This is a genomic window from Ciceribacter sp. L1K22 (genome assembly GCF_017599385.1).
In the GTDB taxonomy this organism is placed as follows: Bacteria; Pseudomonadota; Alphaproteobacteria; order Rhizobiales; family Rhizobiaceae; genus Allorhizobium.
Map to the genome: position 1 here is coordinate 456,347 of NZ_JAGFPK010000002.1, position 57,158 is coordinate 513,504.

Sequence of the window (57,158 nt, forward strand, 5' to 3'; positions counted from 1 at the left end):
CTTGAGAGCCCCGAGGCCTGGATTGCTCTCGTGACGCTCATTGTCATGGAAGTCGTTCTCGGCATCGACAATCTCATTTTCATTTCGATCCTCACGAACAAGCTGCCGGAAGACCAGCGTGAACGCGCTCGCCGCATCGGCATCGGCCTCGCCCTCGTCATGCGGCTCGGTCTGCTCGGCACCGTGGCCTGGATCGTGCAGCTGACAACACCGGTCTTCACGCTCTTCGACCATGGCTTCTCCTGGAAGGACATGATCCTGATCGCGGGCGGCCTGTTCCTCGTGTGGAAGGCGACGAAGGAAATCCACCACAATGTCGATCCCGTCGACCACAAGGAAGACATGGTCGGCGGCGGCGCTGCGATCAACAACTTCGCGTCCGCCATCGGCCAGATCCTGTTGCTCGACCTTGTGTTCTCGATCGACAGCATCATCACCGCCGTCGGCATGACACCGCACCTGCCGATCATGATCGTCGCCGTCATAGTGGCCGTGACCGTAATGTTGGTCGCCGCCACACCGCTCGCGAACTTCATCGAGAAGAATCCGACGATCGTCATGCTGGCGCTTGCCTTCCTGCTGATGATCGGGACGACCCTGATCGCCGAAGGCATGGGGTTCCACGTTCCAAAGGGCTACATCTATGCCGCCATGGCGTTCTCCGCCCTCGTGGAGGTGCTGAATATGTTTGCCAGACGAAAGCGAAAGAAAGACGCGAGCACGGGCGTTGCGAGCCACTGATCCGGACAATGGAAGGCCTTCCCCAGCGAAGGCCTTCTTTTATTGGGTTGCCTGTTTGCCCGCAGTCACTATGAAATCGGTGGAGAGCGATTTGCATATCCGGTCCACAACCCAGTTTTCGGGAGCACGATGACCTACGAGCAGAGTCTGGCCTTCATCCTGCTGTCCCTGATGATGGCGGCATTCCTCTGGGAAAAGTTTCGCTACGACGTGGTCGCCTGTGTGGCACTGGTTGCCGCGGTCACGCTTGGCCTCGTGCCGGTTAACAAGGCTTTCTCCGGCTTCTCGGACGATCTGGTGATCATCGTCGGAAGCGCATTGATCGTCAGCGCGGGGGTTGCGAGATCGGGCGTGGTCGATCTGGCGATCAAGCGGTTTTTCCCGGCTCTGTCGTCTTTGCGTGGCCAGATGCTTCTTCTTCTCGTAAGTGTGACCGTCTTGTCGGCATTCATCAAGAATATCGGCGCCCTGGCGATCATGATGCCGGTCGCCTTCCAGTTCGCTCGCCGCTCGGGGGTGACAGCCTCCGTATTCCTGATGCCCATGTCGTTCGGCGCGCTTCTCGGTGGGCTGATGACGCAGATCGGCACCTCGCCGAACATCGCCGTTTCGAAACTCCGCCAGGAAATAACGGGACAACCGTTCACGATGTTCGACTTCACACCCGTCGGCGCGACACTGGCGGTGGCTGGCATCGTGTTCCTGATCTTCTTCTATTGGCTCGTGCCGCGCCGCGAAAACCAGAACCCTTCATTGCAGGAGGCGCTGGAGGCATCGGCATTCGCAACGGAAGTCGTGGTGACAAGGCAGTCGTCGTCCGCGGACAAGACCCTTCACGACCTGCTCCAATTGGGCGGTGGAGATGTGACGGCAACTGCCGTTCTTCGCGGCGATACGCGGCTCTCGCCATTTGCAGACATCCTCCTGCGCGAGGACGACGTCATTCTGCTCAATGGACCTTCGGAAGCGTTGGACAGGATCGTGTCGCAAGGCAATCTGGCCTTCAGCGGTGATACGACGGTGGGGCGGAAGAAAAGGGGCGACATCTCCTCGGTGGAAGCCGTGATAGGCCGGGGCTCCCCCCTGATCGGGCAGACCGCGAAAGAGCTTTCCCTCGTCCACACCTTCGGCGTCAACCTCCTCGCGGTCAGTCGCCAGGGCAAGCGCATCAACGAGCGGCTGGGCGAACTGACGCTGAGATCGGGCGATGTCGTTCTCTTGCAGGGCTTGCGTCAGCAGATGCCCTCGATTCTGACCGAACTCGGCTGCCTGCCGCTGGCCGAGCGCGAAATCCTTCTCGGAACGGACCGGAACATTCTCATTCCACTGGTTATCCTTGCAATCGCTATGGGAGCGACAGCAGTTGGCCTCGCGCCAGTGGCCATCGCATTCTTCGCCGCCGCCCTCGCCATGGTCGCCTTTGGTGTGGTCCCCGTCAGTGAAGTCTACCGGGCCGTGGATGGCCCAATCCTTGTCATGCTGGCCGCACTGATACCCGTCGCCGACACGCTCCGGACAACCGGCGGCAGCGACCTGATTGCCGGTTGGCTCAACATGATCGCAGGCGACCTGCCGGCATGGGGCGCCGTCGGCCTCATCCTCATAACGGCGATGGCCGTGACGCCTTTCCTCAACAACGCCGCCACTGTTCTCGTCATGGCGCCGATCGCGGCGAGCTTCGCGAGCGGACTCGGATACAATCCTGAAGCATTTCTGATGGCTGTCGCCATTGGTGCAGGCTGCGATTTCCTCACGCCCATCGGGCACCAGTGCAATACGCTGGTGATGGGACCGGGTGGATACAGGTTTTCCGATTACGCCCGGCTCGGCTTCCCGCTATCCGTCCTTATTGTCCTGGTCGCGGTGCCGGCACTGCTGATCGTCTGGCCGTTGAACTAAATGGGATGAAACGTCGGTCGGACGGGTGGGGAGCTCGACTGCCACTTCGTTGGCCATGGCGAGAAACCGGAAAAACCGCCATGTTCTCCATCTCCGTCGCGTCCGGTTGACACGACCGACATTCCGTTTGGAAAACGAGCACGGTCAGCTTTGGTTCCGCGTCTTGCGCAATGCCGGGGTCAGCGGCACTTGCCCTGACAATCCGGCACTTTCCCTTGACGTGTTCCCATGAATATGGCCTAAGGCCAACCGGATGGGAAAACCCGCCATCGGCGATAGCCGACGTATGTTTTTCCCGCTTTCAGTCACATCTCGCTGATCCTCGCGACAAGCCTGCGATCACGGCCACGTTAATCAGTACGGGCATTTTCCTATGAGCACATCAGGCGTCCGCGTCCGCATCGCACCCTCCCCGACCGGCGAACCCCATGTCGGGACCGCCTACATCGCGCTGTTCAACTATCTCTTCGCCAGGAAATTCGGCGGCGAGTTCATCCTGCGCATCGAGGACACCGACGCGACCCGCTCGACGGCCGAGTTCGAGCAAAAAGTGCTGGACGCTCTGAAATGGACCGGGCTGACCTGGTCGGAAGGCCCGGATGTCGGCGGCCCCTATGGCCCCTATCGCCAGTCCGAGCGCAAGGATATCTACCGCCCCTTCGTAGAGCAGATGGTGCGCGACGGCGGCGCCTTCCGCTGTTTCTGCACACCCGAGCGGCTGGAGAGCATGCGCGAGGCGCAGCGCGCCGCCGGCAAGCCGCCGGGTTATGACGGGCTCTGCCTGCATCTGAAGGCCGAGGAAGTGACCGCCCGCGTCGAAGCCGGCGAGCCGCATGTCGTACGCCTCAAGGTGCCGACCGAAGGCTCCTGCGATTTCCACGACGGCGTCTATGGCGACGTCTCGATCCCGTGGGAAAGCGTCGACATGCAGGTCCTTTTGAAGGCCGACGGCATGCCGACCTACCACATGGCGAACGTCGTCGACGACCACCTGATGAAGATCACCCACGTCGCGCGCGGCGAGGAGTGGCTGGCTTCGGTGCCGAAGCACATCCTGATCTATCGCCATCTCGGCCTCGAGCCGCCAAAGTTCATGCACCTGTCGCTGATGCGCAATCACGACAAGTCGAAGCTATCGAAGCGCAAGAACCCGACCTCGATCTCCTACTACTCGGCCCTCGGCTACCTGCCGGAAGCGCTGATGAACTTCCTCGGCCTGTTCTTCATCCAGATTGCCGAAGGCGAGGAACTGCTGTCGATGGAAGAGCTGATCGAGAAGTTCGACCCCGACCATCTTAACAAGGCCGGCGCGATCTTCGACATCCAGAAGCTCGATTGGCTAAACGGCCGCTGGCTGCGCGAGAAGCTGACACCGGAAGACTTCGTCGCCCGCACGCTGGAATGGGCCCAGGAAAACGACCGTCTGGTCGAAGGCCTGAAGCTTGCCCAGAGCCGCGTCACCAAGCTCGGCGAACTACCGCCGCTCGCAGGCTTCCTGCTCGCCAACGACGTGGGCCTCACCCCCGCCTCCTTCGGCGGGTTAAAGACCAGCCCGGCCGAAACGCTCGAAATCGTCACGACGGTCCAGGCGGATCTTGAAAAAATCCTCGAATGGAATGTCACGACCATTGAGGAAGAGCTGCGCGCGATCTCCGACCGCATGGGCAAGAAGCTCCGCGTCGTCACCCCGCCGCTCTTCGTCGCGGTATCAGGCAGCCAGCGCTCGCTGCCGCTGTTCGACAGTATGGCGCTGCTCGGCCGCTCGGTCGTGCGACAGCGGTTGAAGGTGGCGATCCAGGTGCTGACGTCGATGGCAGGCGCCCAGAACTGAGCAAGGCCCTCCCCCGCCTGGGAGGAGCCAAATGCGCCGCCAGCCGGCGAACCGAAACGAATTGAGCCCTCAAAGGCAACACACGATGACCGAACAGAAGACCGAAACCGCCCTCTCCTCCGACCCGACGGAAGTCCGCCGCCAGAAGCTCGACCAGCTGCGCAAGACCGTTGGTGACGTCTATCCGGCGCATTTTCACCGTACGCTGACCAATGCGGAATTCGCCGAGAAATACGCCGGTCTCGAGCCGGATCAGGAATCGGAAGACATCGTCACGGTCGCCGGCCGCGTCTATTCATCGCGTAACTCAGGCATGTTCATGGACATCCATGACGCCTCGGGCAAGATCCAGATCTTCTCCCACAAGGACACCACCCCGGAGGAAGCGCGCGCGCTTCTGCCGATGATCGACCTCGGTGACATCATCGGCGTCAAGGGTCAGGTCCGCCGCACCAAGCGTGGCGAGCTGACCATCAACGCGCATGAAATCACCATGCTGACCAAGACGCTTCTCCCGATGCCGGAGAAGTATCATGGTCTTGCCGACATCGAGCTGCGCTATCGCAAGCGTCACCTTGATATCCTAAGCAACGAGGAATCCAAGCTCCGCTTCCAGCAGCGCTCGAAGATCGTCTCCGGCATCCGCCGCTTCATGGAAAGCGAAGGCTTTCTCGAGGTCGAGACGCCGATGCTGCAGACCGTCTACGGTGGCGCCACGGCTGAGCCGTTCAAGACGCACCACAACACGCTGAAGATGGACATGTACCTGCGCATCGCGCCGGAACTGTTCTTGAAGCGCACGCTGGTGTCGGGCCTTTCCGACAAGGTGTTCGAGGTCAACCGCAACTTCCGCAACGAAGGCGTGTCGACCCGTCACAATCCCGAATTCACCATGATGGAATGCTACTGGGCCTATGCCGACTACGAGGACATCATGGGCCTCGTCGAGCGCATGTTCGAGACGCTTGCCATCAGCATCCACGGCACGACGGACGTTGCCTATGGCGACAAGACGCTCTCTTTCAAGGGTCCCTTCAAGCGCGTGCCGATGCCGGACGCCGTCAGGGAAGCGACCGGCATCGACTTCCTTGCGATCAAGACCGACGAGGAAGCCCGCGCCGCCGCCAAGGCTGCCGGCTTCGAAGTCGAGAAGGACTGGACCTGGGGCGAATGCCTCGCCTTCATCTTCGAAGAAAAGGTCGAAGGCACGCTGATCCAGCCGAGCCACGTCACGCATTTCCCGAAGGACATCTCGCCCTTTGCCAAGGAAGTGCCGGGCGAGCCGCGCCTCGTCGAGCGCTTCGAAACCTATTGCAATGCCTGGGAAGTCGGCAACGCCTTCTCTGAACTGAACGACCCGGAAGAGCAGCGCAAGCGCATGGTCGAGCAGCTCGAACAGGCCCATTCGCGCGGCGAAAAGGACAAGCAGCTGGACGACGAGTTCCTCGATGCGATCGACCAGGGCATGCCGCCCGCAGGCGGTCTCGGCATTGGCGTCGACCGCCTGATCATGCTCTTGACCAACGCCCCGTCGATCCGCGACGTCATCCTCTTCCCGGCCCGCCGCAACCGCGATTGAGGCGGGAAAGATTGCAGACTGTCACGATGACGGCGGCCTTTCGGGCCGCCGTTTGTTTATGGATTGGCGTAAAAATCTGGAGCCGGCTCAGTGACCTGCGCTGGCGTGCTCGTCAGCCTTGGTTTTCTCGTCCGTCGTCGGAGGCAGAGCGTGGGAGTCTTCGGCCGGAACATCCGAAGCATGCGAGCCGTCCGCCGCGCTGTCAGCCGAACCTGCCGGCTTGGACTTCAGCTTCGCGAGCCATGCCGCACCGGCCGCATCGGCATCGGCCGCATCCTTGGCATGCTCGGCGATATCGGGCGTGCTGGCTTCCGCCTCCTTGGCTGCCGCGGCATCGGCTTCTCCGTCGCCCCACACGAGATCCTGAAGCGAGCCTAGCCAGCCCTTGCCGTCCTCCTCGGACTTGGCCGCATCCGCCGCGGGTTTTGTCTCTTCGGGGGGCAGTGCGTCCGCGTGATCAGTAGAGGCTTGTTCGCTCACTTCAACAGTGTGACCTGCGGGACTCGAATGTTCTGCCGCAGCGGCATGTCCTTCCCCGGTCGGCGCGGCATGCATCTCTTCCGAGGTCACATGCCCCTCTGCCGCCGCCTCGCTCGTCGCGTGTTCGGTCTCATGGGCGACGGCCGGTATATCGGCGCCGTGCTCGGCTTTGGCCTTCTCGACATGCGCGCCATGCTCGTCTTCCGCCGGCGCCTCAGCGGTGTCGCCGTGCGCCTCCTCGGCCGGAGCGGCATCATCGCTGCCGAACACCATGCCCTTAATCGATGCGAACCATCCGCCGGATTGGGCCTCTTCGCCATGCGCCGGGTCCGCTCCATGGCCATCCGCGACCGGTGTTTCCTCGCCGTGGCCCTTCGTTTCGCCGTGGCCGTCGGCCTCGCCGTGCCCTGCAGCCTCTCCATGTCCGGCATCGGCACCGTGTCCGGGATCCTCGTGGCCCGAGGCTTCGCCGTGTGCGGCTGGCGCCCCGTGGGCATCAGTTTCACCATGCGCTGCCGGCGCCCCATGGCCGTCTGCCCCTTCGATCACCGGCGTGATGCAATCCGTCTTGTCGTCAAGGCGCGCGAACAGCGCCTCGACATCGCCGAGCGGCAGGATGATGCGTTCTCCGTAGAACTGGCCGCTCTCGTTGGCGGGTTTGTCGATATAGCGGGCCGAAAACGAAACGCCGGCCGTCTCTTCCGGAACCTTGGCGGGATCAGGAATATAAAGGATATCGGCCCCCACAGCGCGGCCGCGCATGTCGGCGCGGTCGGTCGGACCATTCTTGTCGAGCACGACGACCTGGACCAGGTCCGGCTTCTTGGCATCGTAGACGGCCGCAGCGACCCTGAGCGCAGTTTTGACCCTTGTCGGCCCGTCGGTTGGCTCGGTTGTGATGAATTTGCGGACCCAGAAACGATCTTTCTTCTGGATCGTCACGGTCTTGACCTCGGTGCACTCCAGGCCGTTCAACTCGGCATAGGATCGCCCCAGCAACTGGTCAGCTCCGATATAGACCGCAGCCGCGCCGGTACCTCCGCACAAGACCGCAACGCCGCCGAAGATGACAAGCAGTTTACGGGACAAGCGGAATTTGCCCGACAGACCTTTCACGCCAGATACTCCGACACGCACTACTCCACATCTTACGCAATACTCCGCCAATTTTTGGCAGACTGTCCTTGAGGAACACTTAACTTGCTCGGTTGAATGCCGCCGGTTCACACCCTTTTTCGGCATGAAGGGTGAAATTGAGAAGCATTCGCAAATTCGTTGACAAACGCGAAAGCCTGACTAGATTTGATTGCGAATAATTCGCAATTGTGGAGATGGACGATGTGGAGACGAATTGCCGGCCTGATTGTCCTGGCCGCCGTGACGATGCCCCTCTCCGCCCAAGCAGCGGATAAACCCAAGGTCGTCACGACCTTCACCGTCATCGCCGATATGGCGCGCAACGTCGCGGGCGATGCCGCCGAGGTGGAAAGCATCACCAAGCCCGGCGCCGAGATCCACAACTACCAGCCGACCCCGCGCGATATCCTGAAGGCCCGCGACGCTGACCTGGTGCTCTGGAACGGCCTGAACCTCGAAAGCTGGTTCCAGAAATTCCTCTCCAACCTCGGCGACATTCCGAACGTCGTGGTGAGCGACGGCATCGAACCAATGAGCATCTCGAGCGGCGCCTACGACGGCAAGCCGAACCCGCATGCCTGGATGTCCCCGGACAATGCGCTGATCTACGTGGAGAATATCCGAAAGGCTTTGGTGGCAATCGATCCGGACAATGCGGCGACCTATGACGCCAATGCGACAGCGTATGCCGAACGGATCAAGGCCGAGATCGCGCCGATGAAGGCCGCGCTGGCCGAACTGCCCGAAGACGATCGCTGGCTCGTGACCAGCGAGGGCGCGTTCTCCTATCTCGCGCGTGACCTTGGGCTGAAGGAACTTTATCTCTGGCCCATCAATGCCGACGCCCAGGGCACGCCGCAGCAGGTTCGCGCGGTGATCGACGCCGTCCGCGAACACGATGTCAAGGCCGTCTTCAGCGAAAGCACGGTATCGGCCGAACCGGCCAAGCAGGTCGCCGCCGAGACTGGCGTTCGCTACGGCGGCGTGCTCTATGTGGATTCTCTCAGCGAGGCCGACGGCCCTGTCCCGACCTACGTCGATCTTCTCAAGGTTACCGTCTCGACCATCGTAAGCGGCCTGAAAGGCTGATCATGCACGGAACTTCTAAACAGCCACCGGACGGTCTTTCCGCTAGCGATGTCAGCGTGACGTATCGCAACGGCCTGACGGCGCTTCGCCATGCGTCCTTCTCTATACCAACAGGCACAATCACCGCGCTTGTCGGCGTTAACGGGGCCGGCAAGTCGACCCTGTTCAAGGCAATCATGGGCTTCGTCCCCGTATCCCACGGCTCGATCTCGATCCTCGGAATGACCGTGAAGGAGGCGCTGGCGAAAAATCTGGTCGCCTATGTCCCGCAGGCCGAGGAAGTCGATTGGAATTTTCCGGTGCTCGTCGAGGACGTGGTGATGATGGGCCGCTATGGCCACATGAACTTTCTCCGTATCCCCGGAAAGCACGACCGCGAGATGGTCGATCGGGCGCTATCCCGCGTCGGCATGTCAGACTACCGCAAGCGACAGATTGGCGAACTCTCCGGCGGCCAGCGCAAGCGAGTCTTCCTTGCACGCGCTCTTGCCCAGGAAGGTCAGGTTATCCTCCTCGACGAACCCTTCACCGGAGTGGACGTAACGACCGAGGAGCAGATCGTCGCGCTGATGAAGGACCTTCGCGACGAGGGCCGGGTCATGCTGGTCTCCACCCACAATCTCGGCAGCGTGCCGGATTTCTGTGATCGGACAATCTTCGTGAAGGGCACCGTGCTCGCCGCCGGCCCTACGGCGGAAACGTTCACCGAGGAAAACCTGAAAGCCGCCTTCGGCGGCGCGCTGCGCCATTTCGTGCTCGGCGGCAGCGACCTGCATGACGACGAGGACGACCGTCGCGAGGTCAAGGTCTTCACCGACGACGAACGCCCCTTCGTCGTCTATGCACGGCCGGAGGCGGAAAAATCCGATGACAAGCCTTCTGCTTGAACCCTTCGGCTACGACTACATGCTGAACGCCATCTGGGTCAGCACGCTGGTCGGCGCTGTCTGCGGCTTCCTCTCCGCCTACCTCATGCTCAAGGGCTGGTCGCTGATCGGTGATGCGCTCTCCCACGCTATCGTTCCCGGCGTTGCCGGCGCCTACATGCTGGGTCTTCCCTTCGCGTTGGGTGCCTTTTTCTCCGGCGGCCTCGCCGCCGCAGCCATGCTGTTCCTCAATCAGCGTACGCGGCTGAAGGAAGACGCCATCATCGGCCTGATCTTCACCTCCTTCTTCGGCCTCGGCCTGTTCATGGTCTCGCTGTCGCCCGTCTCGGTGAACATCCAGACCATCGTGCTCGGCAATATCCTCGCCATCTCGCCGTCCGACACACTGCAACTCGCCATCATCGGCGGCGTGAGCCTTCTGGTTCTGGGGCTCAAGTGGAAGGACTTCATGGTCACCTTCTTCGACGAGAACCATGCCCGTTCCATCGGCCTGAAACCCGAGGTGCTGAAGGTCATCTTCTTCACCCTGCTCGCCGCCTCCACCGTTGCCGCGCTGCAGACCGTCGGCGCCTTTCTCGTGGTCGCCATGGTGGTGACGCCCGGCGCCACCGCCTACCTGCTAACCGACCGTTTCGGGCGACTTATCCTGCTGGCGCTCTCCATCGGCGCCGTCACCAGCTTCCTCGGCGCCTATGCCAGCTACTTCCTGGACGGCGCGACCGGCGGCATCATAGTCGTGCTGCAGACTTTGATCTTCCTCGCCGCCTTCTTCTTCGCCCCGAAACACGGCCGCCTTGCTGCCCGCCGGCGCGGTAGACAGACGGAGCAGGCGGCATGAACGAGACACTTGAACTCCTGCTTCTCCCGTTCCAGCTTCCCTTCATGCTGTCGGCCTTCGCGGTGACGCTGATGATTGCGGTGCCAATGGCGCTGCTCTCCTGCTATCTGGTCCTGAAGGGATGGTCGCTGATGGGCGATGCGGTCTCCCACGCGGTCCTGCCGGGTGTCGTCATCGCCTATGTCATCGGCATGCCGCTCGCGATCGGCGCCTTCGTCGCCGGTCTCACCTGCGCGCTGATGACGGGCTACATCAAGGAAAACAGCCGCATCAAGGAAGACACCGTGCTCGGCATCGTCTTTTCCGGTATGTTCGCTCTCGGTCTCGTGATGTTCGTCAAGGTCGAGAGCGATGTGCACCTAGACCACATCCTGTTCGGCGACATGCTCGGCATCCTGCCCTCCGACCTGGTGGAGACGGGACTGATCACGCTCGCCGCTACCCTGTTCCTGCTCGTTCTGCGCAAGGACCTTCTGGCGCACGCCTTCGACAGCCAGCACGCCCGCGCCATAGGGTTGCCAGTGCGGCTGCTGCATTATGGATTGCTGGCTATTCTGTCGCTGACGGTCGTGGGCGCTCTGAAGGCGGTCGGCATCATCCTCTCGGTCGCCATGCTCGTCGCCCCCGGCGCGATCGCCTTCCTGATCGCGCGCCGTTTCCAGACAATGCTGATCACCGCCGTGCTGGTCGCGACGTCAGCCACCTTCTTCGGCATCTATCTCAGTTTTCTGATCGACAGCGCCCCGGCACCGACGATCGTACTTCTGATGACCGGCATGTTCATCATCGCCTTCATCCGGACGGTTATCCGCACGAAGGCGATGTCAGATCATAAGGCCGCGTCTCAGCAGTAGATCCGGAACTTGTCCCGGATGGCCTGATCGACAGCGGGATCGAAGGTCGATCTCGGTGCATTCTCGAGAATTCGCCGCTTGCGCGCGATCGCCTTCTCGATCAGGTCCGGTCGTCCGTTTTCCACCCACTCCTTGGGGCTCGAACGATCGGCAACGGCCGGATAGACATATTCCGTCTGCATCAGGCTCAAGGTCTGCGGGTCGCCGAGATAGTGGCCCGGTCCTTCCAGGCACACCGACTTCATGGTTTCGATCGACACCGAATCCTCGGTCACGTCGATGCCACGTATGCAGCGCTGCACCTGCCCGAGCAGGTCGTCGCCGAGCACCAGCGACTCCAGGCAGAAGCCCAGGAGCGAGGCATGCATGCCGACCGACTCGTAGATCATGTTGAGACCCGAAAGTCCCGCCATGACGTTGAGGATGCCCTGCTCCCAGCCGGCCTGCATGTCGGGCAGCTTCGAGTCCGACATGCCCCCGGCCGCTCCGCCGGGGAGACCGTAGAACTGATGCATCTGCGCGCAGCCTGCCGTCAGCAGGCCCTGCTCCCCGGAGCCACCGGACATCGCGCCCGTCCGCAGGTCAGAAACGAACGGCCAAGTCCCGAAGATCGCCGGGAAGCCCGGAGCCATGGCGTTGACATAGACGACCCCCGCCAGGCATTCCGCCACCGCCTGCACGATCGCTGTCGCAAGCGGCGCCGGCGCGGTGGCACCGGCCTGACCGGCCGACAGCAACAGAATTGGCATGCCTTCGCGGATACAGTGCTCCATGGTCAGGCAACTTTCCGTCGCGAATTTCATCGGCGGCACGACGAAGCAGTTCGAGTTCGACACGAAGGGCCGCGCCCGCCACTTGTCCTCGCCGCCGGCGATCATGTGCAGCATGTCGAACCCGCCGGCGACATGGGCCGGATCGGAGAAGCTGGTGCCGACATGCTTCGACGTCCCGGCACAGCAGGCGTAGAGCGTGTTCATGTCCATGTCGAAATTGTCGGGCACATCCCGGCAGACCATGGCCCGCTGGAAGAAATGGATGTTGTCGAGGTGCTGAACCAGTCGAGCGGCGTCGAGCAGGTCCTTCGACGTCGATTCTCGGTATTCCCGCTTCTCGACGTCAACGACGTTCACGGCCGCGCCGGCCGTGCCGTAATAGGTGTTGGTGCCCGACAGCAGCATATCGAACTTCGGATCGCGGCCAAAGAGCGTGATGTCCCGCGCCGCCTTCGCCAGCATGTCCTCGACCAGCGCACGCGGAAACCGCAACCGTCCGTCATCGCCAAGGATGGCGCCGGCCTTCGTCATGATCTCGACGCCCGACGGCGGCGCCTGGCTAAGCCCTATTACCTCGAGCGCCGTCAGCGCGGCCTCGTGGATGCGCTTCACCCCGGCCTCGGTCAGCGGCTTGTACTGGCCACCCGGTAGTCCGGGCCGGATCGGCCGGACATTTTCGGCGAGCGGCGCCGCTCGCATCGCCACCCGCGCGGCGCGACCGCCCGAGCGCCGCGATGGCGCGACCGCGCAGGCTTCCCCGGGGATTTCGTTGGTTTCCAGTAGACCGCTCATGGGTTTCTCCAAATGTTGGCGGAGTGTGCAACGGCGCCTCTCGCCGTCACATCCGCACCCGTTCCGCCTTGGGGTCGTACATCGGCTTCAGCGAAGCCTCGGCCTTGAACCGTTCGCCGGCCACCTCGATCTGGTAGGTCGAGGCCAGCACATCCGCTTCGCTCTCGCCCTCGCAGGGCACATAGCCCATGCCGATCGCGCCGCCGAGGAAATGACCGTAATTGCCTGATGTCACCGTGCCGACGATCTTGCCGTCGCGCACCAGCGCCTCGTTGTGGAAGACAAGTGGTTCCGGATCGGTGAGCCGGAGCTGCACCATGCGGCGCTTCAGGCCCGCGTCCTGCTTCCTGAGAACAGCATCGCGTCCTATGAAATCGCCCTTGGCAGTCCGGACCGCGAACCCGAGCCCCGCCTCCAGCACGTGATCCTCGTCGGTGATGTCGTGGCCGAAATGCCGGAACGCCTTCTCGATGCGGCACGAGTCCAGCGTATGGATGCCGCAGAGCTTCAGCCCCACATCGGCACCGGCCTCATCGAGCGCCTCGAACACATGCGCGGTCTGGTCAGTGGAGACATAGAGCTCCCAGCCGAGTTCGCCCACATAAGTAACGCGATGAGCGCGGGCGATGCCCATGCCGACCTCGATCTCGCGCGCCGTGCCGAAAGGATGTCCGTCATTGCAGATATCTGCTGGGCTCACTTTCGACAGCAGTTCGCGCGACCTTGGCCCCATGACGCATAGCACGCTTTCCGCCGCCGTCACGTCGGTCACGACCACGAACTCGTCGGGCCGCAAATTCTTCCGCAGCCAGGCGAGGTCGCGCTGCAGGGTCGCGCCCGGAACGACGAGGAAAAACGCGGTTTCGGAAAGCCGCGTGACGGTTAGATCGCTTTCGATACATCCCTTGCTATTCAGCATCTGGGTGTAGACAATCCGGCCCGCCGACACGTCCATCTGGTTGGCGCAGAGCCGTTGCAGGAAGGCAAGCGCGTCACGCCCCTCGACGCGGATCTTGCCGAATGAGGTCATGTCGAACAGGCCGACGCCGGTTCTCACCGCCATGTGTTCGTCGCGCTGGTTCTCGAACCAGTTCTGCCGTTTCCAGCTGTAGCGGTATTCGCGCTCCTGGCCCGGTTTCGCGAACCAGTTGGCCCGCTCCCAGCCGGCGACCTCGCCGAATACAGCGCCGCGTGCCTTCAGGTGTTCGTGGATCGGCGAACGCCGGACACCGCGTGCCGTCGCCATCTGGCGATAGGGAAAATGATCGGCATAGAGCAGGCCGAGCGTCTCGGTGACGCGTTCCTTGAGATAGGCGCGGTTCTTCTGGAACGGCTGGGCGCGGCGGATATCGACCTCCCAGAGGTCGAAGGGCGGCTCGCCATCGTTCATCCATTGCGCCAGCGCCATCCCGGCACCGCCGGAGGAAACGATACCGATCGAGTTGTAACCGGCCGCCACCCAATAGCCCTTCAGCTCTGGCGCTTCGCCGAGATAGTAGCGGTCATCAGGAGTAAAACTCTCGGGCCCGTTGAAAAAGGTATGGATGCCCGCCGTTTCCAGCATCGGCAAACGGTTGACCGCCATTTCGAGGATCGGCTGGAAGTGGTCGAAGTCCTCCGGCAACTGGTCGAAGCAGAAATCCTCGCGGACCTTTTCCCCGGCCGGCGGCCACGGCTTGGCCTTGAGTTCGAAGGCCCCCACGAGCATCTTGCCGGCGTCTTCCTTGTAATAGGTCTGCTCGTCCGGCACGCGCAGCACCGGCAATTGCTTCAGCCCCGCAACGGGCTCGGTGACGATGTAAAAGTGCTCGCAGGCATGCAGCGGCACGGTAACGCCGGACTTCGCCGCGAGATCGCGACCCCAGAGGCCGGCGGCGTTGACGACATTCTCGGCCTCAATCGTGTACCGCTCGCCATTCTGCTCGCAGACGACGCCGGAAACCCTACCCTCCTTGGTCAGCACGTCGATGACCTTCACGCCCTCGATCACGGTTGCCCCGAACTGCCGCGCGCCTTTTGCGAGCGCCATGGCGATGTTGGCGGGATCGCATTGACCGTCGAGCGGCAGGTGCACCGCGCCGACGACGTCGGAAACGTTCAGATGCGGATACATGGACTTCACTTCGTCCGGAGAAATCTCCCGAACGTCGACATTGAAGGCGCGCGCCAGCGAAGCCTGGCGGTAGATCTCCTCCTTGCGCTCGTCGGTGAGCGCGACCGTGATCGAGCCGTTCTGCTTCATGCCGGTGCCGATGCCCGTCTCTTCCTCGAGCCGGACATAGAGGTCGCGCGAGTATTTCGCGAGCCGCGTCATGTTCTGGCTGCCGCGCAGCTGGCCGATCAGCCCAGCCGCATGCCAGGTCGTGCCGCAGGTCAGCTGTTTGCGCTCCAGCAGCACCACGTCGGTCCAGCCGAGCTTGGCCAGATGGTAGGCGACCGAGCAGCCGGACACGCCACCGCCGATGATGACCGCCCGCGCCTTGGAAGGGATCGGCTTGCTCATGCCTTCAATCTTTCGTTCGAGGGATCCCAGAGCGGCTGGTCGGGCTGCACCGTCGCCTTGAAGCGGTCGCCGAAGATTTCGACCTCGACCTGCGTGCCGGGCCCGGCAAGGTCAGCCCGCAGCATTCCGAGCGCGATCGACTTGCCGGTGCGATAACCCCAGTTGCCGGAGGTCGTCTCACCCACCACCGCACCGTCATGCCACAGCGTCGACATGTACGGCGCATCGCAATCACCGGCGTCGACCACGAGCGTCACGAACCGCTTGGACACGCCGAGCTGCTTTTCCTTCAGCAGCGCCGCCTTCCCCTTGAAGTCATCTTTCGACCAGTCGATGAAGCGGTCCAGCCCGCCCTGCAGCACGGTGTAGTCAGTGGAAAGATCGCCCTTCCAGGCTCGGTAGCCCTTCTCGATGCGCAGGCTGTCAAGCGCTTCCATGCCGAACGGCTGAAGTCCATGTCTCTGGCCAGCCACCCAGACGGCATCGAAGACGTCGGCCGTGTCCTCGATCTTGGTATGCAGTTCCCAGCCAAGTTCGCCTGCAAACGAGACTCGCACCAGTTGCAGCCATTTGCCGGCGATCTGGCACGACTGGTGCGTCAACCACGGCTTCGTCAGATCGGCGTCGGTCACTTCGGCAAGGATCGCGCGCGAGGCGGGACCGGAGAGGATCTGGCAGGAGAAGGCCTCGGTCACATCGTCGATGGTGAAGCTGGCATCGGTCGGCTTTAGCTTTCGCAGCCATTCCAGATCATGCCACTGTGCCGTCGCGGCCGTGATCAGGAAGAAGAAATCCTCGCCCAGCATCATGACCGACATTTCGGTGACGATGCGGCCCTTGTCGTCGGCGAAATAGGCAAGCCCGATCCGCCCCGGCTTCGGCACCTTGCCCGTGATGATCGAGGAGAGCCACGCCGTCGCGCCCGGCCCCTTCACCCGGAAACGCGAGAAGCCCGGCAGGTCGAGAATGCCCGCCGCATCCCGCACGGCGAGGCATTCCGCCTCGATGCGCGGGCTCCAAGGCCCCTTGCGGTCCCAGGTCTGTGTCGCCTCCTCGGAAATATCGTCGCCAGGCTTGGCGTACCACATGGCGCGCTCCCAGCCGTTGTAGGGCTTGAACTGCGCGCCCAGCGCCTTGATCCGGTCGTGGATCGGCGACAGTTTCCGGTCGCGTCCCGCCGGCCAGTAGTGCTTAGGAAAATGCATCGCATATTCATGGCCGTAGATTTCCATGCCCTTGGCGACGCAATAGTCCTGGTCCGAGGCGAACGAGGTATAGCGGCGCGGATCGCACGACCACATGTCCCATTCCGTCTGCCCCTCGGTGACCCATTCGGCCAGCACCTTGCCGGCGCCGCCAGCCTGGCAGATGCCGAAGGTAAAGACGCAGGCCTCGAACGCGTTCGGCACGCCCGGCATCGGCCCGATCAGCGGATTACCATCAGGCGCGTAAGGGATTGGCCCGTTGATCATCTTCGACAGGCCTGCCGTCCCCAGGATCGGCACCCGCTCGACGGCATCGTTGAGATACCATTCGAGCCGTTCGAGATCGTCAGGGAAAAGCTGGAAGGAAAAATCCTCTGGCATCGGGTCGTCGTTCGTCACCCAATGCGCCTTGCAGTTCTTCTCGTACGGCCCGAGATTCATCCCGTACTTTTCCTGCCGGAGATAATAGGAGCTATCGACGTCGCGCAGCAGTGGCAGCTTGTGCCCGGCCTCCTTGGACCACGCCTCCAGCTCGGGAATGGTGTCGAACAGCATGTACTGATGGCTCATCACCATCATGGGCACGTCGCGCCCGAACAGCTTTCCCACCTCGCGGGCGTAGTAGCCGGCGGCGTTGACCACGTATTCGCAGCGGATTTCGCCCTGCGGCGTCGTCAGCACCCACTCGTCGTTCTCGCGACGGGCTGCCGTCACCGGGCAGAATCGGATGACCTTGGCGCCCATGTCGCGCGCACCCTTGACGAGCGCCTGCGTCAGCTGCGCCGGATCGATATCGCCGTCATAGGGATCGTAGAGCGCCCCGGAGAGGTCGTGTGTTTCGAGGAACGGATACTTCGACCGCATTTCGTCGGGCGCCAAGATATCGAGGTCCATACCCTGGTATCGGCCCATGCCGACGACGCGCTTGAACTCCCGCAGCCGCTCCTTCGAATGGCCAAGCCGGACAGAACCGGTGACGTGGTAGTTCATCGGATAGTCGACGAGCTTGCCGAGATCACGGTAAAGCGTCGCCGAGTAGCGCTGCATGTTCATGATCGACCAGGACGACGAGAAGGTCGGAACGTTGCCGGCCGCATGCCAGGTCGATCCGGCCGTGAGCTCGTTCTTCTCCAGAAGCACACAATCCGTCCAGCCGGCCTTGGCCAGATGGTAGAGCGAGGAGGCTCCGACCGCCCCGCCCCCGATGATCACCACGCGCGCCGTCGTCGGCAGTTCCGCCATGCTTTTTCCCTCGCGATTTTCGCCGAGCTTGGCAAAAAACGAGGGCTCGCTTCAAGAAGAAGGACGGGGCTTTATTGATCGATGAATTCGATTAGATTAGCCGGAATTGTCGTGATACGTGGCGCAAAAATGCAGATTGATCTGATTGAGACCTTCATTGATCTGATGGAGACCCGAAGTTTCAACCGCACCGCCGAGCGCATGGGGATCACCCAGTCGACCGTCTCCCACCGGGTGAAGGCGTTGGAGGCGGAGTTCGACCGGAAACTCTTCACGCGAAGCAAGGGAGGCACGGTCCCGACGGCCGCCGGTCTCAGGTTTCACGACCATGCGATGGCGCTGCAGCGGCAATGGCACGAGGCCTCCCGCGCTGTCGAAAGTGCCGGCGCCTATGAACATGCGATGCGCCTCGGCATCCAGCAGGACGTCGCCGCCGAACATGCCGGCGGTCTGCTGCGCGCGATCCGACAGGAGATGCCCTCAACCTCCTTCTACATGGAGGTCGACTATTCGGGCCAGATGAACCGCGACCTTGCGAGCGGCGACCTCGATCTCGCCATCCTCTACACGCCGAACTACCTTCCGGACCTGCATTACGAGCGCATCGGCGACATGACCTATCTGCTGGTCAGCACGCTCTCGCCGCATCTGAAGGATCTGCCGGTCGAGCGCTATATTCGCGCGAACTATTCGCCCGCCTTCGAGCGCGCCCACCGTGTCGCCCTGCCACATCTGCTGACGGCGGCAGTCTCCTCCGGTCAGAACATGGCGATTCTCAGCCTGCTGACAAGCCTTGGCGGCGGCGCCTTCGTTTCGAGGTCCACCGCCTACCGGCTGGCGGACGAGGGCGAGGCCCATATTGTCGTCGATGTCGCGCCGATCGAACAGCCCGTCTACGCCGCGACCTCGATCCGTACCCGCCACGCCCCCCAGCACCGCCGCATCGTCGCGGCGATCACCGATCTGCTGGCAGGCTGAACGCATATCCTAAGCGGCTTTACTTGGTGCGTGTTAAACCCGACCGCCGTGCAACGACATGCTCCCGCCATACCGTAAAGAGGCCGGCGCCGACGACGATCAACGCGCCGAGCACCATGGTCAATCTGAGGCTCTCTCCGAACAGTGCGACGGCGATCGACGATGCCAGAACCAGTTGCCAGTAGGAGATCGGCTGGACCATGACGGCGTCAAGGTTCTCGTAGGCGCGGATCAGCGACAGATGTCCGATGATCCCCGTGCAGCAGAGCGCGCCCATCCAGACCCAGTCCTCGACCGCAATCGGCGTTACGAAGGCCGGTGCCAGCATGTTGATACCGACGAAGCCAACCATGCACATATAGAAGAAGCTTGTCACCGGCGGATCGTCCCTGCTGACCAGTCGCGTCAGAATTCCGTAGAATGCACCGCACGTTGCCACCGCGAGCGGCAGCAGCATCAAGATATTGAAACCGTCCGCGTCCGGCGAGAGGATCAGCAGCACCCCGCAAAGGCCGACGATGATCGCAGTCCAGCGACGCCAGCCGACCTTCTCTCCGAGAAGCGGCACCGACAGCATGGCGACGAGGATAGGTCCGGAAGCGAAGATCGCCTGCGATTGGGCAAGTCCGACATAATGAAACGCGGCGACAGAGATGAGGATCTGGCTCGCCAGCAAAATACCGCGCAAGATCTGCAACACCGGCCTCTTCGTGCGAGCGGCCGTGCGGATACCACCCGGCGAACGGCGCGCCAGGAACAACGCGAAGGCGGCGAAGGCCCAGTAACGGACCAGTGCGACCACCACAGGAGAATAGGTCGCGCCCAGATGCTTGGATATGGCATCCTGGAAGGCAAAGACCGTGAACGCGGTGAAGGCAAACAGATAGCCGAGCGGCGTGGATTTCATCGGGTGTCCGATTCGGGAAAGTAAGGCTCACTCTAAAGGCGGCCTGACGATTGCCAAGCCGCATATTCGCAAGGCTCCCTTGCTAAATCGATAAGAGTGCTGCGCATCTGTCTGTAGTTGCCGGAATTCATTCCTCATGCTCTATAAAAGCCATGGCCTTCACCTTCCGACAGTTGCAGTATTTCGTGGCCGTCGCCGAACAGGGATCGGTGACGCGCGCCGCCCAGAACCTGTCCATTTCTCAGTCCTCCGTCACCGAGGCGATCAAGGAACTGGAGGGCGATCTCGGCGTCGAGCTCTTCGAGCGCCACCCCCGCGGCCTGACCATCACCTATAACGGTCACCAGTTCCTGCGCCACGCGACGAAGATCCTCGCGGACGTCTCGGATGCCCGCAACGTCTTCACGGAGACGCAGAACAGTACGGGCGGCACATTGAACATCGGGGTCACCTCGCTGGTCGCCGGCTACGTGCTCTCGGACCTCCTTGCCCGCTACCGTCGCGCCTGCCCGGGCGTTGAGGTCTCGGCCATAGAGGACAACGGCTCTTATCTCGAACACCTGCTGATCGGCGGTGAGCTCGATGTCGCCGTCATGGTCATCTCCAACCTGCGCGACCGGATGGCGCTGCAGGCCGAGATCCTGGAAACCTCGCCCTATCGTCTCTGGCTCCCGATCGGCCATCCACTCGTCTCCGCCGACATCATTTCAGTGCAGGACATCGCCCGCGAGCCGCTGATCATGCTGACCGTCGACGAAATCGAGGAAAACACTGGCAAGCTGCTATCTGCCCTCGGCGCCCGCCCGCATGTTGCTTTCCGCACCCGTTCGGTGGAAGCGGTCCGCAGCCTGGTCGCGACCGGCGCCGGCGTCGCCCTTCTCCCTGACCTCGTCTACCGCCCGTGGTCTCTGGAAGGCGACCGCATTGAAAGCCGTGACGTGTCGGGCGCGCTGCCCGTCGTGCAGGTCGGCATGGTCTGGCGCAAGGGATCGAGTCTGCCCCAGGCGGCGCGGGATTTTGTCGGAGTTGCGGAGGCGACTCGCAGTGGGAGGGTTCGTTGATTGCCGGACATATCGGAAAAACCGATACCGCCATTCTGACGAATGAATTTGCGAATGCGGTAAATTCGCGGCAACTTTTCTCCCGGGAACAATAAGGGGCTCGCAAAGCGGCCCTCACAACCGGGAGACCTCGCGATGAAATCTCTTCTGAAGTCTTGCACTGTCCTTGCCACCGTACTGAGCTTCACCTCCGCGGCCGTCGCCCAAGAGCCGCTGAAGGAACTTGGCGCCGGTGAAGGCGCCCTCTCCATCGTCGCCTGGGCGGGCTATATCGAGCGTGGCGAAACCGATCCTGCCTATGACTGGGTCACAGAATTCGAGAAGAAGACCGGCTGCATGGTCTCGGTGAAGACCGCCGCCACTTCGGATGAAATGGTTGCCCTGATGAACGAAGGCGGCTTCGACCTCGTCACCGCCTCGGGCGATGCGTCGCTGCGTCTAGTCGCCGGCAAGCGCGTCCAGCCGATCAACACGGCCCTAATCCCCTCCTGGAGCACGATCGACGAGCGCCTGCAGAACGCCCCCTGGCACACCAAGGACGGCGTCCACTACGGCACGCCCTACGTCTGGGGCCCGAACGTGCTGATGTACAACACCAAGGCATTTGGCGACAAAGCGCCGGACAGCTGGAACGTCGTTTTTGAAGAAATGACGCTCGCCGATGGCCAGTCGAACAAGGGCCGCGTCCAGGCCTATGATGGCCCGATCCATGTGGCCGACGCCGCCAACTACCTGATGTTCCACAAGCCGGAACTCGGCATCAAGGACCCCTACGAGCTGAATGAAGACCAGTACAAGGCTGCCCTCGACCTGCTCCGTGTCCAGCGCACACTGGTCAGCCGTTACTGGCACGATGCATTCATTCAGATCGACGACTTCAAGAACGAAGGCGTCGTCGCTTCCGGCTCCTGGCCCTTCCAGGTCAACCTCCTGAAGGCCGATCAGCCCGTCGCCTCCGTCTTCCCGAAGGAAGGCGTCACCGGCTGGGCCGACACGACCATGCTGCATGCCGACAGCGAGCATCCGAACTGCGCTTACATGTGGATGGAGCATTCGCTCTCGCCCAAGGTCCAGGGCGACGTTTCCGCCTGGTTCGGCACGGTTCCCTCGGTTCCGGCCGCCTGCAAGGGCAATGAGCTTCTCGGCGACGAGGGCTGCGCCACCAATGGTTACGAACACTTCGAACAGATCAAGTTCTGGAAGACACCCGTCTCGAAGTGCGAAAGCCAGGGCGAATGCGTCCCTTATCACCGCTGGGTTTCCGATTACATCGGCGTAATCGGCGGACGGTAACCACCGTATCTCCCCCCTTGCGGGGGAGAAAGCAAAATCAACGAATTAGCCGAGCAGAGCGAGGCTAAGCGTTAGATTTTGCAAGAGAGGGGCAAGCCTCGCCCCCCTCTCTTGCGATTTCTAGCACTTAGCTGACGCTAAGATGCTGAAATCGCATTCTCTCCCGCAAGGGGAGAGATGGAACCGGAGCCCCCATGACCGCAGCCGTCTCCTTCTCGAAGGTCTCGCGCCATTTCGGCAGCGTGAAAGCCGTCGACAGCGTCGACCTAACCGTAGAGCCCGGCGAATTCTTCGCCATGCTCGGGCCCTCCGGCTCCGGCAAGACGACCTGCCTGCGCCTGATCGCAGGGTTCGAGCAGCCGACGTCAGGCCATATCGAGATCTTCGGCGAGACAGCCGAGGGCGTGCCGCCCTATCGCCGCAACGTCAATACGGTCTTCCAGGACTACGCCCTCTTCCCCCATCTCAACATCCTCGACAACGTCGCCTATGGACTGATGGTCAGGGGCGTCGCCAGGGACGAGCGCCACCGCGAGGCCGAACAGGTGCTGGAGATGGTCAAGCTCCCCGGCTACGGTGCCCGCAAGCCCGGCCAGCTTTCCGGTGGGCAGCGACAGCGCGTGGCCCTCGCCCGCGCCCTGGTCAACAAGCCCAAGGTTCTTCTGCTGGACGAGCCGCTCGGCGCACTCGACCTCAAACTGCGCGAACAGATGCAGGAGGAACTGAAGAGCCTTCAGCGCTCGCTCGGCATCACCTTCGTCTTCGTCACGCATGACCAAGGAGAGGCGCTCTCCATGGCAGACCGTATCGCCGTTTTCAACGAGGGCAGGATCGTCCAGGCGGGCAGCCCGCACGAGATTTACAACCGCCCCCGCACCCGCTTCGTCGCCGATTTCGTGGGGTCCTCCAACGTGATCGCTCCAGACGCGATGAAGGCGCTCGGTGGCGAAGCCCGCTGGACGAGCCTGCGTCCCGAGGCGATCCGCATCGTCCCCGAAGGCGGCATTGAAGCTTCCGTGATTTCCACCAGCTTTCTCGGCGCCTCGACCAAGCTCTTTGTAAAGACTGCTGCGACCGCCCTTACCATCTCTCTGCCCGCCGGCCAGCCGGCACCGCAAGCCGGAGAGAGCATCCGTATCGGCTGGTCGCCGGCCGACCCGCATTACATGGAGGAGGCCGCATGACGGCGATCTCCGCACCCGCCATCACGCCTGGTCGGCAGGGTCCGATCGGGCGGCTCTCGGATCTGTTCTGGCGGCGCCCCAACCTGCTGCTGGTTCTGATGCTGGTGCCGCCCCTGCTCTGGCTCGGCATCATCTATGTCGGCTCGCTGGTGGCACTTCTCCTGCAGAGCTTTTTCTCGATCGATGAATTCTCCGGCCTGATCAACTACGAATTCACCCTCGCCACCTACGCCGAACTGCTGCGCCCGGCCAACTTCGACATCATCCTGCGCACGCTGCTGATGTCCGCCGCCGTCACGCTCGCCTCTGCCATCATCGCCTTTCCGATCGCCTACTATGCCGCCCGTTACGCCAAGGGCCGTTGGAAAGCCGTCTTCTATCTCGGCATCATGCTGCCGCTCTGGTCGAGCTACCTCGTCAAGGTCTATGCCTGGAAGCTGATCCTCGCCAAGGAAGGCATCCTCACCTGGCTCTTCGCCAAGCTGCATCTGACCTGGCTGCTCGACGGCATTCTCGCCATTCCGGTCATCGGCGGCAATTCGCTCTCGATCAGCTACATCGGCACCTTCATCGTCTTCGTCTATGTCTGGCTGCCCTTCATGATCCTCCCGATCCAGGCAGCACTCGAGCGCGTGCCCGGCAACCTGATCGAAGCTTCGGGCGATCTTGGCGCCGATAGCCGCCAGACCTTCCGCCACGTGCTCTTTCCCTTGGCGCTCCCCGGCATCGTCGCCGGCTCGATCTTTACCTTCTCGCTGACCATGGGCGATTACATCATCCCCCAGATCGTCGGCACCTCGCGCCTCTTCATCGGCCAGGCCGTCTATGCCCAGCAGGGTACCGCCGGCAATATCCCGCTCGCTGCCGCCTTCTCGGTCGTGCCGATCGTCATCATGGGCATCTATCTCACCATCGCCAAACGCATGGGGGCCTTCGATGCGCTCTGACCGCTCCCAATCCGCGGGCCTGTCCCTGAAGATTGCCGCAGGCGCCGGCCTCGCCTTCCTGCATCTGCCGATCCTCCTGATCTTCGTCTATGCCTTCACCACGGAGGAAAAGAGCTTCCAGTGGCCGCCGCCGGGCTTCACCACCAAATGGTTTGCCGTGGCCTGGAACCGCCCGGACATCTGGGAAGCGCTGACGTTGTCGGTGAAGGTCGCCAGCATCGCCACTGTGATTGCGCTGGTGCTCGGCACCCTCGCCGCAGCCGCCGTCGCCCGAACGAAATTTTTCGGCAGGGAAGTGATATCGCTGCTCGTCATCCTGCCGATCGCGCTGCCCGGCATCATCACCGGCATCGCGCTGCGCTCGGCCTTTTCGCTGGCGGATATTCCTTTCTCTTTCTGGACGATCATTCTCGGCCACGCCACCTTCTGCGTCGTCGTCGTCTACAACAACGCGGTGGCCCGCTTCCGCCGCACATCCGGCTCGTTGATCGAGGCCTCCATGGATCTCGGCGCCGACGGCTTCCAGACCTTCCGCTTCGTGATCCTGCCGAACATCGCAACGGCGCTTCTCGCTGGCGGCATGCTTGCCTTCGCGCTCTCCTTCGACGAGGTCATCGTCACGACCTTCACCGCCGGCCAGCAATCGACCCTGCCGATCTGGATGCTCGAAGAACTGATCCGCCCCCGCCAGCGACCGGTCACCAATGTGGTGGCGATGGTTGTCGTGATCGTCACGTTCCTGCCGATCCTGGGGGCATATTACCTGACCCGCGATACCGACCAGATCGCGGGGAGCGGCAAGTGAGACAATACCGGGGGTGGCCTCTGCCCCCGGCCGAACAAGACGCAAACCGAGGGAGAACGACTATGGACACCCAGATGCTGATCGGCTCGCAATTCGTCGCCGGCACCGAAACGGAAGAGAAAATCCTGAACCCGAAGACCGGCGAGACCATTCTCGATCTGCCGGAGGCCTCGCTGTCGCAGATCGACTCCGCCGCCGATGCCGCGGAAAAGGCCTTCGACAGCTGGGCCGCGACGACACCGGGTCAGCGGTCTGCCTACCTTCTGCAGATCGCCGATGCGATCGAAAAGGATGCCGATGCCTTTGCGGCGCTCGAAGCACTCAATTGCGGCAAGCCGATCAACGCCGTACGCAACGATGAGATCCCCGCGATCGTCGATTGCTACCGCTTCTTCGCCGGCGCGATCCGCACGCTCCATGCCCCCGTCGCTGCCGAATATCTGCCGGGCTTCACCTCGATGGTCCGCCGCGATCCCGTGGGCGTCATCGGTTCGATCGCCCCCTGGAACTACCCGCTGATGATGATGGCCTGGAAGCTCGCACCCGCGATCGCCGCCGGCAACACGGTCGTCTTCAAGCCGTCGGAGCAGACGCCGCTCACCGCCCTCAAGATGGCGAAACTGATGGCCGACATCCTGCCGGAGGGCGTCGTCAACGTCGTGCTGGGCCGCGGCGAAAGCGTCGGCAACGCCATCATCAACCACCCGAAGATCTCGATGGTCTCGATCACCGGCGACATCGCCACCGGCAAGAAGGTTCTGGCCGCCGCCTCGAAGACGGTGAAGCGCACCCATCTCGAACTCGGCGGCAAGGCCCCCGTGATCATCTACGACGATGCCGACATCGACGCGGTCGTCTCGGCGATCCGCACCTTCGGCTACTACAATGCCGGGCAGGACTGCACCGCAGCCTGCCGCATCTATGCCGCCGACAAGGTCTACGAGAGGTTCGTCGCGGACCTCGCGTCTGCCGTCTCGACGTTGAAGTACAACCAGGCAGACGATACTGAAAACGAGATCGGCCCGCTGATTTCCAAGCGCCAGCGAGACCGGGTCGAAAGCTTCGTCACCCGCGCCGCCGAGCACAAGCACATGCAGGTCGTCGCCGGCGGTAAGCTGGGATCGGACAAGGGCTTCTTCTACGCCCCGACCGTGATCGCCGGCGCAACGCAGGACGACGAGATCGTCCGGCGCGAGGTCTTCGGCCCGGTCGTCTCCGTCACCCGGTTCTCCGATGTCGACCAGGCCGTCACCTGGGCCAACGACAGCGACTACGGTCTGGCATCCTCCGTCTGGACCAAGGACATCTCGCGCGCCATGCAGACGGCGGCGAAGCTCCGCTACGGCTGCACCTGGATCAACACCCACTTCATGCTCTGCAATGAAATGCCCCACGGCGGCATGAAGCAATCCGGCTACGGCAAGGACATGTCCGTATACGCCCTGGAAGACTACACCGCGGTCCGCCACGTGATGATCGCGCACTGAGATCATCTGCATAGTTCATGAAAGGCCCTCCGGGGCCTTTCTTCGTTTTGCCCGGCGCGCCTCAGCATCGCATTTACCTTTGCGGTCGATAATCCGTGAGCCCCTCGGGCGGATCGTTTATGCTCCGTCCGATCAACGGAGTTTTCCATGCGCCTTCTCGCCACGCTGATGCTAGTGACGACCGCCCTCGCCGCGCCAATGACACACGCGCAGGAGCCTTATGTGGTGCCGGCACCCGATATCTACGGCAACTCGACCGACGACGCCGCGATCCGGCATATCCTCGGCCTTACGCCCGGACAGACGCTCAATATCTGGTCCGGACCCGGAAACACGTTCCGTGTCATCGGCGTGCTGGAAGAAGGCGCGCCGGTCCGCAATCTCGGCTGCCGCGAACGCGACGGCGGCTACTGGTGCCGCGTCTCCACCTATGACCGCCCGCGCATCAGCGGATGGGTCAATGGCCGCTATGTCTCGGACGAATATGTCGATCCGGGTCCGGGCGGCACCTATCCGCCACCGGACGATGGCCGCTATCCGGAACCCTATCAGCCACCGGTGATGCCGGGACGGTATGATCAGGTCGGCAACGTCAACTGCCGTTTCGATCCCGACCCGCGCCTCTTCCGCTGCCGCTTCGGCCTTCAGCGACAGGGCACGACAGCGCTCATCGACATCCAGACGCCGCAGGGCTTCACCCGCCAGCTGCAATACCGCGCCGGCCGCTTCCAGAGCACCGACGGCACGGAAGTCCGCTCCCGCAAACAGGGCGGCGACGCCGTCGTCACGGTCGGCGGTTACGAGACGTACTTCGTACCGGATGACGTCGTGCTGGACTGGTAACCGGCTCAAATGGAAACGACGCCTCACCGGGTGGTGAGACGCCGCATCGACTAAAGGTTCCGAAAGATCAGACGGCAAGCGCCTTGGCGATCTGACCGCGCAGCGTATCCATGTCCTTGGCAAAGCCCCGGATACCCTCTGCGAGCTTTTCAGTCGCCATGGCGTCCTGGTTCATCGCCCAGCGGAACGTCTTTTCATCAAGAGAAACCAGCGGCTCGGCGGATGCCTTTTCCGGCGACAAGACGCGCGGCAGGTTGCCTTCGGCGGCATTCAGTTCGTCGAGCAGGTTCGGCGCAATCGTCAGGCGGTCGCAGCCGGCCAGTGCCTCGATCTCTCCGGCATTGCGGAAGGAAGCGCCCATGACGATCGTCTCAATGCCATTGGCCTTGTAGTAATTGTAGATCGAACGGACCGAAAGCACGCCCGGATCGGTCTCCGACGTATAATTCTCACCGGTCGACTTCTTGTACCAGTCGAGAATACGCCCGACGAAGGGCGAGATCAGGAACACCTTGGCTTCCGCGCAAGCGATCGCCTGGGCCTTGGAGAACAGAAGCGTCAGGTTGCAGTCGATGCCTTCGCTCTGCAGAACTTCGGCCGCGCGAATGCCTTCCCATGTGGAGGCGAGCTTGATCAGGATGCGGTCCCGCTCGATGCCACGTTCCTTGTAGCCGGCGATGATCCCATGAGCCTTCGCGATCGACGCCTTGGTGTCGAAGGACAGGTCGGCGTCCACTTCGGTCGAGACTCGTCCCGGCACCAATTCAGCAAGTGCCGCACCGACAGAAATCGCCAGACGGTCTGCGATGGCGCCGATAACGGCCTCTTGGTCGCCACCCTTGGCCTTGCCCCAGGCGATTGCTTCTTTGAAGGCATCTGCGAAAGCGTCGGTGCCAAGCGCCTTGAGAACGATCGAGGGGTTGGTCGTGCAGTCGACGGGCTTGAGGCGGCGGACGGCTTCGATGTCGCCCGTGTCGGCGACAACAGTCGTCATGGCGCGAAGCTGTTCGAGTTTGGAGGTCATTGGGAGGATCCTTCGGGTGACGTCTGTGACCTGCAGGCACGGGGATCATCCCCACGCCTGAATTGCCCCGACTATCGCCATCACCCTTGGACGAAGTCAAGACATTTGTCTGCATCATTTGACATAAGTTTCAAGTCGGCCGATAGTTCCAGCTGATGTGGATTCACTGTACGGAACCTACTTGGCCAAACTTCGGCGCGATACCAACACCACCTATACCGAGGCGTCCTCGCTGAGGCTGCGGGCGGCGTGGCTCTATTACAACGAGGGCATGACCCAGAAGGACGTCGCAGACCGGCTGGGGATCAGCCGCTCCACCGTCATCCGCATGCTCGACGAGGCGCTGAGGCGGGCCGAGGTGCAGATCTGGATCAGCGACGATATCGGTGACTGCGTCGAGCTCTCCTTGAAGCTGGAAAAGGCGTTCGGTCTCGACGAGGCCGTCGTCGTCCCCACCCCTGAAAAGCAGGATGCGGCCGCGCTGGCCAAAGCTGTCGGTTTGGCGCTCGGCCAGTTCCTCACCGAGGTCGTCAGCGACGACATGACGATCGGCGTCGGCTGGGGCCGCACCATGACAGCCTCGCTGTCCGGCTTCCGCCCGCCGCGCCGGGAAAACTGCAAGGTTGTCTCGCTTCTGGGCGGCATCGTGGCCGTGCACCAGACCAACCCGATCGACTACACCTGGCGGCTCGCAAGCCAACTGGGCGCCGAATGCTACATGTTCCTCGCCCCGCTTCTGGTCGACAGCGTCGCCACCAAGCGCGCCCTCATCGACCAGTGTGGCCTGAAGACCATCTACGATCTGGCCGAAGAGCTCGATCTAGCGATCGTTTCCTGCGGCGATATCGGCCCACATTCCACATCGCTGTCGGAAGGCTTCATCAGCAACAGGACGCTGAAGGAACTGATTGCCGCCGGCTGCGTCTGCGACACGATGTTCAATTTCCTCGACGCCGAAGGCCGCGCGGTCGATCATGAAATCAACGAGCGGGTGATGTCCGTCGACCTCGATACGCTGAGGAAAGCCCGCCACATCGTCATCGCCTCCGGCGGCGCCCATCGCGCCATCCCGATCCACGCCACGATGAAACGCATCGGCTGTAACACGCTGATCACCGACGAGGCGGCGGCGAGGGAGTTGTTGAGGCTGGCGGAGTAACGGAAAGCGTTAAACCCGTCGAGTCGAGCCCATCATTCGTCGGGCCACAGTCTCGCCCCATGCTGAACGAAAAGGACTTCGATGCTGTCATCTCGAACACGATAGGCCACGACGTAGGGAGTGCCGGGCAAGACCAGCTCTCTCGTCCCGGGAATATCCCCTCTTCGACCTATAAAAGGATTGTCGAGGAGAAGTTGACCGGTCTTGCTGTGGATTTCATTGACGATACGATAGGCCGCGCTCGGGTTTCGATCCCCGATATAATCTCCAATAGCCGCCAGTTCCCCTAGATATCGCCGCGTCCAGACGACTTTCATTGTCGTCAGGAACCGGAGTACCGGTTCAGAACCAAAGCGATCTCTTCATCAGAAGCAAACTCTCCATTATCTGCCTCATCAACACCGGCCTGCACCCCCGCGATCCATCTTTCCTGCCATGCGAGAGACCGGCCGTGAGCCAGCGCATCCTCGATAATCTGTCGGCGGGTCAACTGGGCACGTTCGGCCAGAAGGTCGATTCGACGATCTATATCTTCAGAGAGTTCTACTCGATCTTTCATGACCTGATATTCTCATATTGAAGCGAGGTCAGCAACCTCACCCCTGCCCCGCCTCCCAGCCCAACATCGCCCGCTTGCGCGTCAGCCCCCAGTGATAGCCAGTCAGCGCGCCGCTCTTGCCGACGGCGCGGTGGCACGGCACGACGAAGGACACGGGGTTCCGGCCGACAGCGGCTCCCACGGCCCGGCTGGCCGTCGGCTGACCGATCTTCATGGCGATGTCGGAATAGGTGACGGCCTTGCCGAGCGGGATGCGCAGCAACTGCTCCCACACCCGAAGCTGAAAATCAGTACCGATCATGACTACCCGCAGGGGCTGGTCGCACGACCATTGCGATGGATCGAAGACACGCGTGGCGTAGGGCGCGGTCGCCTCCTGGTCGGCGACATAGGTGGCAGCGGGCCAACGGGAGGTCATGTCGGCAAGCGCCTCGGGCTCCCTTCCCGGATCCGCGAACGCGAGCCCGGCCAGCCCGCGATCGGTCACCATGACAAGCGCGACACCGAAGGGCGACGGATGGAATCCGTAGCGAATCGTTAGCCCCTCTCCCTTGGCTTTCCACTCACCGGGGCTCATCGCCTCGTGCGTGACGAAAAGGTCGTGCAATCGGCCGGGACCGGACAAACCCAGTTCCAGGGACGCCTCAAGCAAGGGCATGCCCTCCGCTCCCAACAATCGCTTTGCGTGGTCGAGCGTCACGGCCTGCAGAAAGGCCTTGGGCGACAGACCTGCCCACCGGGTAAAGACCTTTTGCAACTGCGTCGGCGACTGCCCGAGCCGGGCTGCGATCGTCTCCAGCGACGGCTGCTCCCGGTAATCGAGCGTCAGCATCTCGATGACTTGCCGCACGGTGTCGTAGTCCGAACCTTCAGGCGTGATGTCGATGGTCGTCGAAAGATCGATATGCTGTGCGAGCGTCATGGCAAAGTCCTCTTGATGACGCGGATTTCACCATGCCCGACGGGCGGAAACCACCCGATTCTTGCATATCTAGAGAAAAGCCCTGCCGAACTAGATCCGGCGCTTCGCCGTCGCCAGCGCGCCCTTGAACGCCCGGGCGAAACTCTCTCGGTCGTCCGGGTTGAGAAACGACCCGATATCTGTCCGCCGTCCCTCGCCCGCCACCGCCATCGAGACGATGCCGATCTCGCTGTGTCGCTTGACGAAGAAACGCGCCCAGAACGGATTGAAGCGATGCTCGGTCATGCGGCCCGAGGGCGAGAATTTGCGAATGGAAAGATTGGTGCGCGACACCTCGACCTCTTCGCGCGCCCGTGCGGCACGGTAGTTCAGCCAGAAGGCACCATAGAGCAGGATGAAATCGAGGCCGAAGAACAGCCCGATCGGCCAGGCGCCTGTGGCAAGGAAAAATCCGCCCTGCACGGCGCAGAGCGCGCCTGTCAGCAGGATCAGGATACGGAAGCCTTTGCGGCCCAGGGAACGGTATGGCACGAGTTCCGCGAGGAAGATCGGCTTTTCATCCGCCCTGACGAGATTGCCTTCGCTCATTTTTCCAATCTATAGATCGAGGATGACGAGTCCCAAGCCGAAATCCAGCACCCAAAACTTGAAAAAGTCAATTCCGGCCCCGGCGCGCCGAAAGCCCGCGTTCCGGTCCGCCTATACGAAGGCGGAGCTGGAAGAGATCTTCCGCCGCTTTTCGATCCAGAGACCGGAACCGAAGGGCGAACTGGAACATGTGAACCCGTTCACCCTGGTTGTGGCGGTAGCGCTCTCCGCGCAAGCCACAGACGCCGGCGTAAATAAGGCGACGCGGGCGCTGTTCAAGGTGGCGGACACGCCGCAAAAGATGCTTGAACTCGGTGAGGAGAAGGTCCGCGACTATATCAAGACCATCGGCCTCTACCGCAACAAGGCGAAGAACGTCATAGCGCTCAGCCGGATGCTGGTCGACGACTTCGGCGGTGAGGTGCCGAAGACCCGCGAGGAACTCGTGCGCCTCCCCGGCGTCGGCCGCAAGACCGCCAACGTCGTCATGTCCATGGCCTTCGGCATCCCGACCATCGCCGTTGACACTCACATCTTCCGCATCGGAAACCGCATCCGGCTTGCACCGGGAAAGACGCCGGACGAGGTGGAGGAGAAGCTCGAGAAGGTCATCCCGAAGCACTACCTCTACCACGCCCATCACTGGCTAATCCTGCACGGGCGCTACTGTTGCAAGGCGCGGCGTCCCGAATGCGAACGCTGCGTCATCGCCGATATCTGCAAGTCGCCGGAAAAGTCCTGCGACGTGCCAGCCCCGCTCGTCGAACTGCCGCCGCAGATGATCGGCGCAGCCGACTAGCCGTCGGTGGTCACGGCCGGGTCGCCGGCAGGCCGTCGACCAGGGTCCGGATGGCAATCTCGTACTCGATCCGCCGCCCGCCGGCATGGATTTCTAGCGCTGCCCTGTCGAAGGCGGACGACAGTAGCACCGTCAGCGCATCGAGCCCCTTCAGCGAACCGCCCGCCTCCTCCAGATAGGCTTTGAGGCCCTCTTTCAAGCGAGCTTCGGACTGCTCCGAGTCGATTTCCGCCAGGGCTCCGATCCCAAGAACCGCGGGCGCCTCCAGCAACATCAGGCGCGTGCGGCCCGGTTCTCCCATCGCATCGAAGTAAGCCTTCGCGCCAAGCAGCAGGGCTTCGCGCGCGGTGGCGGTCTCGGCCGATTTCGCCTCGATCATAGCCGCGACGGCCTCCGCTTCGGCCTCGACAACCGCCTGGAACAGCGCCTTCTTGTCCTCGAAATGATGATAGAGGGCCCCGCGCGTCACCCCGGCCGCCGACACGATATCTGGCGTCGCGGTATCGGCATACCCCTTCTCGGCGAACAGTGTCCTCGCCGCCGCGACCAGCGCCTGCCGCGTCTGTTCCATGCGCTCGCGTGTGTTTCTCGCCATACGATCCTCTTTACATACATTCTGCATGTATGTTAACTGTCCGAATAGATACATGCAGAATGTATGTTAGTTCGCGATGGAGGGAAAGCGATGAAAACGACCAGCTACTATCCGGTCATCATGACCGACAGGGTCGCGGAAACGGCAACGTTCTATTGCCGGCATTTCCGCTTCGAACCTCTGTTTGAAAGCGACTGGTACGTCCATCTGCAATCGGCGGAGGATGAGAAAGTCACGCTGGCGATCCTCGATCGGTCGCATGAAACGGTGCCCGTGCAGGCACGGACCGGCGTTGCCGGCCTCATCCTGAACTTCGAGGTGGAAGACCCGGACTTGGTCTACCAGGATTGCAAGCGCGCTGGCCTGCCTATCCTCAAGGATTTGACGGACGAGGACTTCGGCCAACGGCACTTCATCACCGCCGACCCGAACGGCGTGCTCATCGACGTCATCAAGCCGATTCCGCCGAGCGCGGAGTTCGCGGCAATGTACGACGCGGCCGCCTTGCCGACCTGATCAGACCGAGGGCACCGGCTTCCGGGCCGACAGCATCTTGTGCAGATGCACCATGAAGCTCGCTGCGAAGAGCGGCGTCAGCAGGTTGACGATCGGGATCGCCAGAAACCCAGCGATAACCAATCCGCCGACGAACACGGTACCCGAATTCTCAGCCCGGAATCGCCGCGCCTCATCGGTCGAGCGGAACCGCATCGCAGCGAATTCGAAGAACTCGCGACCGAGCAGATAACCGTTCACCAGAAAGAAGGCGATGATGTTGATGCCAGGCACGAAAAGCAGGAAGAGCGCGACGAGGTTGCCGAGAATGACGACGCCGAAAAATTTCAGCGAGGCGAGGATCGCCTCGCCCATCGGCATGGCCTTGCCCGGAGGATCGGACGGATAGTCCCGCTTCTCGATCACCTCGGCGACATCGTCAAGGAAGAGACCGGCGATGATCGCGCTGACTGAGGACAGCAGCAGTGCCAGGGCCAGGGCGAGACCGATGCTCGCGAAGATGCCGAAGACGAAGGCAAGCCAGCCGGCCCACTCGGGAAGCTCGGGAAAGAAGGCCTGAATCCACGGCACCACGAAGGCAATGAAGGCCTCGCGGAAGGCAAGCCACAGACCGGCAAGCACCAGCGCCGTCAACCCCAGCACCTTCCAGAAGACGGACCGTGTTTCCGGCGCAAAGAGATTGCGCAGTGCCAATCCGGCGGCATCAAAAATCATCGCAGCCTCGTAAGTTTATGCCAGCCGCATGTAGGAAGACCGCCAACGGCTCGCAAGACGGCGATCCCGCCAGCAACTCAGCCGAGCCGATAGAGTTCCGTCCGGCGCTCCTCAAGATAGGGGTTCTGGCGGCGGCATTCGTCGTAGCCGGCTGGGTCGATGTCGGCGACCAGCAGGGTTTCACCGAGACCAGCCCGCGCGATCTCGTCGCCATCAGGACCGACGATGACGGAGCGCCCGCAATACCCGGTCTCGCCTTCCGCGCCGCAAAGGTCGGCGTAGAGAATGAAGATACCGTTCTCGAGCGCCCGTGTCGGCACGACCTGCTCGGCGATGCGGCGGCTGATCTCGCCAACCGGCAGCGCGGTCGGAACGAGCAGTAGTTCCGCACCGGCGAGCGCGGCGGTGCGCACATATTCCGGAAATTCGACATCGTAGCAGATGATCATCGCCGTCTTCATTCCGAGGAGATCGAAGACCACCGGCTGCTCCGATCCAGGCCGGAAGGCGGCGCGCTCCGCCGGTCCGTAGAGATGGCCCTTGCGGTAGAACTCATTGGTGCCGTCAGGGCGAACCAGAACCGAGGAATTATAGACCACCTCTCCGTCGCGCTCCGGAAAGCCGACGCAGATCGCGATTCCGGTGTCAGAGGCGAGCCGCGACAGGGTCTCGACCGTTTTCCCGTCACGTCCCTCGGCCACGGCTTCGAACTGTTTTCCAAGAGCGTAGCCGCTGGTCGCAAGTTCCGGCGCTATCAGAAGCGTCGCCCCCATCGCCGACGCTGCCTTCGCGGCTTGGCCGATCTTTTCGAGATTGGCGGCGACATCACCTGAAACAGGCTGCATCTGGAGAAGGGAAACGCGCATGAAACGACTCCTGGCTTGCCCCCGGGTCATCCGTAGGAGACCGACGGCGGCAGAACAACGCCCGTGAAAAGGGCAGATTTCACCCTGCGACCAAGGCGACCGGGACGGCATTCATCCCGCGAGAACCCGCGCAGAGGCTGTCACGTTCTAGCATGCCGAAGAGGAAAAGACAGGGCGCAGCGCCAGCCTCAAACCTGAACGAGATGACCGTCCGATACCTCGCGGTAGATCCGCTTTGGCGGCGTGTAGCCGACCGGCCGAACCGGGCTCTTGATCTCGTCGGTCGACACCATCCGCTTGATGTTGCGCCGCGCCGGATCGGGCACGGGAACCGCCGCCATGAGCTTTTTCGTGTACGGATGCTGCGGATTGTCGAACACGGCCTGGCGCGGACCGATCTCGACGATCTCACCGAGATACATGACGGCGACGCGGTGCGAGACGCGCTCCACCACGGCCATATCGTGACTGATGAACAGATAGGCCAGATTGAAGCTCTGCTGCAGGTCGAGCAACAGGTTGCACACCTGCGCTTTGATCGACACGTCAAGCGCGGACACCGCCTCGTCGGCAACGATCACCTTAGGGTCGAGCATCAGCGACCGCGCGATCGCGATACGCTGCCGTTGGCCACCCGAAAACTCGTGCGGAAAACGGCGCATCATGTCCGCCTTGAGCCCGACGCGCTCCAAGAGGTCGGCCGCCTTTTCCCTGGCCTGCGCCTTGGTGCCCAGGCCATGCTCGATATAAGGCTCCATCACGGCCGAACCGACGGACATGCGCGGATCGAGACTGGCGAACGGGTCCTGGAAGACCATCTGGATGCTGCGTCGCATCTTGCGCAATGAAGACCTGTCGAGGCTTCTCACATTGTAGCCGTCGAGCGAGATTTCTCCCGCTGTCGGCTCGACAAGCCGTGTGATCGAGCGCCCCGTGGTCGACTTGCCGCAACCGGATTCGCCCACCAGAGAGAGAGTTTCGCCGGGCTTCAGGTCGAAGGACACATCCTCCACCGCATGCACGGCGCCGCTCTGGCGACCCAGCAGGCCGGAATGGATGTTGAAGCGCGTCGTCAGGTTCTTCACCTCCAGCACCGGCCGTTCGCCGGCGGCGGGCAAGGTACCGTCTTCTTCGGGACGCGTCGTCTCGCCAGTGGCAATGTCGATGACGGGAAAGAGGCGGGGACGCTCAAGGCCCGACATCGACCCCAGGCGCGGAACCGCGGACAACAGAGCCCGCGTATAGGGATGTTTTCCCCGGTTGAAGATATCGTCGGTCGGACCCGCCTCGACCGCATCGCCCCGGAACATCACGATCGTGCGATCCGACACCTCGGCCACCACGCCCATGTCGTGCGTGATGAAGAGAACCGCCATGCCCTCCTCTTCCTGCAGCACCTTGATGAGGTCGAGAATCTGGCCTTGAATGGTCACATCGAGCGCCGTCGTCGGTTCGTCGGCGATCAGCAGTTTGGGCTTCGAGGCGAGCGCCATCGCGATCATCACCCGCTGGCGCATGCCGCCGGAAAACTGGTGCGGATATTCATCGAACCGGTTCTTTGCGTTCGGAATGCGAACCTTTTCGAGCAGCCGGATGACCTCGGCCTTGGCTTCGGCTTTCGAAATATCCCGATGGCACGTGATTGCTTCGGCGATCTGCTTTCCGATTGGAAAGATCGGGTTGAGCGAGGTCATCGGCTCCTGGAAGATCATCGAGATGTCGTTGCCGCGAACACGGCGCATTTCCTCGTCACCGAGGGTGAGCAGGTTGCGGTCTCCCAGCCAGACCTTGCCCTCGATCCGGCTCGCATATTTGGGAAGCAACCGCATGATCGAGAGGGAGGTCACGCTCTTGCCCGATCCGGACTCGCCGACGATCGCGACCGTTTCCCGCGGAGCGATCTCGAAGCTGACATTGTTGACGACCGAGCGCCACTCGCCGCCCACATTGAAGGATGTCGTCAGGTTCTCGACCCTTAGCACCGGCTCGCGCGAGGTGGCTGACACATGATTGCTGACGGTGGAATTCTCCATCTCGTTCCCCTCTGCAAGAAGCCTCTGCGGCGTCGCGGACATCAGGCCGCGAGTGCCGTCTCCGCCAGCGTGACCCAGTAGCTGATGCCATAAGGAATGGCTTCGTCGTTGAAGTCGTACTTCGAATTGTGCAGGTTCGCCGTGTTGCCGTTGCCGATGAACACGAACGAACCCGGCCGGCTTTCCAGCATGTAGGAAAAGTCTTCCGCGCCCATCGCCGGCGGGAACTCGTCGCTGACCGCCTTGTCGCCAGCGACCTTGCGCATGACGTCGAGGGCGAAGGCCGTTTCGTTCTCGTGGTTGAAGGTGACGGGATAGCCGCGGCCGTATTTCACCTCGGCCGACGCCCCAAGGGCCGTCGCCACGCCTGTGGCCACCGCATGAATGCGGCTTTCGGCCATGTCGCGAAGCTCCGGCATCAGGGTCCGGACGGTTCCCGAGAGGGTTACCGTATCGGGAATGACGTTGTACGCGTCGCCGCCATGGATTTTCGTGACCGTCACGACAACCGAACTCAACGGATCGGTTTCCCGCGCCGCGATCGATTGCAGCGCGACCACGACCTGGGCTGCAGCCAGCACCGGGTCGATGCTCTTGTGCGGCTGTGCCGCGTGACCGCTGCGGCCTCTTATGACGATGTCGAACTGGTCGGCCGCCGCCATCACCGAACCCTTGCGGGTCGCGAAGGTGCCGACCGCCATGCCCGGATGATTGTGCATGCCGTAGACTTCGCTGATGCCGAACTTCTCCATCATGCCGTCCTTGATCATGGCGAGCGCTCCGCCGCCACCTTCTTCGGCCGGCTGGAAGATCACCGCGATCGAACCACGGAAGTTGCGGGTCTCCGCCAGGTACTTGGCCGCACCCAGCAGCATTGAGGTATGTCCGTCGTGCCCGCAGGCATGCATCTTGCCGGGCGTCTTCGAGGCCCATTCCACACCGCTCTGCTCATGGATCGGCAGGGCGTCCATGTCGGCGCGAAAGCCAATCACCGGACCGTCGCCGCGACTTCCCTTGATGATCCCGACAACGCCCGTCCGACCAATCCCGGTCTCCACGACATCGCAGCCGAACTCCTTCAGCTTCTGCGCCACGAAGGCGGCGGTGTTGTGCACTTCGTACAGAATCTCGGGATTTTCATGGAGATGGCGACGCCATGAAGCGACCTCCGGCTGAAGTTCGCTGGCGCGGTTCAGAAGCGGCATGAAAGGACCCCTGTTTATCGTTCCCACTTGTTTTTCGCGTGATACTGCGCTTGTCCAAAGCGCTTTTGCAAGCGCCAATTTTCCAGCTTGAACGGAAAATAGCCGTATGCTTAGATGGCCTAAATTTTGATCGGCTACCCCATCGCGATCAACCTGGAGACGATGGAAACCGAATATCAGCGGAGGTACGCAAATCAAAATTTCGTTTTAAGGTCAGCGCCTTATTCAAAGCGACCTTGAACACCGGCATCTCACGAAGCATGCCGGCCTGCACACGCAGAAGAAGCTCCACCAAAAAATCAATAAAGGGGAACTGAACATGAAAAACTTCCGTATTCTGCTGGCCACGTCGGCCGCCGCGATCGCCCTTGCGGGCACGCCGGCGCTTGCCGAGCGCGGCACCGACGGCGACCTGAAAATCCTGTTCTGGCAGGCGGTCTCCACCATGAATCCGTATCTGTCGGGCGGCACCAAGGAGGTGTATGCCGCATCGATGGTCATTGAGCCGCTCGCCCGTTACGACGAAACCGGCGCGCTTGTTGCGATGCTCGCCGCCGACATTCCGACGGTTGAGAACGGCGGTGTCGCCGAAGACCTCAAGAGCATCACCTGGAAGCTGAAGCCCGACCTGAAGTGGTCGGACGGCACGCCTGTTACCGCCGACGACGCCATCTTCACCTGGAAGTATTGCACGGCACCGGACGGCGGCTGCGCCCAGGGCGCCTATTTCGAAGGCGTGACGAATGTCGAGGCCGTCGATCCCTCGACGATCAAGGTTTCCTTCGCCGAGCCGAAGCCCTACCCCTACAGCGCCTTCGTTGGTGCCCAGTCACCCATCATCCAGGCCGCCCAGTTCAAGGACTGCATGGGTGCGAAGGCCCCGGAATGCACCTCGGCGAACTTCGGTCCGATCGGCACCGGCCCCTTCGTCGTCAAGGAATTCAAGCCGAACGACGTGATCTCCTTCGAAGCCAATCCGAACTATCGCGATCCGGCAAAGCCTGCCTTTGCGACCGCCACGCTGAAGGGCGGCGGCGATGCTGCTTCGGCCGCGCGCGCCGTTCTCGAAACCGGCGAATTCGACTACGCCTGGAACATGCAGGTCGAGCCGGAAATCCTGGCGACGATGGTTGCCGCTGGCAAGGGCGAACTCGTGACCGCCTTCGGCACGCAGGTCGAACGTATCGACCTCAACCACTTCGCCGTCGATGCCTCGCTCGGCGACAAGCGCTCGACCAAGGAAGCCGGCCCGCATCCGGCGCTCACGGATCCGGCCGTCGCCAAGGCGCTTTCTCTCGCCATCGACCGTGAGGTCATCGACGAAGTAGGCTACGGTGAAGCCGGCCAGCCGACCTGCAACATCCTGCCTGCTCCGGATATCTACAAGTCAACCAATGTCGACTGGTGCCTGAAGACCGATGTCGACGCCGCCAACAAGCTGCTCGACGATGCCGGCTGGGTGATGGGGTCCGACGGCGTGCGCGAGAAGGACGGCTACAAGCTCTCCTTCCTCTACCAGACCTCGACCAACTCGGTTCGCCAGGCAACACAGGCGCTCGTCAAGGACATGTGGGCCCAGATCGGCGTTCAGGTCGAGCTGCGCAACATCGCCGCCAACGTCTTCTTCGGCGGTGACCCGGCTTCTCCGGACACCTTCCAGAAGTTCTACGCCGACGTGCAGATGTACACCAACAACTTCGACGGCACCGATCCCGAGAAGTACATGGCAGGCTGGATGTGCGACAAGATCCCGTCTCCGGCCAATGGCTGGCAGGGCGAGAACATCGTTCGCTATTGCAATCCGGAATACGACAAACTGGTCGCTGAACTCGGGAAAACCGCAAAGCTGGAAGATCGTGCTGCGATCGCCATCAAGCTCAACGACATGCTGACGGACGAATTCGCACAGATCCCGCTGATCCACCGCGGTAGCGTATCGTCCCACTCGGTCACCCTCGACGGCGTCAAGATGAACGCCTGGGATTCCGAACTCTGGAACGTCGCCGACTGGTCGCGCAAGAAGTAATGCCGCCTCGCCGGGCCTGTGCTTGCCACAGGCCCGGCGAACGCATGTCTTCGTGACAGTCTGGAGACCATCCGATGTTCACCTACACCATTCGGCGATTGCTGTTCGCAATCCCGACGCTGCTGGTTATCAGCTTTATCATCTTTGCCCTGCTCGACCTCGCGCCCAGCGATCCGCTGAGCGACCTGCCGCTGACCATTCCTCCCGAGGTCCGCGAACAGATCCGCGCCGCGATGGGCCTCGACCAGCCCTTCTTCATCCGCTACCTCCTGTGGCTGCAGCAATTCTTCATCAACGAGCCGCTGAACATTTTCGAAAGCATGACCGGCATCGTCGTCGGTGATGGCGAACGCTTGCGGGTGCTCTCCTGGGCAACCCGCAGTCCGGTGGTCGACCTGATCGCCCAGCGCCTGCCACAGACGCTCTGGGTCGTCGGGCTTTCCTACCTCTTCGGGGTGCTGCTCGCGATCCCGATCGGCGTGATCTCGGCCTACAAGCAGTATTCGATCTTCGACCAGATCGGCACCTTCGCCTCGATGGTCGGCTATTCGGTGCCGACCTTCTTCACCGGCGTGCTGCTGATCGTGATCTTCAGCTCGCACCTGCAGTGGTTTCCCTCGGTCTACGACACCAACCTCGTGGTCAACGACTGGTCGTCCTTCGTGGCGCAGGTGAAGCAGATGTTCCTGCCGGTGCTGGTGCTGACGCTCTACAATACCTCGCAGATCAGCCGCTTCGTCCGCTCGTCCATGCTCGACAACCTGCATATGGACTATGTGCGGACCGCCCGCGCCAAGGGCGTGAAGGAAAAGGTCGTTCTGCTCGTGCACGTGCTGCGCAACAGCCTGATACCGGTCGTCACCGTCATCGCCCTCGGCGTTCCCACGATCTTCTCCGGCGCGATCATCACAGAGCAGATCTTCCGGGTGAATGGCCTCGGACAGCTGCTGATCACAGCAATCCAGGGCGCGGACCTGCCGCTGGTTCAGACGCTGACCTTCATCTTCGCCTTCCTGATCGTGCTGTTTAACCTGATCGCCGACGTTCTGTACGGCATTCTCGACCCGAGGATCCGCTATGACTGACGCGACCGTAACGACAATCGACGAACGCCCAGCCGGCTCCTTCCTTGGCGACCTCTGGAAACAGTTCCGGGCTCATCCGGGTGGCGTTGCCGGGCTGGCCGTCTTCATCCTGATCCTGCTCGTGGTCTATGTCGGGCCTTTCATCCACACGATCGATCCGAACAAGATTGACATCCGCGCCAAGAACCAGGGACCGTCCTGGACCCATCCGTTCGGCACGGACAATCTAGGCCACGACATGCTGGCGCAGGTCATGGCCGGCGGTCAGATTTCGCTCGCCGTCGGCATCACCGCCATGCTTCTGGCGCTGTTCCTCGGCACGCTGGTCGGCGTTCTCGCCGGCTACTTCCGCCGGCTCGACGGCCTACTGATGCGCATCACGGACCTCTTCCTCGCTTTGCCGCTGCTGCCGCTGCTGCTCGTCATCATCATGCTGTTCCGGGATTCGCTCAGATCGGCCTTCGGCCCGGAAACCGGCATCTTCATCCTGATCGTGACGGTCATCGGCATCACCAGCTGGATGCACACCGCGCGTATCGTGCGCGGCGACGTGCTGGCGGTGAAGAGCCAGGAATTCGTGCTTGCCGCCCGCTCCAGCGGCATGTGGGAATACCGCATCATCCTGAAGCACATCCTGCCCAACGTGATGAGCTCGATCATGGTCTCGGCCACTCTCGGCATCGCCTCGGCGATCATCACGGAATCGGCGCTGTCCTTCCTCGGACTAGGCTTCCCATCGGATTTCCCGACATGGGGTCGCCTGTTGTTCGACGGGGCAAACTTCCTGCAGATCACGCCCTCGCGCGTCATCTGGCCGGGCCTGGCGATCTCGCTCACGGTGCTCAGCGTCAACTATATCGGCGATGCGATCCGCGACGCGCTTGATCCTAGAACGCTCAGGCGTTGATCTCGAACAACGGAAGGGCGTCCCCGACGCCCTTCCGGTTCACAAACCAACCACTTCGATCTTCGAACCGTCAAAGAAGCGCGAGAGCCGGAAGTCGTGCGGATCGACGCAGGGTGTGCCACCCGTGACCATGTCGGCCATCAGCCGCCCCGCACCCGGACCGATGCCGAAGCCATGTCCGGAGAAGCCGGTGGCGATGAAGAAGCCAGGCATGGCATCGACCGCCGAGATCACCGGAACCGCATCCGGCGTGACATCGATCAGCCCGGCCCAGCGCTGCGCGATCCCGGCATTCTCGAATACCGGATAGGCTTCCCGGAGCTTCCTCAAAGCGTGGTCAGTCCATTTCGGCGCAGGGACCGGATCAAGCACGCGGACCTTCTCGAACGGGCTCTCACGGTCGAGCGCCCAGCGCGACGGCTGCGATGCCTCGTCCAGGAACCGGCGGCCGATGCGGAAACCGAGCGAGCCCCATTCGCTTTTCAAAGCGGTAAAGAACTTGCTCGCATAACGAAAGCTGTCCGGAACTATATCGACGAGATTGTCGTGTCCGGAGGCCACCGTATAGCCGCCATCCTGCCGTTTGCGGAAAGCGAAATCCTTGGCGTAGAGCGTCTGCTCCGGCCCGCCCTCCACCGGTGTCGTGCGGATCACGGTGTTCATCACCTTGAGCTGCGGCAGGTCGATCCCGAGACTGCGCGAGAACAGGCTCGACCATGCGCCGCCGGCCAGCACGACGGAGGAGCAGGCGATCGGTCCCCGCTCCGTGACGACGCCCGAAATCTTGCCCGCCGTCGTCTCGACACCGCGCACGGCACATTGCGTAAGGATATGAGCACCCTTGTCGCGCGCCGCTTCGGCGATCGCCGGCGCGGCCTTCTGCGGCTCCGCGCGGCCGTCGGAGGGGGTGTAGAGAGCGCTTCGAACCGTGAGCTTCAGTCCCGGATAAAGGCCCCGAAATTCCGGCTGGTCGATCATCCGCGACTTGAGCTGGTAACGCCCGAGCTCTTCCGGCCAGCGCTCGTTCTGCACCTCCTCCGCCTCGTCGGCGGAGACGAACACGATACCGCATTGCCGATAGCCCGTATCGCGGCCGATCCTTGAGTCGAGACCCTGCCAGATGCGGATCGCCTCGGCCATCAGCGGCACTTCGCGCGGATCGCGCTGCGAGATCCGCACCCAACCCCAGTTGCGGCTCGATTGCTCCTCGCCGATCCCGCCCTTTTCGCAGAGCGCGACGGAGACACCCCGTTCGGCGAGTTCGAGCGCCGTCGACGTTCCGATGATGCCGCCGCCGATGACGACGACATCGACGCGCGACGGCAGGGTTTCATCACCCCTAACGGGAACGACTTGGGGACCCGGCATGGCTAGTGCTCCAGATTCGAAAGACGGCCGCGACGGTCGTCGCACGCCTCAAGGAAGTCACTTGCCTATAGCAGGCCACGCCACACCCGTCACGACGGGTGTGGTAGTGCACCGCGCCCCGTTAGTGGTATTTCGATTGCTCGGCGCTCAGGATACTGTCGGCGTCGAGCGAACGGATCGGCAGGCGCGTATCCTGCGGAACCTCCCCGGACAGCTGCAGCGCCAGATAGCGTCCGCAGCAGACCCGGAGGAACGACGTGAAGTTGCCGAGATCATGCCCGGCATCGATCGATTCGTGATAGAGCTTCGTGATAAGCTGGATAACCGTCATCCCGTCGCGCCGGCCGATCTCCTCCAGAACTGTCCAGAAAAACGTTTCGAGCCGGACGCTGGTGACCATGCCGTCGATCCGGAGGGATCGCGTAGCGCTGTCCCACAATGCCGGATCAGCCTGAATGAAAAGCTTGCACATGGCGTCCTCCCGAGATGCCGTATTCTGATGGTACGCCGGGCGGACAGCCTTTGCCAGCCCCCGCCCGGCGCCGCTGCATCATGCAGCGAGCACCGCGATGAACTGTGACAGCCATGCGGGGTGGGCGGGCCATGCGGGCGCCGTCACCAGCTTGCCATCGGTCACGGCCGCATCGATGGCGATGTCGGCATAGATTCCGCCGGACATTTCGACCTCGGGACGGCATGCCGGATAGGCCGAGCAGGTCCGGCCCTTCAGCACGTCAGCGGCCGCGAGGACCTGCGCGCCATGGCAGACGGCGGCGACCGGCTTGTCGGCCTCGAAGAAGTGCTTCACGGTGGCTATCACCTCCGGATTGAGGCGCAGATATTCCGGCGCGCGACCACCCGGAATGACCAGCGCATCGTAATCCGCTGCCTTCACGTCGGCGAAAGTGGCGTTCAGCGCGAAATTGTGGCCACGCTTTTCGCTGTAGGTCTGGTCGCCCTCGAAGTCATGGATCGAGGTTGCGATCGTCTGCCCGGCCTTCTTGCCAGGGCAGACGGCATGCACCGTGTGCCCAACCGCCAGCAGCGTCTGGAACGGCACCATCGTTTCGTAGTCTTCGGCAAAATCACCGGCAAGCATCAGTATCTTCTTCGACATGGACATCCTCCCTCCATTGGACGGTCGGACGCTATCAAAGGCGCGACTGGCGCGGGTATTAGCGCGTTACTACAGGGGAAATTTCCCGGCGGTGTCAGCCGGTCCAAAAACCTTCATGCACGACGGCCGATTCCTCTTCCAGCAGCGGCCCCACGACCTCGACGCAGCGCTGACCGCTGGCGAAGACGGTCGTGCACGGTAGATCCATGGTCAGGTTTTCCGGGTCGGGGCCGATCAGATCCTTGAGCGCCCGTTCGCTCATGCCATGGACGACACGACCGACACCGGTCCAGTAGACGGATCCCGCGCACATCGCACATGGTTCGGCGCTGGTATACATCGTGCACTTGCGCAGGAAATCGACGTCGTACTTCTTCGAGGCTTCCGTCATCAGGTTGCGCTCCGCATGACCGGTCCGGTCGCCCTGCGTCCCGCATGTGTTCATCGCCTCGAGCAGCACCTCCCCGTCGGGACCGGCGAGGATCGCCCCGAACGGATGATCGCCCCGCGCCCGCGAGCGTTTGGCGACCTCGATCGACAGTCGAAGCAGCTCGATATCTCTGGTGGAAGGTTCCGTCATTATGCTGCTCCCTGGACGTCCGTGGAAAATCGCCGGGAAGCTAGGACGATTTTCCGGAAGCAGCAAGGCTGCACGGACCAAATATTGAGCAAAATTAATTCTGCTTAAAAATTGATCCAAAAGCAAACGCCGACGGATTCTTTTTAATCGCTTGGCAAACCGATCCGGCCCGAAAAGCCGTGACACACCATCAAAATCAACTGGCACGAATTCTGCAAAGATGTTGGCGAGTAGAAGCGGTCAGGGTGATCCCGGGACATTGCTCACCTGAAGCCTCACCAGTTCGAAGCCGATGATGCCGCTTGCACTCTTTTCAACGAGAAACGCACCGAAACAGGAGAAGGAATGGCCATGTCATTCGCCAGCATTTGCAAACGTCTGTCCGCAGCATCGGTGATCGCCGCCTCCCTTGGAGGTGCGGCAAATGCGGCCGATCAGGTCGTCTTCCAGCTCGACTGGCTGCCGGGCGGTGACAAGGCCCCGATCTATGTCTGCATGGACAAGGGCTTCTGTGCGGAAGAAGGTATCGACGTAAAGGTCGAGCCGGGTCGGGGATCGACCGAGGCGATCACGCGCCTCGCCGCCGGAACCTCGGACGTCGGCTCCGCCGATATCGGCGCCCTGATGGCTGCGAAGGTCACAGACAAGGTCGGCATCACTGCCATCATGTCGATCTTCAACAAGGGTCCGCACGCCTTCTTCGCCCTGAAGGACAGCGGCATCGCCAAGATCGAGGACGTCAAGGGCAAGCAGGTCGCCACTTCGCCCTTTACCTCCTCGAACGTCTTTCTGCCGCTGGTGCTCGCCGACAAGGGCTTGAGCGAGAGCGACATCACGCTGACGAAATCCGATCCGGGCGCCCTTGGCCCGATGCTGATGACCGGCGCGACCGATGTGATCATCGCCTGGATGACCAATGTCTCGATCTTCAACGCCCAGGCCAAGGAAGCCGGCAAGGAACTGGAGATCATGCCCTGGTACGCGGCCGGCCTCGATCTCTATTCGGCCTCGCTTCTCGCGTCCGACAAGTTCATCACCGAGCGCCCTGAAGTCGCCAAGCGTTTCGTGAAGGCGTTCAAGAAATCGCTCGAATACGTAAAGGACAACCCGCACGAAGCAGCGGTTTCCGTGAACAAGCTGGTGCCCGAACTCGGCGTGGAGACGGTCGAGGGCGCGATCATGGACACCATGGTGCTGGAGTTCAACGAAGTTACCGACAAGGATGGTCTCGGTGTCTTCGAAACCGCGCGACTGGCGGAAACCTGGAAGCGCGTCGCCGCGGCCCAGAAGTTCGAGGCAGGCGCGCTCGACCCGGAAAGCGTCGTCAGCCGCGATTTCCTGGCAGAATGACCTCATGACGGCAGGCACGAATTTTCCCGCGATGTCCTTCAAGGCCATGGGCCAGGTCTACCAGACCTCGTCCGGCCCCCTTGAAGCCCTGAAGAATGTAGAGTTCGAGGTCGCCCGCCATCAGTTCGTGGCGGTCCTCGGGCCCTCGGGTTGCGGGAAATCGACGCTATTACGATCCATCGCCGGGCTTCTCCGCCCGACATCCGGATCGGTCGAGGTGTTCGGCCTGCCGGTCACGGAACCGCGTGACGATATCGGCATCGTCTTCCAGAAGCCGACCCTTCTGCCCTGGGCGAACATCGAGGACAACGTCGTCTTCCCCGTTCGCCACAAGACGGGCCGGGTTTCAGCCGAGGATCGCGAGCGAGCGAGGGACATGCTGGCGAAGGTCGGCCTCGCCGGCTTCGAAAAACGTCTTCCGTCGGAACTCTCCGGCGGCATGCAGCAGCGCGTCGGCATCGCCCGCGCGCTGCACATGAACCCCGATATCCTGTTGATGGACGAGCCCTTTTCCGCGCTCGACGCGCTGACGCGCGAGGAGATGGGTTTCGAACTCGTCCGCATCTGGGAGGCACAGCCGAAGACGGTCCTCTTCATCACCCACTCCATTAGCGAAGCCGTGCTTTTGGCGGACCGGGTGCTGGTGATGAGCGGACGACCCGGCACCGTGGTGGAGGACATCATGATCGACATACCCCGCCCGAGAGGGGTCGAGACCACAAGCTCGCCGGCAATGCAGACCTACTCGGCGCACCTGCGCCATCTGTTGTTGAAGAGAGAGGTTTGACCATGGCCGGAACCTCCGCCACGCGCCGCTGGATCGGCACGCCGGGCGTGCTGCCCGTGGCAACCTTCGCCCTGATCGTGATCCTCTGGGAAGCCTCGACCCATGTCTTCGCGATCCCGACCTTCATCCTTCCCGCTCCGAGCCGCATCCTGATGACCGGTTTCGGCGATATCGACGCGCTACGCTGGCTTGATCATGTCTGGGCGACGCTGCGGGTGGCGCTGATGGGCTATTTCCTTTCGATCGTCATCGCATTGCCGATCGCCGTCGTGCTGACACGATCGAAGATGCTCTCCGACGCGCTCTATCCGATCCTGGTCGTCGTGCAGTCCACCCCGATCGTCGCCGTCGCACCCATCATCATCGTCGTGCTCGGCACCGGCGACGCGCCCCGTATCGTCATCACCTGCCTGATCACCTTCTTTCCACTCGTCGTCTCGACCGCGACGGGATTGTTGGCCACCCCGCCCGAACTCATCGAGCTGTCAAAAAGCCTGCGCGCGCCGACGCACCGCGAGATCACCCAGATCCGGCTGCCCTATGCCACCCCCTACATCTTCTCGGCGCTGAAGATATCGGTGACGCTGTCTGTGATCGGCGCCGTGGTGGCGGAGTTCGTGGCGGCGGAGAAGGGCCTCGGCTATTTCATCCAGTTCTCGACGTCGTTCTTCAAGCTGCCGCAGGCCTGGGCCGGTCTTGCCGTGCTGGTGCTGATGTCGCTCCTGCTGTTCCAGCTGGTATCGCTGGTGCAGCGCCTCTTCTTCCCCTGGAGCCTGCCGCAGAGCCGGTGAGCGAAAAGGGAGATGGCGGCGAAAGCCGCGCTTGCCCGGCGGCGATATCCGCCGGTTCAGGAGTAGAAGCAGTCAGGCGCCATACCGGCGTCGGGTCATTGCTCCTTTTGGAAGATGCCGGATCGTCCGGTGTCGTTCGACTGACAGGAGACAAGGAAATGAGTGCAGCAAACTACGGCCTGGCCGAACTCAACAAGGAAACCACCGTCGGCGGAGAAGGACTTGAGGCCGACCGCCAGATCCTCCAGATCGACATGAGCGATTTCGAAAACCGCAAGGCGGAGATCGCCGAGCAGCTCTGGGAGGCGGCAACAACCGTCGGCTTCTTCCAGCTCATCAACCATGGCATTCCGCAGGAACAGATCGACGAGGCTTTCGAATACGAGGAGCGCTTCTTCGCGCTGCCGGCGGAGACCAAGGGCAAGTATCCGCTACTCAAGGGCACGAACTCGGGCTGGGAATACAAAGCGCAGGTGCGCCCCTCGACGGGCACGGCGGACCAGAAGGAAAGCTACCAGATCACCCTTCCCCGCATGACGGTTCTTTGGCCGAGCGAGGAGGAACTTCCCGACTTCAAGGCCAAGATGATGGCCTTCGAGCGGGCGAACTGGGAGCTTGGCATGAAGGTGCTGTCGTGCTTCGCAATGAAGCTGGGCTTTACGGAAGACTTCTTCACCACGCTGCATGATCCATCGTCGAAGGAGTACCAGAGCACGCTTAGGCTCCTGCACTACCTGCCGCTCGTCAATCCGAAGCCGGAGGACTACACCTACTGGCGCGCCGGCGCCCATACCGACTACGATTGCCTGACGCTCCTGCACCAGCGCCCCGGCCAGGGCGGCCTTCAGGTGTGCCCCGGCCAGGAATACGAAAGCCAGGCCTGGACCTCGATCCCGCCGCTGCCGGGCGTCGTCACCTGCAATATCGGCGATATGCTGATGCGCTGGAGCGATGACAAGCTGCAGTCGACCCTGCACCGGGTGCGCATGCCGAAGCCTGACGAATCCCACGGCCCCCGCTATTCGATGGCCTTCTTCTGCCAGGCCAATTGCGACGCGGTGATCGAGGGACCGGAAAAGAAGTACGAGCCGATGACCGCGCACGACTACCTGCAGATGCGCATCGCCGCGAACTTCGGCGGCACCAAGGCCAAGCGCTGATATCGACCCGACCTCTGTCTGCGGCGGAACGCGTTCCTCCGTCCGCCGCAGAATCGCGTTAAGACAGGTGCGAAAAAGGAGGCGACCATGGCCCTTTACAACCTGCTGACCGACATCGGCGGTGTCTCCGTCGGACACGTGACAGACCTGACGCTCGGTTCGGGCGTGACGGCGATCGTCTTCGACGAGCCTGCAACCGCCTCCGGCACGGTACTCGGCGGCGCGCCGGGCGGGCGCGAAACAGCGCTTCTCGACCCGTCCATGGTGGTGCAGCAGGTCGATGCCTTTGTCCTGTCCGGGGGTTCGGCCTTCGGACTTGATGCCGCCGGCGGCGTGCAGGCCGGCCTTCGCGAGATCGGCCGGGGTTTTCCGGTGGGTCCGGTCAAGGTTCCGATCGTGCCGCAGGCGATTCTGATGGACCTGCTGAATGGCGGAGACAAGGACTGGGGTCTGCATTCTCCTTACCGCGACATGGGCTACGCCGCGTTCAAGGCTGCATCGAAAGAGCCATTTCCTCTCGGCACCCTCGGCGCCGGCACCGGTGCCACGACGGCCACGATGAAGGGCGGGCTGGGATCGGCGAGCATGGAAACGCGGAACGGCACCCGGATCGCGGCGATCGTCGCCGTCAACGCCATGGGCTCGGCAACCGTCGGCACCGGCCCGCATTTCTGGGCCGCACCCTTCGAGCGCGACAAGGAGTTCGGGGGACGCGGACTACCGCAAACGTTCACACCATCGGATACCGCGCTGCGAGCCAAGGGCATAGACATCACGGCAACCACGATCGGCGCGGTCGTGACGGACGCCAAGCTGACCAAGGCGCAGGTCCATCGTCTGTCCATCATGGCCCATGACGGCCTCGCCCGCGCTATTTTGCCGGCCCACCTGCCCTCTGACGGCGACACCATGTTCGCGGCCGCGACTGGCAGGCGCGAGCTGACGGATCTCGCGGAGTTCATGGAGCTGTGTCACCTCGCAACTGTCGTCACGGCACGCGCCATCGCGCGTGGGGTATTCGAGGCGACGGCGCTTCCGTACGACGGTGCACAGAAATCCTGGCGCGACCTGTTCGCGTGAGTGGCGGCGCGCAAACCGACACAGAATCGTCATGCGACGGCGATAAGCACGGGGCCGAAACAGGTGGGTCGAGTCGATCCCCGCCCTCTCCCATGCGTTCACCGGAAAGGTCTGGCCATGCTGATGCAGATGAACTCGCAGGATCATGCGGCCGGCTCTGACGGGCGGACGGTGCTCACCAATGCCCGGGTCGTGCTTTCCGACAGGATCGTCGACGGGGACGTCGTCATCGAGAACGGGCGGATCGCCTCCGTCGGTACCGGCAGTGAGCAGGGCAACGCCATCGACTTCGGCGGCGACTACCTGATCCCCGGCCTCGTGGATATCCACACCGACCATTTCGAGAAACACGTCTACCCGCGCTCGCACGTCCGCTGGGATTTCATGCGCGCCGCCTTGGCACACGACGCCCAGATCATCGGCGGCGGCGTGACCACTGTGTTCGACAGCCTCTGCGTTGGCGCTACGACCGACAATCCCGAACGCGCCCAGATCCTGAAACCGATGATCGACGCGCTGGAGAAGGCGCAAGGAGCCGGCATGCTGCGGGCGGAACACCTTGTGCATCTGCGCTGCGAGATCACCGACGAGGAAACCCCGGCATTGCTTGCCGCCAATATCGAGCGTCCGATCGTGAAGATGATGTCGGTGATGGAGCACCTGCCCGGCATCCGCCAGAGCCGCGACATGGACGCTTACGTACACCGTGCATCCAAATCCACCGGCGAGAGTCATCAGGTCGTCCGCCGCAAGATCGAGATCCTGCTGGCCGAAAAGAGCCATATCGGCGCCACGGTGCGGCCGAAGGTGGTGGCGCTGGCCAGGGCGCATGGCATGCCACTGCTCAGCCACGACGATACCGACATCGAGCATGTCGACCTCGCCGCCGACGAAGGCGTGACGATTTCCGAATTCCCCTGCACGCTGGAAGCGGCACTCGAAGCCCGCCGACGCGGCATGCTGACCGTGGGCGGCGCTCCGAACGTGGTTCGCGGCGGTTCGCAATCGGGCAACATCGCCGTTCGCGACCTGCTTCTGCAGAACCTCATAGACATCATGGCCTCGGACTACGTGCCGCGGTCGATGCTCGACGCCGCTTTCATGATCGCAGACGATCCGGAGCTCGACTTCGACCTGCCGGCGGCGCTGCGGATGGTGACGAAGACGCCCGCTGAGGCAGCAGGTTTGAGCGATCGTGGCGAGATCGCCGTGGGCAAGCGGGCAGACCTCGTCCGGATCGGACTGCACGACGGCCATCCCTATCCGAAGCAGATCTGGCGTGAGGGTATCCGGGTCTCCTGATGGGAGACGCCCCGTCTGTTATTCGTGCCAGGCCGAGGCGAATATCCTCAGCCAGTTCTCGCGGCAAATCTTTGCAAGCGCATCCTCGTCATATCCGGCGTCCGAGAGAGCCTCGATAAGCGCCTGATTTCCGGAGGCATCCCCGATCGCTGCGGGAATGGTGGCACCGTCGAAATCCGATCCCAGCGCGACGCAGTCGATGCCCATGCGCGCGACGAGATAGTCGATGTGGCGAACCATATCGGAGAGCGGCGTGTCCGGATTGTCCCGCGCGTCCGGCCGCAGCATCGTCACGGCATAGTTCAAGCCGACAAGGCCTTTCCGCTCCCGGATCGCATCGAGCTGCCGGTCGGTCAGGTTGCGGGCGACCGGGGTCAGCGCATGCGCGTTGGAATGGCTCGCGACGAGCGGCTGGTCTGAGGTCTTCGCGACATCCCAGAAACCCTTTTCGGTGATGTGCGCGAGATCGATGACGATCCCGAGCCGGTTGCACGCGCGCACCAGATCGAACCCGACGTCCGTCAGCCCCGGTCCGGTATCCGGCGACATCGGATAGGCGAATGGTACGCCATGCCCGAAGATGTTGTGCCGGCTCCAGACGGGTCCCAGCGAACGGAGGCCGGCAGCGTGAAAGACCTCCAACGCGGCAAGTTCCGCGTCGATCGCCTCGCAGCCTTCCATGTGCAGCACCGCCGCGAACACGCCGTCCCGCATCGCATCGCGGATCTCTCCGGTCGAGCGGCAGAGGCGCCAGGCACCTGCCCGAGCGAGACGCAACGCAATTGCCGCCATGTCGAGCGCGATGTCGAGCGAGCTACCCCGCTGCAACGGCGCTTCCATCGGCGTGTTGTAGTGCCCGTCGGGACCGGCTTCCTGCAGGGCGAATTCCTTCATCGACGGGATATAGATCGCGCAAAGCCCGCCAGCGAGGCCGCCGGCCCGTGCCCGGGGCCCATCGATATGGCCTTCCCGCGCGCCCTCGGAAAATTCCACGACCGGATCGCTCCCGGCATGGCGTCCGCGCCATAGCCGCAACAGCACGTCGTTGTGCCCGTCAAAAACCAGATTCATGTGGAAAGACCTGTGAATGCAAAGCGATGATCTCAGCCTAAAGCAATTCCGGCCGAACTGGGAACGGGTTTTGCCTTTTGAATTGTGTCAAAACAATAGACTGGTGAAGGAAGAGGGTATTTCAAGCCCGGCAGGCGTTGTCACAGCGCAGGCACACGTGACAGCCAGTCGGTGTTGCGTTCATAAAGCAAGCCGAGCGACAGAACCTCGTTGTCGCCGCGCGGCCGTCCGACGATCTGGATACCAGCCGGCAGGCTGCTTCCGGGACCGCCAAAGCCCGCAGGCATCGCAACGACGGGAAGACCCGCCATGCTAGGGCCTATCACCACTTCCATCCAGCGGTGATAGGTATCCATGGATCGACCGCCGACCTCGCGTGGCCAGGTCAGCTCCGCGTCGAACGGAAAGACCTGGGCGGATGGCATGACCAGCGCCTCGTAACGCTCGAAGACGGTAAGCAGATACTGGTACCACGCGGTGCGGATGGCCGAGGCCTCGTAGACGTCGCCTGCCGGGACGCTTAATCCTGACTCGATTTCCCAGAGAACTTCCGGCTTTAGCAATGACCTCTTCGCCGGATCCTCGTACAATGCTTTCATGCTGCCGGCGGTGAGCCAGCTGCGGAGCGTGGTCCAGGCCCACCAGACCTTGCCCATGTCGAACTCCGGCACCACCGCATCGACGTGGTAACCAAGCGCCTCGAACACCGGCAACGCCGAACCACAGACATCCAAAACTCCCCGCTCAAAGGGCAGATAGCCACCGAAATCGCCGAACCAGGCGATCCGCTTGCCCTTCGGGTCGGGATCCGTGAGCGTGACAGCCGCTGACGAAAGCGAGGCCGGATCACGCGGATCGAAGCCCGCCTGCGTTTCGAAAAGCCGCGCCACGTCCCGCACCGACCGCCCCATCGGACCGAGCGTCGCCAACTGGTTCAGATAAGCGTCGCGACCGGGCAGCGACGGGATGCGGCCGAAACTCGGACGAAAACCAACGACATTGTTGAAGCCCGCGGGGTTGCGAAGGGAGCCCATCATGTCCGAACCATCCGCCACGGGCAGGAGCCGGGCGGACAGAGCCGCAGCCGCACCGCCGCTCGATCCTCCGGCACTGCAGGACAAGTCGTACGGATTGCGCGTCACCCCGAAAACGGGATTGTAGCTGTGCGAGCCGAAACCCCATTCCGGCGTATTGGTCTTGCCGATAACAATGGCGCCGGCTTTTTTGATCCGCTCCACCTGGATGTCGTCGAAATCAGGAACAAAATCGGCAAAGAGCGGCGAGCCATAGGTACAGCGGATACCCTCGGCCTCGCTCAAATCCTTGATGGCGATTGGCATGCCATGCATCCAGCCACGGGAATGTCCGTCCCGGAGTTCCCGGTCACAGGTCCTCGCTTCGGCCAGCAGATCCTCGGCCGGACGAAGACTGACGATCGCGTTGATCCAGGGATTGACCGCAGCGATCCTCTCCAGGACCGTTTCCATCACGGCCTCGCAGGACAGACGCTTTCCGTGAATGGCGTCGGACAGTTCCGACCCGCCGAGCGAGGTAACGTCAGACATGGAAAAATCCCTGGGCCGCTATGAGGACATGTTGACCAACATGTCGCCGAGCGATGTCTTCCTCGTCAAGGCCGGAATAAGCGGTCGCGGACGGTCCGGAAACCACCCGGGAAAAAATTTCGGAGCCTTGAGAAATAAAAATGGTCAAACGACCAATTTTAGTGCAGCATCCCTTTCAAACGACGACCGGAGGAAAGAGCCGGGCGCAGGAATGACAGGGGAACTACCGCTTCCAAAAGGGCGCAGCGCCCGGAATCGCGAGCGTCCCTGATCATTCGAGGGAGTGAACAGAAAACCCCGATGAGTGGCATGTGAATTGCGTCGAAGGACGACAAGGCAGCGACGGACCGAAAGATCTGGCGCAACCAACGGGAATATTCTGGAACGACAACGAGACCGGGGAAAAGTCTTGAGCACAAAAGAGAGCGTGGCGATCGATATCCGGGACGTGAGCCGCATTTACGGGTATGGCGAATATCAGGTGACCGCGCTCGGCGGTGTCTTTCTTCAAATTCGCGAAAACGAGTTCTTCACGCTTCTTGGACCATCCGGCTGTGGCAAGACCACGCTGCTCCGGCTGATCGCCGGCTTCGATTTCCCGACAAACGGTGAAATCCTCCTGCACGGCGAGGACATCGCGCCGCTTCCGCCGTTTAAGCGGCCGGTCAATACGGTTTTCCAGAGCTATGCGCTCTTCCCGCACATGACGGTCGCGGAAAACATAGCCTTCGGCCTCCAGATGCTTGGCCGACCAAAGGAGGAGATCAAAGCGCGCGTCAACGAGATGCTGGAACTCGTGCACATGACGCAGATGCGCGATCGGCAGGTCAGCCAGATTTCCGGCGGCCAGCAGCAGCGCGTGGCGCTGGCTCGCGCACTGGCTCCCAAGCCGAAGGTTCTGCTGCTCGACGAACCGCTCTCGGCGCTGGATTACAAGCTGCGCAAGGAAATGCAGATCGAACTGAAGCGCGTTCAGGCAGAGACCGGCATCACCTTCATCTTCGTCACGCACGACCAGGAAGAAGCCCTGACGATGTCCGACCGCATCGCGGTCATGTCGAACGGCGAGGTCCGGCAGGTCGGAACCGCGCGCGAAATCTACGACAGGCCAGCCGATCGTTTTGTCGCCGACTTCATCGGCGAGTCGAACTTCCTCGAGGGCTCGATCAAGGCCCGGAATACCACGACGGCGACCGTCGGTCTCGCCGCCGGTGCCGAGATCGAGGCGACGCTGCCGGAAGGCGGCGCGCCAGACGGTAAAGTTACCGTCGTCATCCGACCGGAACATGCGAGCCTCGGCAAACCCGGCACCGGTCGCTTCGACGGTGTGCTGGAAGAGGCAATCTATTTCGGCACGGACACGCATTTTCACGTTCGCCTCGACAGCGGCGAAGCCTTCATCGTACGCGAACAGAATGTCCGTTCCGGAGGCGAAGAGCACCAGAAGGGCGATCGCGTTGCCGTTCAGCTCGGGCGCGACGCCGCACAGATCCTGAGGGCCTGACCATGAGCGGGGCACAAAAAGCCGCCGCCGCGGCGAAAACTAAAACGATCCGCAATCGCTGGCTTCTGAGCGGTCCGGCCCTCGTCATCATCCTCGTCGCCGCCATCGGACCACTCTTCGTGATGCTGCTTTATTCGTTCATGGAAAAGGGCGACTACGGCGACGTCAAACTCTGGCAGTTCTCTACGGAAGGCTGGATATCCGTCTTCTTCACACGCGATATCTTCGACGACACGCTGGGTATCGCCGACGCGCATCTGGCCATCATCTGGCGCTCGATCAAGCTGTCCTTCTACACAACGATCCTCACCCTTATCCTCGGTTTCCCGACCGCCTATTTTATCGCGACGCGGCCGGCGAGGACCCGCGAAATATGGGTGTTCCTGGTCACGATCCCCTTCTGGACCAATCTCCTCATCCGCACCTTCGCCATGCAGCAGGTGATCCGCAACGAAGGCCTCCTGAACAATGCGCTGATCTGGCTCGGCATCATCGATAGCCCGCTGCAGATCATCTACACCGACACCGCCAACCTGCTCGGCATGACCTATGTCTACCTGCCGCTGATGGTACTGCCGCTCTACGCCTCGATCGAGAAACTCGACTTCCGCCTGATCGAGGCCGGTTACGATCTCTACGCAAACCGGCTGCAGGTGCTCTGGCGCATCATCATTCCGCTGGTGAAACCTGGCCTGATCGCCGGATCGATCCTCGTCTTCATCCCCTCGCTCGGCGCCTACGTTATTCCCCGGGTGCTCGGCGGCGGCAAAAACATGATGCTCGGCAACCTGATCGAACTGCAGTTCGGCGCCGGCCGCAACTGGCCGCTCGGCGCTGCGATCTCCATCACGCTGATGGCGCTGGTGATGATCGCCCTGCTTTTCTACGTGCGCAACGCCTCACGATCGGGGGCCGGCCATGCGTAAGACCCAATTCAACATCCGCACACAGCCCGGCTTCGGCTTCATCGCCCTCTTCACTTTCTTCGCGCTGTACCTCCCGATCGCGGCCCTCGTCGTCTACTCGTTCAATTCCGCTGAGTCTCTCTCGCAATGGGGCGGGTTCTCGACGCGGTGGTTCGTCTCGGCCTGGGACAACGATGCGGTTCAGAGCGCGGCTATCCGCTCGCT

General features: G+C 62.3%; 53 protein-coding genes (2 of these 53 running past the window's edge). 32 read left to right on the forward strand and 21 right to left on the reverse strand.

The annotated features are described in order from the left end of the window. The 4 genes from J5J09_RS20135 to lysS all read left to right on the forward strand — a co-directional run. Positions 1–741, forward strand: the 3' portion of a protein-coding gene (locus J5J09_RS20135) for a TerC family protein (protein WP_208554014.1). The gene continues 21 nt to the left of window position 1, outside the view; the window shows 741 of its 762 coding nt (coding positions 22–762); the start codon falls outside the window, past its left edge; it ends in the stop codon at positions 739–741. A gap of 129 nt (positions 742–870) precedes the next feature. After that, on the forward strand, positions 871–2,640 hold the full coding sequence (locus tag J5J09_RS20140) for an SLC13 family permease (protein ID WP_208554015.1): 1,770 nt from the start codon (positions 871–873) through the stop codon (positions 2,638–2,640). Positions 2,641–3,013: 373 nt separating this feature from the next. After that, positions 3,014–4,471, forward strand: coding sequence for a glutamate--tRNA ligase (gltX, locus tag J5J09_RS20145; RefSeq protein WP_208554016.1), 1,458 nt, complete (start codon positions 3,014–3,016; stop codon positions 4,469–4,471). An 85-nt stretch (positions 4,472–4,556) separates the two neighbouring features. Further along, complete coding sequence (lysS, locus tag J5J09_RS20150; RefSeq protein ID WP_208554017.1) at positions 4,557–6,050, forward strand: lysine--tRNA ligase; 1,494 nt, start codon at positions 4,557–4,559, stop codon at positions 6,048–6,050. 87 nt (positions 6,051–6,137) lie between these two features. Here lysS and J5J09_RS20155 read toward each other — a convergent pair whose 3' ends face one another. After that, on the reverse strand, positions 6,138–7,646 hold the full coding sequence (locus tag J5J09_RS20155) for a hypothetical protein (RefSeq protein WP_208554018.1): 1,509 nt from the start codon (positions 7,644–7,646) through the stop codon (positions 6,138–6,140). Positions 7,647–7,913: 267 nt separating this feature from the next. On the opposite strand from J5J09_RS20155, the gene J5J09_RS20160 reads away from it, so the two are divergent. From J5J09_RS20160 to J5J09_RS20175, 4 genes are read left to right on the forward strand one after another with little or no spacing between them, the layout of a single operon-like run. Continuing rightward, positions 7,914–8,756: a metal ABC transporter substrate-binding protein gene (locus J5J09_RS20160; RefSeq protein ID WP_246746056.1), complete on the forward strand. Its 843-nt coding sequence runs from the start codon at positions 7,914–7,916 to the stop codon at positions 8,754–8,756. Between the two features lie 2 nt (positions 8,757–8,758). Next, positions 8,759–9,643, forward strand: coding sequence for a manganese/iron ABC transporter ATP-binding protein (locus J5J09_RS20165; RefSeq protein ID WP_208554020.1), 885 nt, complete (start codon positions 8,759–8,761; stop codon positions 9,641–9,643). Beyond that, the gene (locus J5J09_RS20170) at positions 9,624–10,481 is read left to right on the forward strand and encodes a metal ABC transporter permease (RefSeq protein ID WP_208554021.1); all 858 of its coding nucleotides are present in this window, start codon (positions 9,624–9,626) and stop codon (positions 10,479–10,481) included. Before J5J09_RS20165 ends, J5J09_RS20170 begins: the two co-directional genes overlap by 20 nt. Beyond that, positions 10,478–11,335 carry a metal ABC transporter permease gene (locus tag J5J09_RS20175; protein WP_208554022.1) on the forward strand — a complete coding sequence of 286 codons (858 nt, stop codon included), beginning with the start codon at positions 10,478–10,480 and terminating at the stop codon, positions 11,333–11,335. Before J5J09_RS20170 ends, J5J09_RS20175 begins: the two co-directional genes overlap by 4 nt. On the opposite strand, the gene J5J09_RS20180 is transcribed toward J5J09_RS20175, so the two are convergent. From J5J09_RS20180 to J5J09_RS20190, 3 genes are read right to left on the reverse strand one after another with little or no spacing between them, the layout of a single operon-like run. Beyond that, positions 11,326–12,900, reverse strand: a complete 1,575-nt coding sequence (locus tag J5J09_RS20180; RefSeq protein ID WP_208554023.1) for a trimethylamine methyltransferase family protein — start codon at positions 12,898–12,900, stop codon at positions 11,326–11,328. The genes J5J09_RS20175 and J5J09_RS20180 overlap by 10 nt on opposite strands. A gap of 46 nt (positions 12,901–12,946) precedes the next feature. Beyond that, positions 12,947–15,403, reverse strand: a complete 2,457-nt coding sequence (locus tag J5J09_RS20185) for an FAD-dependent oxidoreductase (RefSeq protein ID WP_208554024.1) — start codon at positions 15,401–15,403, stop codon at positions 12,947–12,949. Continuing rightward, positions 15,400–17,850, reverse strand: coding sequence for an FAD-dependent oxidoreductase (locus J5J09_RS20190; protein ID WP_208554025.1), 2,451 nt, complete (start codon positions 17,848–17,850; stop codon positions 15,400–15,402). The genes J5J09_RS20185 and J5J09_RS20190 overlap by 4 nt, the downstream gene beginning before the upstream one ends. Positions 17,851–17,979: 129 nt before the next feature. Here J5J09_RS20190 and J5J09_RS20195 point away from each other — a divergent pair, with 129 nt between their 5' ends. Then, positions 17,980–18,828 carry a LysR family transcriptional regulator gene (locus J5J09_RS20195; protein WP_208554026.1) on the forward strand — a complete coding sequence of 283 codons (849 nt, stop codon included), beginning with the start codon at positions 17,980–17,982 and terminating at the stop codon, positions 18,826–18,828. Positions 18,829–18,847: 19 nt separating this feature from the next. On the opposite strand, the gene J5J09_RS20200 is transcribed toward J5J09_RS20195, so the two are convergent. Next, positions 18,848–19,735, reverse strand: coding sequence for a DMT family transporter (locus J5J09_RS20200; protein WP_208554027.1), 888 nt, complete (start codon positions 19,733–19,735; stop codon positions 18,848–18,850). Positions 19,736–19,887: 152 nt separating this feature from the next. On the opposite strand from J5J09_RS20200, the gene J5J09_RS20205 reads away from it, so the two are divergent. From J5J09_RS20205 to J5J09_RS20235, 7 genes are all read left to right on the forward strand, one after another. Beyond that, on the forward strand, positions 19,888–20,796 hold the full coding sequence (locus tag J5J09_RS20205) for a LysR family transcriptional regulator (RefSeq protein ID WP_208554028.1): 909 nt from the start codon (positions 19,888–19,890) through the stop codon (positions 20,794–20,796). A 135-nt stretch (positions 20,797–20,931) separates the two neighbouring features. Then, entirely contained in the window at positions 20,932–22,089 is a 1,158-nt protein-coding gene (locus tag J5J09_RS20210) for an ABC transporter substrate-binding protein (protein ID WP_208554029.1), read from the forward strand. Positions 22,090–22,283: 194 nt separating this feature from the next. Next, on the forward strand, positions 22,284–23,273 hold the full coding sequence (locus J5J09_RS20215) for an ABC transporter ATP-binding protein (RefSeq protein WP_208554030.1): 990 nt from the start codon (positions 22,284–22,286) through the stop codon (positions 23,271–23,273). After that, positions 23,270–24,220 carry an ABC transporter permease gene (locus tag J5J09_RS20220; RefSeq protein ID WP_208554031.1) on the forward strand — a complete coding sequence of 317 codons (951 nt, stop codon included), beginning with the start codon at positions 23,270–23,272 and terminating at the stop codon, positions 24,218–24,220. Before J5J09_RS20215 ends, J5J09_RS20220 begins: the two co-directional genes overlap by 4 nt. Further along, positions 24,210–25,025, forward strand: a complete 816-nt coding sequence (locus J5J09_RS20225) for an ABC transporter permease (RefSeq protein ID WP_208554032.1) — start codon at positions 24,210–24,212, stop codon at positions 25,023–25,025. The genes J5J09_RS20220 and J5J09_RS20225 overlap by 11 nt, the downstream gene beginning before the upstream one ends. Before the next feature lie 62 nt (positions 25,026–25,087). Next, positions 25,088–26,512 carry a gamma-aminobutyraldehyde dehydrogenase gene (locus J5J09_RS20230; RefSeq protein WP_208554033.1) on the forward strand — a complete coding sequence of 475 codons (1,425 nt, stop codon included), beginning with the start codon at positions 25,088–25,090 and terminating at the stop codon, positions 26,510–26,512. A gap of 147 nt (positions 26,513–26,659) precedes the next feature. Continuing rightward, complete coding sequence (locus J5J09_RS20235; protein WP_208554034.1) at positions 26,660–27,355, forward strand: SH3 domain-containing protein; 696 nt, start codon at positions 26,660–26,662, stop codon at positions 27,353–27,355. Between the two features lie 67 nt (positions 27,356–27,422). On the opposite strand, the gene tal is transcribed toward J5J09_RS20235, so the two are convergent. Beyond that, on the reverse strand, positions 27,423–28,379 hold the full coding sequence (gene tal / locus J5J09_RS20240) for a transaldolase (RefSeq protein WP_208554035.1): 957 nt from the start codon (positions 28,377–28,379) through the stop codon (positions 27,423–27,425). 181 nt (positions 28,380–28,560) lie between these two features. Here tal and J5J09_RS20245 point away from each other — a divergent pair, with 181 nt between their 5' ends. Further along, entirely contained in the window at positions 28,561–29,538 is a 978-nt protein-coding gene (locus J5J09_RS20245) for a sugar-binding transcriptional regulator (RefSeq protein ID WP_208554036.1), read from the forward strand. Positions 29,539–29,570: 32 nt separating this feature from the next. Here the strand turns inward: J5J09_RS20245 and J5J09_RS20250 are convergent, their stop codons facing one another. From J5J09_RS20250 to J5J09_RS20265, 4 genes are all read right to left on the reverse strand, one after another. Further along, positions 29,571–29,855, reverse strand: coding sequence for a type II toxin-antitoxin system RelE/ParE family toxin (locus J5J09_RS20250; protein ID WP_208554037.1), 285 nt, complete (start codon positions 29,853–29,855; stop codon positions 29,571–29,573). Between the two features lie 5 nt (positions 29,856–29,860). Beyond that, positions 29,861–30,097, reverse strand: coding sequence for a ribbon-helix-helix protein, CopG family (locus tag J5J09_RS20255; protein ID WP_208554038.1), 237 nt, complete (start codon positions 30,095–30,097; stop codon positions 29,861–29,863). Positions 30,098–30,134: 37 nt separating this feature from the next. Further along, positions 30,135–31,019, reverse strand: a complete 885-nt coding sequence (locus tag J5J09_RS20260; protein ID WP_208554039.1) for a bifunctional helix-turn-helix domain-containing protein/methylated-DNA--[protein]-cysteine S-methyltransferase — start codon at positions 31,017–31,019, stop codon at positions 30,135–30,137. A 90-nt stretch (positions 31,020–31,109) separates the two neighbouring features. Beyond that, positions 31,110–31,607, reverse strand: a complete 498-nt coding sequence (locus J5J09_RS20265; protein WP_208554040.1) for a DUF2244 domain-containing protein — start codon at positions 31,605–31,607, stop codon at positions 31,110–31,112. Between the two features lie 22 nt (positions 31,608–31,629). On the opposite strand from J5J09_RS20265, the gene nth reads away from it, so the two are divergent. Then, positions 31,630–32,406, forward strand: a complete 777-nt coding sequence (gene nth / locus J5J09_RS20270) for an endonuclease III (RefSeq protein WP_208554041.1) — start codon at positions 31,630–31,632, stop codon at positions 32,404–32,406. A gap of 10 nt (positions 32,407–32,416) precedes the next feature. Here nth and J5J09_RS20275 read toward each other — a convergent pair whose 3' ends face one another. Then, on the reverse strand, positions 32,417–33,001 hold the full coding sequence (locus tag J5J09_RS20275; protein WP_208554042.1) for a TetR/AcrR family transcriptional regulator: 585 nt from the start codon (positions 32,999–33,001) through the stop codon (positions 32,417–32,419). A gap of 90 nt (positions 33,002–33,091) precedes the next feature. Here J5J09_RS20275 and J5J09_RS20280 point away from each other — a divergent pair, with 90 nt between their 5' ends. Continuing rightward, the gene (locus J5J09_RS20280; protein WP_208554043.1) at positions 33,092–33,517 is read left to right on the forward strand and encodes a VOC family protein; all 426 of its coding nucleotides are present in this window, start codon (positions 33,092–33,094) and stop codon (positions 33,515–33,517) included. On the opposite strand, the gene J5J09_RS20285 is transcribed toward J5J09_RS20280, so the two are convergent. From J5J09_RS20285 to J5J09_RS20300, 4 genes are all read right to left on the reverse strand, one after another. Beyond that, a complete protein-coding gene (locus J5J09_RS20285) occupies positions 33,518–34,231 on the reverse strand; it encodes a sulfate transporter family protein (RefSeq protein WP_208554044.1) in 714 nt (237 codons plus the stop codon). A gap of 77 nt (positions 34,232–34,308) precedes the next feature. Continuing rightward, positions 34,309–35,097 carry a carbon-nitrogen hydrolase family protein gene (locus tag J5J09_RS20290; RefSeq protein ID WP_208554045.1) on the reverse strand — a complete coding sequence of 263 codons (789 nt, stop codon included), beginning with the start codon at positions 35,095–35,097 and terminating at the stop codon, positions 34,309–34,311. A 188-nt stretch (positions 35,098–35,285) separates the two neighbouring features. Beyond that, positions 35,286–37,130, reverse strand: coding sequence for an ABC transporter ATP-binding protein (locus J5J09_RS20295; protein WP_208554046.1), 1,845 nt, complete (start codon positions 37,128–37,130; stop codon positions 35,286–35,288). Between the two features lie 41 nt (positions 37,131–37,171). Continuing rightward, positions 37,172–38,335 carry a M20 aminoacylase family protein gene (locus tag J5J09_RS20300; protein WP_208554047.1) on the reverse strand — a complete coding sequence of 388 codons (1,164 nt, stop codon included), beginning with the start codon at positions 38,333–38,335 and terminating at the stop codon, positions 37,172–37,174. 319 nt (positions 38,336–38,654) lie between these two features. Here J5J09_RS20300 and J5J09_RS20305 point away from each other — a divergent pair, with 319 nt between their 5' ends. The 3 genes from J5J09_RS20305 (at position 38,655) to J5J09_RS20315 (ending at position 42,353) form a co-directional block, all read left to right on the forward strand. After that, complete coding sequence (locus J5J09_RS20305; protein WP_208554048.1) at positions 38,655–40,361, forward strand: peptide ABC transporter substrate-binding protein; 1,707 nt, start codon at positions 38,655–38,657, stop codon at positions 40,359–40,361. A gap of 74 nt (positions 40,362–40,435) precedes the next feature. Next, positions 40,436–41,446, forward strand: a complete 1,011-nt coding sequence (locus J5J09_RS20310) for an ABC transporter permease (protein ID WP_208554049.1) — start codon at positions 40,436–40,438, stop codon at positions 41,444–41,446. Continuing rightward, on the forward strand, positions 41,439–42,353 hold the full coding sequence (locus J5J09_RS20315; RefSeq protein WP_208554050.1) for an ABC transporter permease: 915 nt from the start codon (positions 41,439–41,441) through the stop codon (positions 42,351–42,353). Before J5J09_RS20310 ends, J5J09_RS20315 begins: the two co-directional genes overlap by 8 nt. Before the next feature lie 39 nt (positions 42,354–42,392). Here the strand turns inward: J5J09_RS20315 and J5J09_RS20320 are convergent, their stop codons facing one another. From J5J09_RS20320 to J5J09_RS20335, 4 genes are all read right to left on the reverse strand, one after another. Beyond that, on the reverse strand, positions 42,393–43,721 hold the full coding sequence (locus tag J5J09_RS20320; RefSeq protein ID WP_208554051.1) for an FAD-binding oxidoreductase: 1,329 nt from the start codon (positions 43,719–43,721) through the stop codon (positions 42,393–42,395). Positions 43,722–43,842: 121 nt separating this feature from the next. Next, positions 43,843–44,193, reverse strand: a complete 351-nt coding sequence (locus tag J5J09_RS20325) for a ribbon-helix-helix domain-containing protein (protein ID WP_208554052.1) — start codon at positions 44,191–44,193, stop codon at positions 43,843–43,845. Positions 44,194–44,271: 78 nt separating this feature from the next. Next, positions 44,272–44,838, reverse strand: coding sequence for a DJ-1/PfpI family protein (locus J5J09_RS20330; RefSeq protein WP_208554053.1), 567 nt, complete (start codon positions 44,836–44,838; stop codon positions 44,272–44,274). A 94-nt stretch (positions 44,839–44,932) separates the two neighbouring features. Further along, on the reverse strand, positions 44,933–45,418 hold the full coding sequence (locus J5J09_RS20335; RefSeq protein ID WP_208554054.1) for a nucleoside deaminase: 486 nt from the start codon (positions 45,416–45,418) through the stop codon (positions 44,933–44,935). A gap of 345 nt (positions 45,419–45,763) precedes the next feature. On the opposite strand from J5J09_RS20335, the gene J5J09_RS20340 reads away from it, so the two are divergent. The 6 genes from J5J09_RS20340 to J5J09_RS20365 all read left to right on the forward strand — a co-directional run bounded on the left by J5J09_RS20340 (position 45,764) and on the right by J5J09_RS20365 (position 51,888). Next, positions 45,764–46,768 (forward strand): ABC transporter substrate-binding protein, encoded by a 1,005-nt coding sequence (locus J5J09_RS20340; RefSeq protein WP_246746026.1) that lies wholly within the window; start codon positions 45,764–45,766, stop codon positions 46,766–46,768. A gap of 4 nt (positions 46,769–46,772) precedes the next feature. Then, positions 46,773–47,555 carry an ABC transporter ATP-binding protein gene (locus tag J5J09_RS20345; protein ID WP_208554055.1) on the forward strand — a complete coding sequence of 261 codons (783 nt, stop codon included), beginning with the start codon at positions 46,773–46,775 and terminating at the stop codon, positions 47,553–47,555. A gap of 2 nt (positions 47,556–47,557) precedes the next feature. Beyond that, on the forward strand, positions 47,558–48,346 hold the full coding sequence (locus J5J09_RS20350) for an ABC transporter permease (protein WP_208554056.1): 789 nt from the start codon (positions 47,558–47,560) through the stop codon (positions 48,344–48,346). 158 nt (positions 48,347–48,504) lie between these two features. Then, a complete protein-coding gene (locus tag J5J09_RS20355) occupies positions 48,505–49,506 on the forward strand; it encodes a 2OG-Fe(II) oxygenase family protein (RefSeq protein ID WP_208554057.1) in 1,002 nt (333 codons plus the stop codon). Positions 49,507–49,593: 87 nt separating this feature from the next. After that, positions 49,594–50,586, forward strand: coding sequence for a P1 family peptidase (locus tag J5J09_RS20360; protein ID WP_208554058.1), 993 nt, complete (start codon positions 49,594–49,596; stop codon positions 50,584–50,586). Positions 50,587–50,703: 117 nt separating this feature from the next. Further along, positions 50,704–51,888 (forward strand): alpha-D-ribose 1-methylphosphonate 5-triphosphate diphosphatase, encoded by a 1,185-nt coding sequence (locus J5J09_RS20365; protein WP_208554059.1) that lies wholly within the window; start codon positions 50,704–50,706, stop codon positions 51,886–51,888. A gap of 18 nt (positions 51,889–51,906) precedes the next feature. Here the strand turns inward: J5J09_RS20365 and J5J09_RS20370 are convergent, their stop codons facing one another. Continuing rightward, the gene (locus tag J5J09_RS20370) at positions 51,907–52,959 is read right to left on the reverse strand and encodes a dipeptidase (RefSeq protein WP_208554060.1); all 1,053 of its coding nucleotides are present in this window, start codon (positions 52,957–52,959) and stop codon (positions 51,907–51,909) included. A 140-nt stretch (positions 52,960–53,099) separates the two neighbouring features. Further along, the gene (locus J5J09_RS20375; protein WP_208554061.1) at positions 53,100–54,524 is read right to left on the reverse strand and encodes an amidase; all 1,425 of its coding nucleotides are present in this window, start codon (positions 54,522–54,524) and stop codon (positions 53,100–53,102) included. Here J5J09_RS20375 and J5J09_RS20380 point away from each other — a divergent pair. The 4 genes from J5J09_RS20380 to J5J09_RS20395 form a co-directional block, all read left to right on the forward strand. Further along, positions 54,523–54,795 carry a hypothetical protein gene (locus tag J5J09_RS20380; RefSeq protein WP_208554062.1) on the forward strand — a complete coding sequence of 91 codons (273 nt, stop codon included), beginning with the start codon at positions 54,523–54,525 and terminating at the stop codon, positions 54,793–54,795. The two genes, J5J09_RS20375 and J5J09_RS20380, sit on opposite strands and share 2 nt — an antisense overlap. A 138-nt stretch (positions 54,796–54,933) precedes the next feature. After that, a complete protein-coding gene (locus J5J09_RS20385) occupies positions 54,934–56,028 on the forward strand; it encodes an ABC transporter ATP-binding protein (protein WP_210388091.1) in 1,095 nt (364 codons plus the stop codon). A gap of 2 nt (positions 56,029–56,030) precedes the next feature. Further along, a complete protein-coding gene (locus J5J09_RS20390) occupies positions 56,031–56,954 on the forward strand; it encodes an ABC transporter permease (protein ID WP_208554063.1) in 924 nt (307 codons plus the stop codon). Next, positions 56,947–57,158, forward strand: partial view of an ABC transporter permease gene (locus tag J5J09_RS20395; protein ID WP_208554064.1) — the start only. Its footprint extends 592 nt past the window's final position; only the first 212 of its 804 coding nucleotides appear in the window; its start codon is at positions 56,947–56,949; the stop codon falls past the right edge of the window. Before J5J09_RS20390 ends, J5J09_RS20395 begins: the two co-directional genes overlap by 8 nt.

Bases quoted from the DNA above. Each gene is read 5' to 3' on its own strand.
- J5J09_RS20355 (WP_208554057.1), top strand. From the start codon at position 48,505: ATGAGTGCAGCAAACTACGGCCTGGCCGAACTCAACAAGGAAACCACC.
- J5J09_RS20180 (WP_208554023.1), bottom strand. From the start codon at position 12,900: ATGAGCGGTCTACTGGAAACCAACGAAATCCCCGGGGAAGCCTGCGCG.
- J5J09_RS20230 (WP_208554033.1), top strand. From the start codon at position 25,088: ATGGACACCCAGATGCTGATCGGCTCGCAATTCGTCGCCGGCACCGAA.
- J5J09_RS20305 (WP_208554048.1), top strand. From the start codon at position 38,655: ATGAAAAACTTCCGTATTCTGCTGGCCACGTCGGCCGCCGCGATCGCC.
- J5J09_RS20300 (WP_208554047.1), bottom strand. From the start codon at position 38,335: ATGCCGCTTCTGAACCGCGCCAGCGAACTTCAGCCGGAGGTCGCTTCA.
- J5J09_RS20250 (WP_208554037.1), bottom strand. From the start codon at position 29,855: ATGAAAGTCGTCTGGACGCGGCGATATCTAGGGGAACTGGCGGCTATT.
- J5J09_RS20170 (WP_208554021.1), top strand. From the start codon at position 9,624: ATGACAAGCCTTCTGCTTGAACCCTTCGGCTACGACTACATGCTGAAC.
- J5J09_RS20190 (WP_208554025.1), bottom strand. From the start codon at position 17,850: ATGGCGGAACTGCCGACGACGGCGCGCGTGGTGATCATCGGGGGCGGG.
- J5J09_RS20200 (WP_208554027.1), bottom strand. From the start codon at position 19,735: ATGAAATCCACGCCGCTCGGCTATCTGTTTGCCTTCACCGCGTTCACG.
- J5J09_RS20345 (WP_208554055.1), top strand. From the start codon at position 46,773: ATGACGGCAGGCACGAATTTTCCCGCGATGTCCTTCAAGGCCATGGGC.
- J5J09_RS20280 (WP_208554043.1), top strand. From the start codon at position 33,092: ATGAAAACGACCAGCTACTATCCGGTCATCATGACCGACAGGGTCGCG.
- J5J09_RS20255 (WP_208554038.1), bottom strand. From the start codon at position 30,097: ATGAAAGATCGAGTAGAACTCTCTGAAGATATAGATCGTCGAATCGAC.
- J5J09_RS20330 (WP_208554053.1), bottom strand. From the start codon at position 44,838: ATGTCGAAGAAGATACTGATGCTTGCCGGTGATTTTGCCGAAGACTAC.
- J5J09_RS20340 (WP_246746026.1), top strand. From the start codon at position 45,764: ATGGCCATGTCATTCGCCAGCATTTGCAAACGTCTGTCCGCAGCATCG.
- J5J09_RS20380 (WP_208554062.1), top strand. From the start codon at position 54,523: ATGGAAAAATCCCTGGGCCGCTATGAGGACATGTTGACCAACATGTCG.
- J5J09_RS20185 (WP_208554024.1), bottom strand. From the start codon at position 15,403: ATGAGCAAGCCGATCCCTTCCAAGGCGCGGGCGGTCATCATCGGCGGT.
- J5J09_RS20220 (WP_208554031.1), top strand. From the start codon at position 23,270: ATGACGGCGATCTCCGCACCCGCCATCACGCCTGGTCGGCAGGGTCCG.
- J5J09_RS20390 (WP_208554063.1), top strand. From the start codon at position 56,031: ATGAGCGGGGCACAAAAAGCCGCCGCCGCGGCGAAAACTAAAACGATC.
- J5J09_RS20235 (WP_208554034.1), top strand. From the start codon at position 26,660: ATGCGCCTTCTCGCCACGCTGATGCTAGTGACGACCGCCCTCGCCGCG.
- J5J09_RS20335 (WP_208554054.1), bottom strand. From the start codon at position 45,418: ATGACGGAACCTTCCACCAGAGATATCGAGCTGCTTCGACTGTCGATC.
- J5J09_RS20275 (WP_208554042.1), bottom strand. From the start codon at position 33,001: ATGGCGAGAAACACACGCGAGCGCATGGAACAGACGCGGCAGGCGCTG.
- J5J09_RS20370 (WP_208554060.1), bottom strand. From the start codon at position 52,959: ATGAATCTGGTTTTTGACGGGCACAACGACGTGCTGTTGCGGCTATGG.
- J5J09_RS20325 (WP_208554052.1), bottom strand. From the start codon at position 44,193: ATGTGCAAGCTTTTCATTCAGGCTGATCCGGCATTGTGGGACAGCGCT.
- tal (WP_208554035.1), bottom strand. From the start codon at position 28,379: ATGACCTCCAAACTCGAACAGCTTCGCGCCATGACGACTGTTGTCGCC.
- J5J09_RS20165 (WP_208554020.1), top strand. From the start codon at position 8,759: ATGCACGGAACTTCTAAACAGCCACCGGACGGTCTTTCCGCTAGCGAT.
- J5J09_RS20375 (WP_208554061.1), bottom strand. From the start codon at position 54,524: ATGTCTGACGTTACCTCGCTCGGCGGGTCGGAACTGTCCGACGCCATT.
- J5J09_RS20320 (WP_208554051.1), bottom strand. From the start codon at position 43,721: ATGCCGGGTCCCCAAGTCGTTCCCGTTAGGGGTGATGAAACCCTGCCG.
- J5J09_RS20175 (WP_208554022.1), top strand. From the start codon at position 10,478: ATGAACGAGACACTTGAACTCCTGCTTCTCCCGTTCCAGCTTCCCTTC.
- nth (WP_208554041.1), top strand. From the start codon at position 31,630: ATGACGAGTCCCAAGCCGAAATCCAGCACCCAAAACTTGAAAAAGTCA.
- gltX (WP_208554016.1), top strand. From the start codon at position 3,014: ATGAGCACATCAGGCGTCCGCGTCCGCATCGCACCCTCCCCGACCGGC.
- J5J09_RS20295 (WP_208554046.1), bottom strand. From the start codon at position 37,130: ATGGAGAATTCCACCGTCAGCAATCATGTGTCAGCCACCTCGCGCGAG.
- J5J09_RS20160 (WP_246746056.1), top strand. From the start codon at position 7,914: ATGCCCCTCTCCGCCCAAGCAGCGGATAAACCCAAGGTCGTCACGACC.
- J5J09_RS20210 (WP_208554029.1), top strand. From the start codon at position 20,932: ATGAAATCTCTTCTGAAGTCTTGCACTGTCCTTGCCACCGTACTGAGC.
- J5J09_RS20360 (WP_208554058.1), top strand. From the start codon at position 49,594: ATGGCCCTTTACAACCTGCTGACCGACATCGGCGGTGTCTCCGTCGGA.
- J5J09_RS20265 (WP_208554040.1), bottom strand. From the start codon at position 31,607: ATGAGCGAAGGCAATCTCGTCAGGGCGGATGAAAAGCCGATCTTCCTC.
- J5J09_RS20310 (WP_208554049.1), top strand. From the start codon at position 40,436: ATGTTCACCTACACCATTCGGCGATTGCTGTTCGCAATCCCGACGCTG.
- J5J09_RS20350 (WP_208554056.1), top strand. From the start codon at position 47,558: ATGGCCGGAACCTCCGCCACGCGCCGCTGGATCGGCACGCCGGGCGTG.
- lysS (WP_208554017.1), top strand. From the start codon at position 4,557: ATGACCGAACAGAAGACCGAAACCGCCCTCTCCTCCGACCCGACGGAA.
- J5J09_RS20205 (WP_208554028.1), top strand. From the start codon at position 19,888: ATGGCCTTCACCTTCCGACAGTTGCAGTATTTCGTGGCCGTCGCCGAA.
- J5J09_RS20260 (WP_208554039.1), bottom strand. From the start codon at position 31,019: ATGACGCTCGCACAGCATATCGATCTTTCGACGACCATCGACATCACG.
- J5J09_RS20215 (WP_208554030.1), top strand. From the start codon at position 22,284: ATGACCGCAGCCGTCTCCTTCTCGAAGGTCTCGCGCCATTTCGGCAGC.
- J5J09_RS20365 (WP_208554059.1), top strand. From the start codon at position 50,704: ATGCTGATGCAGATGAACTCGCAGGATCATGCGGCCGGCTCTGACGGG.
- J5J09_RS20140 (WP_208554015.1), top strand. From the start codon at position 871: ATGACCTACGAGCAGAGTCTGGCCTTCATCCTGCTGTCCCTGATGATG.
- J5J09_RS20315 (WP_208554050.1), top strand. From the start codon at position 41,439: ATGACTGACGCGACCGTAACGACAATCGACGAACGCCCAGCCGGCTCC.
- J5J09_RS20195 (WP_208554026.1), top strand. From the start codon at position 17,980: ATGCAGATTGATCTGATTGAGACCTTCATTGATCTGATGGAGACCCGA.
- J5J09_RS20285 (WP_208554044.1), bottom strand. From the start codon at position 34,231: ATGATTTTTGATGCCGCCGGATTGGCACTGCGCAATCTCTTTGCGCCG.
- J5J09_RS20290 (WP_208554045.1), bottom strand. From the start codon at position 35,097: ATGCGCGTTTCCCTTCTCCAGATGCAGCCTGTTTCAGGTGATGTCGCC.
- J5J09_RS20225 (WP_208554032.1), top strand. From the start codon at position 24,210: ATGCGCTCTGACCGCTCCCAATCCGCGGGCCTGTCCCTGAAGATTGCC.